We start from the raw sequence: 52,336 nt of genomic DNA, 5'->3' as shown, positions 1-52,336 counted from the left end.
AACCCAGATCTCAAAGGTCTCGGCCCAGAAGCCCGCGCCGTACCGCCTAAGCGGTCGGCGTCGGGAGTACGTCACCTTGGTTCGTAGCACGTGCCTAATTCTTACGCTAATTCTTGCAGGTTTCTATTTAAACCCCTCAACTGCTGTGGCGCGATCGCCCCTCTCTAAAGCGCCAGAAGCGATCGCCTGCACCCCCGCGAGTTCAAAGGCGCAGGAGTGGCGCTCATCGCCCCTTTCCCGCGCTCTCGTCCTGCTTTCGTGGCGTTATCTTATTTGCCGGATTTTACCTCTTTGACTAATATTTTTGTCAGTTGGGTAAGCTGTTTTTTATCGAACATCTCGATCAGCTTTTTGGCCGCCGCTTTCGGGTCGGATTCTAGGATAAATTCATTGGCTCCTAAGTTCACCCCCGCTTCGGTGGCTGGCATTCCCGCCAATTCTAGCAATACCGGACTCGGCGGGGTCGTGTCGGGTTTGCCCACCGCTACGAAGTCACTGGCGTATTTCAGTTCTTTGATCACCACCGGCGCTAAGGTTTCATAGGAGTTCTTCGGATTGGCGATCGCTTTGGATGCGGTGTTGACCAGGTTTTGCCAATTCTCCATCTCTGACCCCATTTCCGCTAGATGGTTGCACAACACTCCCAGCCGTTTGCGGTTTTCTGCATCTGCTTGTTGTTTGAATAACTTTAACATTTGTTGGAGGGTGGCAATGGTTTCCCTAGGCAGATCTTTGCTCGGTTGCGCTTCCCCTTTCGCCCCGGTTTCTCCACCTCCTCCCCCTCCAGTTAGGCTGTCGAGATAGTCTTGCAATTCCTTAAATACTGGCTCGGACTCGGACACTAGGCGATCGGCGTCTTCATCTCTGATTCCATAAGGGCCTTGCAGCTTTTCCAGTAGGTCTTTTAAGGTATCGAACCCTTTGAGAAATAAAGTTTCTAATTTTTCGTCAACTGTAACCGGTTGCTCTTTGAGCACTTTAAATGAATCCTCTAAGCGGTGAGCCGTTTTTTGAATGCTCCCAAAACCTAACATCGCCGCACCCCCTTTCACCGAGTGCGCCGCACGAAAAAGCTCGTTGACTCGTTCTTGGTCGCTGACAATGGACTGTAAATCTAGCAGTCCGGTTTCTAGCGTATCGAGGTGTTCTTTCGCTTCCTCGATAAAATAGCCCATTATTTGTTGTTGTCTTTCCGGATCCACGGCTAGCTTCCTTTCCTTTAAACGCTCTTCTCTATCTCCATTTTATTCTAATCCCTCAACGGAACTGTTACACCAGCTTTCTCCTGTCATTGGTCATTGGCTATTGGTCATTGGTCATTGGTCATTGGTCATTGGTCATGTGGTAACAGGTTGTTGGTCATTGGTACTTCCACAAATACCAAAGAACAAACGCCAAAGAACAAAGGACAAATGACCAATGACTATCTTCCACAGTTGAACTGAGGTAATTAGTGAGTATTCTGGGTTAGGGGAATTTCGATAGTAAACGCGGCCCCTCGTCCGGGTTCGGAATCGCATTTGAGTCGTCCGCCATGTTTCTCTACTACGATTTGGTAGCTAATGGCTAATCCCAAACCTGTGCCTTTTCCCACGGGTTTTGTGGTAAAAAATGGATCGAACAAGCGTTGCAAATCTGCCGGAGAAATTCCCGGCCCGTTGTCTGCAATTTCAATCGCCACGAAAGGTTGTGAGTTTGTCCCTGCGGATGACGTGGGGGAGTTGGGTAATTCCAGATTTTGCGGGGGGTCGATCGCCACTTCAGTTTTAATTGATATCCGTCGCGGTTCCGGTTGGTTTTCCAAAGCATCGATCGCATTACTGAGCAGATTCATAAACACTTGATTGAGCTGCCCTGCATAACATTCTATTTCTGGTATATTTCCATAGTTTTTGATAATTTCAATTGGACGTCCGGGAATTGCTTTCAGGCGATTTTGCAAAACGAGTAGAGTGCTTTCTATCCCTTCGTGCAGATTGACCGACTTCATTTGTGCCTCATCGAGTCGCGAGAAGTTGCGAAGCGATCGCACGATGTTGCGAATTCTTTCTGCCCCAAGTTTCATCGAATCCAGCAGACTCGGTACATCTTGCATCAAAAACTCAATTTCGATTTCTTCCGCTGCTTCTTGAATCGCGGGAACGGGAGTGGGATAATGCTCTCGGTAAAGTTGCAGCAAATGCAGCAGTTCTTCCATGTACAACGTCGCGTGGGAAAGATTGCCATAGATGAAGCTGACGGGATTGTTAATTTCATGGGCAACCCCAGCCACCAATTGACCGAGACTGGACATTTTTTCGCTGTGAACCAGTTGCGCTTGGGTGCGTTTTAAGTCGCCTAATGTTTTTTTGAGTTGTTCGGTTTGCGCTTGTAATTGCTTCTGCGATCGCCGCAAGGCGGATTCGGTTTCTTTGCGCTGGGTAATATCAAACCGAATCGCCAAATATTGAAAGGGTTTCCCGTTTTCATCCAAAAACGGAACGATGGTGGTATCTACCCAATAATCACTACCATCTTTGGCTTTATTTTTGATTTCCCCTTTCCAGACTTTTCCCTGAGCAATGGTACCCCAGAGATTTTTGAAAAACTCTCGAGAGTGATAGCCGGAATTAATCACGCGATGGTCTTTGCCAATCAATTCTTCTCGCTCATATTGCGACAGTTCGCAAAACTTGTCGTTGATATAGGTAATAATCCCTCGGGCATCGGTAATAGCAACAATCGCCGAGCGATCTAAAGCACATTTAAAATCCGTGAGTTCTTTCAGGGAAGAGCAGAGTTGCTCTTCGGAGTGCTTGCGCTCGGTGATATCGCTAAAATTCCACACGCGACCCACAATTTCTTGCCCCACCTTTGAGGGGAGAGAATGATATTCAAAGACTCGACCATCGCGGAATTCTAACACCGTATGATAGTCGATATTAGTATTTTCAGATAAAGCTTTAATTTGCCGACAAAATTTTTCTGGATTCTGTAATTGTTCCAGAATAAATGCTAAAATAGGGGGAAAGTCGCGACTTTCCATTAATCCCTCCGGAATCTCCCACATTTCGACAAATTTTCGATTATAGTGGGTAATGCGACCCTCGCGATCGACCGCAACAATGCCATCCGCAGTGGATTCAAAAGTGGCTCGCAAAAGGGCGAGCGATCGTTGCAGTTCATCTGCGGTGGAAAGGGCAGAAGTGGCGATGGGATTGGCAGAGGTAAGGCTTTCTGATACCATTTTTATCGGCTAGACTAAATTCTTCGAGTCTGCTTAGACGGCGATCGCCCATTGGTGAGGGCACTGGATTCGTCAGCACGGACTCCAGGAGAGAATCTGGTTCCTTAGGGGTTTCGCAGTTGGGACGCGATCGCCCTTTTTGTACCGCCCAGTGCAGGGCACTCTGGCGTCACACTCAGTTGGGCGCATCTCCATCCCCAAAGAGATCCAGATATCCCTCTCGATGATATCTTAAAGGTTAAAAAAATATAAAGCTATCCGTAGATTTAGGGATTTATCCTGGAAATCCCAAGCCATCCCTTCAGGGGAAACAACAATGGGAACATTGCTTTTCCAGTTATCTCCTTCGCGATCGATAGTTTTTGCGTCGGAAATGGCTCTGTGCCCCGGAGAAATTCGATATTATTAATTGGTAATTTTTAATTCGGAGCGATCGCGCGATCGCGGTGCGGAAAACCCTCGCCTCTGTGTCGCTTGGTGGAGAGAATATGGCAGGAAAAAATGTAGCGATCGCTGCAGTTTACAGAAAAATTCTTTTCAGTTCTGGAACGGTGGCGATCGCTGAAATTTGCAGGGCAAATAGCTTCTAATCAGCCAAATTTCACCGCTTATTAAGCCGCAAGCTTTTGCGGTGAATGACGATCGGCATTCACTTGCAAGCGATCGCACCTCATGGTTTCCACCAAATCCAACCCGGAAGAGCCAGACTGATAGACCTCTAAACTATCCCGAGAACTTGCCTCAAAAAAAAGCCGTTCTCCAGGAAACACAATTCGCTCAAAATTTTGAGATTTTTGATGACCGCTTCTAAGAATTACAATATTACTCGTGGGGTTGGCAAAGTAGCACAGAACGCGCTTGCCAGTTTTAGATGCAACAGATTCCATATTTTTGCTTAGGCTCGAACTAATCATTAAAAGACTTTATATTATTGTTCCCCCACAGAGCCTTATCAAGCCTCTACCCAAAGGAATACTTAACTTTTTTATAAGTAAAACTGATGAGTTAGGCGAAATTTTTCCACAAAATCCTCCAATGGAACTTCACCCCTAGAACACTTCCAACAGAACCCTGTAAAGACCTTACAGTGTGAAACCTTCCTCTGTGGCAACAACTAGGAGAGAGAAGTTTTCTCCAGCTATGCACGAGTTTTGCAATGGTTTCACCCCCGAAAGGTAGAAATTCTAACATCATAAGAAAAATTTATAGAAAACGGGGCGATCGCCCGAGTCAGGGAAGACCCCGATCGCGGATCCAGCCGGAGACCATCCAGCATCGCGATCGCTCATACCCCAGCCAGTTGTCAAATGTCTGCATAAAAATTTAAGCTGGTCGAAATCGGCATAGCCTCGGGTCTCGCTCCCTGTGCCAGACGGATTCCGTATCAGAGACGACCCCAGCAGCGCCTGTACGCTAAAAAATTGCACCCTCCAGCCGAACCCAGAGAAATTGTCAACTCCGCCCTCCATTGCTCCCATTGATGCCCTCACCCTGCTGTTTCGCTTATCATTGTCCTTATTGGTCGGAGCCGCGATCGGCTTAGAACGGCAAAGTCAAAACAAACCTGCCGGCTTAAGAACCTATATGCTCGTCAGCTTTGGTGCGGCGCTATTTGCCATCCTGCCCATCCAGCTTGGTTTAGCCGTGCAAAGCGCCGATGCATTTACCCGAATTATCCAAGGAATCATCTCCGGAGTCAGTTTTATCGGTGCGGGAACCATTTTGCGCGACCAAACCATTCAAGGACTCACCACCGCTGCAGCCATTTGGGTCACCGCCGCCTTGGGAGTCATCATTAGCTGTGGATTCTGGGAACTCGGATTAATCAGTGCTTTAGTTTGTTGGTTTATCCTCAAAGTCCTGAAAAAAATAGAGCTGAAATAGCTCTATTTTTTACCCTTCCCTCGAAAGGTTAAGACTCAAACAACGCCGGTTCGCAATACTCCTGATGCCGGGGTAATTGAATGAGCAATTGCGTGTCTTGTCCCGGTTCGGAAAAGCATGTCAAACGACCTTTATGTTTTTCCACTACAATTTGATAGCTAATTGACAATCCCACCCCAGTTCCCGTTCCCACAGGTTTCGTGGTAAAGAAGGGGTCAAACATTTTTTGTCGAACTTCCTCCGGGATACCGGGGCCATTATCCACAATGCGAATTTCCACCCATTCTCTGTGGCGATCGCCAGTAGATTCCTCCTCGCCAGTCTGTTGGGAATCCGCCGGGAGTTTCACTTCCGAAGCCTCGATGACCCGGGTGTGAATCCGAATGATTCGCGGCGGATTTTTGCGTTGCAAAGCGTCGATCGCATTATTGATAATATTGAGAAACACTTGATTGAGCTGACCCGGATAACAATCCACTGGCGGCAAATCGCCATACTCCTTAATCACCTCAATGCTGGGAGTTTTACCACCATTGTCCCCCTCATTGCCCCGCAAGCGATTTTGCAAAATCAGCAGAGTGCTGTCAATGCCTTCGTGGATGTTCACCGGCTTAATTTCGGCTTCATCGAGACGGGAGAAATTCCGCAGCGATCGCACGATTTCCCGGATTCGTTCCGCCCCAGACTTCATCGATTTTAGCAGTTTGGGTAAATCTTCAAACAAAAATTCCAAATCAATCGCGTCAATTTCCTCAGCGATTTCCGGAACGGGTTGCGGGTAGTATTCTTGGTAGAGATTCACCAAATGAACCAAATCTTCGATATAAGAATTAGCATGAACGATATTGCCATAAATAAAGCTCACGGGATTATTGACTTCATGGGCAATTCCAGCCACCATTTGCCCCAATCCGGACATCCGTTCGGTTTGAATTAATTGAGACTGGGTGTGCTGAAGTTTGTGGACCATTGCTTCTAATTCTTTTGCCCGGAGTTCCAGTTGAGTTTCCGACTGACGCAATGCTTCCTGTGCCAAGTGGCGATCGGTGATATCCAACATACTGCCTAAAAGCTTAATCACCTGACCTTGTTCATTAAAAATCGGTTCTCCATTTGCCGATAAATAGCGAATTGACCCAGAAGGTTGTACGATTCTTTGCTCCAACTCATAAGGCTGTCCTTTGCGAAGCGATCGCGCGATCGCTTCTTCCGAAACCGCCCGGTCTTCCGGATGAATTCTGGCCAAATATTCACCATAACTTGGCGGTTCTTGCGTGGTATCCAAACCAAAAATCCGGAATACTTCATCAGACCAAGTAATCGCTTCCGTGGTGACATCAAATTCCCAGCATCCCACATGAGCGAGTTTTTGTGCTTCTGCCAACAGAGAAGCCATCGATCGCGTTTTTGCTTCGCTTTCTTGTAACGATGCAATTAAGCGGCGATTTTCCGCTTCCGCGATTTTGCACTCGGTGATATTTTGCGTCATCACCATTCCCGCAAACACCGCCCCCGTTTCGTTTTTCACCGGCAGAATATGCACTAAATAAATGCGATCGCCATAGGCAAGTTCAGTCACCTTCGCTTCTCCAACCAGTGCCCCGCGATAAAGTGGCTCTAAAATCTGACAATGCTCCTCAGAAAATACCTCCCAAAGCGTCTTGCCTTCGATCGCCGATTTGGAAAACCCTAACGTTTCTAATTCCTTTCCTGCTGCCACGGTATAGCGCAACGCTTTGTCAAATAACAAAACCGACCCGTTCGGATAATTTTTAATTAGCGTGCGGTATAATCCATCCCGATGACGGCGATTTGCCAATGCTTCTTTGCGTTCGGTAATATCGCGCAAAAACACCCAAATTCCCTCAGAATGAGGAAAACCGCGCACCTCCAACCACCTTTGCTCATAGGAGTAGCACGCTTCAAACGTAACGGGCTTTTGTCGAGTCAAAGCGCCCGCCAGTTCCCCGAAAAAATTCTCTACTGTCGGCGAATCCAACTCATGTATCAAATTTTTACCCAACAGCTCGTTGCGGCTTTGTCCGAGCAACTGTTCTCCCCGATGATTGAGATAAGTTAACTGGCAGTTTTTGTCTAAAGACAAAAAACCATCGGTGATATTTTCTAAGATATCTAACTGGATAGAAGCAGGTAGGGGAGAGAAAATCGATGAAGAATTGGTGGGGCGATCGGGAACCATATCCCCGAGGTCCAAGACGATTCCATCCAGGGAGGAAATATGCCCGAAAGAATCAAAAATGGCTTTTCCTTTTTCCCGCACCCAGGAAATCTGACCGTCAGCGCGGCGAATTCGGTAATCAATACAATAGGGAGTTTGTTGGGCAATTGCTTGTTGAACTGCCTGTTGTGTACTGGCGCGATCGTCGGGATGAACGAGAGTTTTAAAATGGCTCACCGGCGCATTGACAAACTCGGTGGCGGGATAGCCGGAAATGTCCTCAATGCCCTGGCTGATGTATTCAAGAAACCAGCTAGAATCGCAGCAGACACAGCGGTAAACCGCCCCCGGAATGTGACCGAGCAAACTGGCATAGAATTGGTCGCGATCGCCCTTTCCTTCAGCAGCGGAAAATCCCGGCGATCGGGCTTTTTTTGTAGAGGAATGTTGTAAAAAAGAGTGATTGGATGGCAAGTGCATTGTCTACTTTTCCAGAGTTAAGTGCAGTGTCGAACCTGTGGGCAAAGAAAATTTATGGCAGTATCGCGCAAGCAGTGGGGATAAAAATGACGGGAGGCAGATAATGAGAACAGATTTCGATAACCTCTGGGGGACAACAGAATCCCTCGGGAAAAGTAAGCGCTTCGGACGACATGAATACCTGCCGTTTCAGTTCTTGTTAAAGGAACTAAAATAAGCGGAGGGAGACTGTACTGACCCTGAGCAATCAAGGGAGACATTGCCCACTCTAGTTTAGTGTACGTCACTCCGTCTTGCTTCTAAAGTCATCCTAACTAAGCCACCCGGGCGCGATCGCCCCTTCAGAGCAGCCGCTTTTCTCCTCGCAACCCCTGCCTTTCCCCCTCAGTAGAGGCGCGAAGACCCAGCGGATTGACCTGAATATTTTACTCGACCCTCGTATAGTCAGTAATGAACAATTAGCCACCTGTAGCTTTTGATACAGCCAGCCAGGTTCGGTGGCATAATCCATACACCCAAAGCCAAAATATCCAACAACTCCTATGCAGCGTCAAGTGCAGCGATTCCTACAGCGCTCAGTTCAAGGTCTCTGTGGCGGCAAATCTGCCTTCAGCCTTTGCCTGAGCCTGATTTCCATTGGACTGGCAACCTCGATATCCGAAGCAACACCGCCGCGACCCCCAGAGAAAGAAGAATCCTGCGAAATTCTCGTTGTCGGCGGTGGACTCGCCGGGGCCGCCACCGCCTACGAAGCCTTGCTTGCCGGTCGCACAGTCTGCATGAGCGAAATTACCGATTGGGTGGGAGGTCAGATCTCCTCCCAAGGCACCTCCGCACTGGACGAACGACCTACCCAAAGACGCCTGCTATTTTACCCGCGCGGCTATTTGGAATTTCGATCGCTCATCAAAGAGGAATACAATCGCCTCAATCCCGGTCAATGTTGGGTCAGTGAATCGTGCTTTTTGCCCGAAGACGGTCACCAACTACTGTTCGAGGAACTGCAAAAAGCCGCCAAAAAAGGCAAAGGAACCTTGAAATGGTATCCCAACACCGTCATTAAGGAGTTGGAAATTGCTCGCGGTTCCAATGGCGGCGAGCAAATTCAAAGCGCGATCGCCATCCAACACCAACCCGCACCCGGAACGCCCCCCCTCAACACCGAACCTCTCTCCCAAACCATCGAAGACGCCTATCGTTACCAAGATTCCCCTCGGTTTGAGAAAACCATCATTCGCTTTGTCCCCCTGCGCCAACCCGAAGCTACAGACACTTCCTCACCGGGCGATCGCCCCGCCGATTGGTATGTGGTGGATGCCACGGAAACCGGGGAAATCATCGCCCTCGCCGACGTTCCCTATCGCCTCGGTATCGATCCGCGATCGCCATTCGAACCCTCCTCCTCCAGCACCACTAATGACCCTTACTGCACCCAAGGGTTTACCTACACCTTCGCTATGCAAGCCACGGAGGACCCCCAACCGCACGTCAAACCTCCCTTCTACGATCGCTACGCCCCCTACTACAGCTACGAACTCGAGCGCCTCGCTAACTTTACCTTGGTGTACACCTACCGTCGCATCTGGAGTGCTAAATACGAGAAAAATCTCCCCTCTAACCCCAGAGAGTATCCCATCCATCCCGGGGATATCTCCATGCAAAACTGGACTTGGGGCAACGACTATCGCCCCGGAAACCCGGAAGATAACTTGATTTATACCCGCCAGCAATTAATCGAAACCGGGCAGCTAGAACCCGGAGGCTGGATGGGAGGACTGCGAACCGCTACCCTGCAAGCCGGTGAAGAACATGCTAAAGGCTTTTTCTATTGGTTAGTTCGCGGAACCACCGATTCCCAATTGGGAGAAGGCGTCAAACAACCCCATCCCAATCATCGCTATCTCTCTGGTTTGGATTCCCCAATGGGAACCGCGCATGGCTTGTCCAAATATCCCTATATGCGCGAAGGACGCCGGATTATCGGGCGTCCCGGTTGGGGCCATCCCGATGGATTTACCGTATGGGAAATTGATATTTCTCGCGCTGACTACAGCGAAGACTTTTATCGCCTCAATTTACTCCCAGAAGAATATCGCCGCTTGTGGGAATCCTTGGGCGGTTTGGAAACCGTGGAGATTATTCGCGAAAAGCCGGATCTGGACAATATGCCTCGGCGATCGCGTTCCACAATTTACCCCGATTCTGTGGGAATTGCCCACTACGCCATTGATTTCCACCCCTGCATGACCCTCTCTCCCCCAGAAACCCCGGGCAATACCGAACGAGAAGGCGAACGACGCGGTGCCGGTACCGCCTATCCCTTCCAAATTCCCCTGCGCGCCCTGATTCCACAGCGCATTGATAATCTCTTAGTCGCCGGCAAAAGTATTGCCACCAGCCATATCGCCGCCGCTGCTTATCGGGTCCATTCTTTCGAATGGTCTGCCGGTGCTGCAGCCGGCACCACCGCCGCATTTGCCTTAGAAAAGGGCCTCCTTCCTTATCAGTTGGTAGACGACCTTCCCCAGCGCGAACCCGCGTTAGAATTGCTCCAAAAACGCCTGGTGCAAAATGGCAATCCCATTTCTTTCCCCAATACTTCCATTTTTAATAATTCTTGGGAAGATTGGAAATAAATCAACCTAACTTTCTGCATCAAAACCGGGTTGGTTCGCGCCAACCCGGTTTTTTCTCAGTCTTCTCCCGGTTTTTAACCCTAAAAATACCCCTCTAACCTCGGCACAAAGCATTCCCATCTGCTTACAGGCGGTGGTTCTCTCGGGAGATTTTAGAACCATCCCATTACCGTCCCCACTCGTTCCCAGCCTCGCGCCAGGGCGCTCAGCAGGCTCCACCTCCAGATTAACTCCCTGTTTTAATGACCAACAGCCTATTGACTCGTTGGTGATGCGTGAGTTATCTTGGGCAAATAGTTCTTTCATTCCTCACCACCCTCGAATCTATCCGACAACACGCTCAACATTTTTTTAGCTTGGAGTTACATTCGATGAAGTTTAGAATCATTGCCACGGCTGCGCTACTCACCGCCCTTAGCGTCTTGACCCCCAGTTTCGTTTCTTCTCAACCCAGTGAAGATGGCGGTTACCAACCCGGGTTCTGGCAACCGGCAGAGGATGTGAATGTTAATCGTCCCATCGATATTACCCTGCTTAATAATACGGGGATTCCTCTGGAATATGATACTGCCGAAGGTCCTATACGAGTCTTAGGTGTGGGAGAGCGCATTACTTTGGGTAGCTTTTTCATCGATCCAAATGCCGAAAACGATATATCTCGCACTCTTAATGTTTTGATTAATGCACCGGTGGAGTTGAGCGAGGTTGAGTTGCACTTCGAGATTGACTCTTTCCGTAATAATGTAACTGTTGCCATCCGTTCTGCACGAACCGGCGATCGCATCGATCGCGGGTTTTATTTGGATGAAAAAGGCCGAATTTACCTTTTTTAAGAGAACAAATTGAGCAATGCGATCGCTCGGTGGGAGAACAGGCAAAGTGGCTGACGAGGCGCAGATACCCTTATCCTAGCAACTCACCCCCCACCAGCGATCGCACGCTGCGGGATGCGGCAGTGCAGGGTTTGGCTCCAATAATTAATTGTCTGATTGTTTTTTGAAAAACTCAGAAAAATACTCGGTTTAAAAATCCAGGCTGTTTGAGGATAATACTATATTTACTTAAGTAAAAACGAGAGTTTTTTATATTAAAAAACAGGATAAAAAATGCAGGTATCACCAATAATAATTAAGCACTTATGCAAAATAATTTGCAGGTTTTAACTCGTTAACTGGTTGAACTCGTTGAAGTCGTTACCCCTGGGGGGAACGTTCCTCCAGAGCTACCGCCTCCCCCCCCCAATAAATGCGATTGCAAAGGTTTGCACCCTTGCTTAAAAACCCGGTATTTTATGACAGATTGGCTAAAGAAAAATTAAGCAGAAAAATAAATTTTTCACCATCCAGTGCTGATTTCGAGGAGAAATCCAGTGGATGTTGCCATGAGGGGGAAGCCTCTGGGGACTCAAAAAGTTAATTTTGTAACCAATTGAGGGCATTCTGAGTAGAGCGCGAAGGAGTCGGGGGTGAGCTTGACGAATAAAGCGCTGTTGAGAGGAGTGACGATCGCCAAATGCGCCCACACTTCAATCAATTCGGTTTAAAATATGAAGTCACGATCGCGCCCTCGGAGTGGGTTAAGTGGATCCGCAATCAAGCTGAGGGTGCAGATATTTTACCGACTCGCCAATCGAATGAGTTTACCGCCTGAGCGATCGCCAAGGTCAACCCCCCAATTTCGGGAGAGACTGTTGACGGGACAAAGGAGGAGTTTTCCGGTAAATGTTAGGGTGTTCCCCCGAGGCGATCGCCTCGATCGGAAAGCGGGCTTACCTTTTTCATCATTTTCAACAGCACCGTTCAGCCGACTCCACGCCAGTGCAATTAAACCGGGGCATTAAAAAATTTATCTTTGCCTACAATAGACACGAGAGACTTTGCGAGGCGCTCCCAATACCCTCGCGGGAAAAATCCCCTAGCGAGCGGGGCATGGGAGCCAATACTGTTATTTTTACTCAAACCCGAACAAAGATGCAGCCCACTGAAGCAAAAGCCAGCAACATAAAAAAACCCGTAAATAAATCCCGATCCATTCCCCTGTGTCGTCGAGAACCCTATTTTTCTGAAGAAATGGAGGAAAAACAAAAAGCGAAAGATCGCATCCTATACCTGTTAAAAATGCAAGGAGGGCAGAGTGCCACCGAGCTAGCAGAGCAGCTACAGGTTTCCCCAATGGCGGTGCGTCAGCATTTACAAGCACTACTCGCAGATGGCTTAGTCAGCTATCAAGAACAAAGACGTCCCATTGGGCGACCGGTGAAACTATGGCAGTTAACGCCAGCATCGACGCCCTTATTTCCCGACACGCATCAGGACTTGATGGTAGACTTCCTGAAAAACTTCGAGACGCTGTTTGGAAAAGACGCACTGGAACGAGTTTTAGCAGAGCGCACTCACCACCAGATCCAAAGCTACCAACAGCAAGTCAGCGCCGCACCGGGAGAGGAGGAGAGCGAAGTATCCCAAGAAACTCGCCTGGGGCAAATCGTGACCAAACTGGCTCAGATCCGAAGTGAAGAAGGGTATATGGCAGAGGCGATCTTCCAGAGCGATGGGAGTTGGCTACTGGTAGAAAACCACTGCCCGATTCGGGGGGCGGCGATCGCCTGCGGGCAATTTTGTCGCTCGGAACTCGAGGTGTTTAAAACCCTGTTCGGACCACAGGTTTATGTGGAACGAAGCGAGCATATTATTCAAGGCGATCGCCGTTGTGCCTACAAAATTAGCTTGAACTCTCAAGGGTGAAAAATCGAGTCTTGGTATGCAAATACGATGCAATCCTCCCTTTTTCACCCGAGAGCGATCGCGCGAGCAACCTTACCGAATGCGGAATGTAAACGGAATGCGAGCATAGGCTCCAACCGGGTCATTTAAGTTTCGCAAAATGGCCAAGTCTTGATAAAGGTTTTGCAATTGTGCCGTCAGCGGATCGAGGCGGGTGGTGGGAGTCGCTTCCCCCACGAAGCGAGAGCCGCTCAATTTTTCGAGCAGCAGTTGCTCGAAGCTGCGCCGTTCGGTATAATCTTTCACCTTCCAGTTGTCGCCGAGTTCTGCCAGTTCTGCGGCGGTATTCAGGGCATCTTCGAGACCGCCAAGCTCATCGACTAAGGCGATGCGTTTGGCTTCTTCACCGGACCAGACTCGTCCTTGGGCAATTTGGTTTACCCGTTCTCTGGAGAGATTGCGAGACTCGGAGACAATGGTTAAGAAGCGCTGGTAAATGCGATCGACAACTTGCTGGGCGATCGCCAGTTCTTCCGGGGTTTTCGGGCGAGTAATCGTACCCAAATCCGCATAGCGACCGGTTTTCACCACATCCCAGGTAATGCCATTATTATTGCCCAGTTCTTGCACGTTCAGCAGCAAGCCAAACACGCCAATCGAGCCAGTAATGGTATTCGGTTGGGCAAAAATCTTAGACGCCGAGGTAGAAATCCAATACCCCCCAGAAGCGGCAATATTTCCCATCGAAACCACGATCGGTTTGACCTCGCGCATCAGGCGTACCTCGCGCTGAATCACCTCCGAGGCGGTAGCAGACCCTCCCGGACTATTCACGCGCAGGACCACCGCTTTTACATCCTCATCTTGGCGCAACTGACGCAGTTGTTTGGCGAGGCGATCGCCCCCCACCTGAGTCACGCTTCCCGGCCCATCGACAATTTCACCTTCCGCGTAGACAATGGCAACTTGGTTGTTTGCGGCATTGTTCGTCTCCCTGTCTGTCTGAGCCACTGCAGCGTAGCGTTGCAGACTAATTTGCCGAAATGTGCGGTCATCTTCCTCGCTGTCGGTCAACTCTTTCAGATGCGCCACCACTTCATCAAAATAAGCGAGGCGATCGACCAATTCCTTGTCTCGAGCCTCAGCCGCAATCAAAATTCCTTCCGTGTCTACCACTTGTTGCAACTGCTGGGGATTCAAAGACCCCGCCTCACTCACCGTGGTGAGAAAATCCCCCCAAATATCGCCCAAGAGTTTTGCGGTTTGTTCGCGACTTTCGGGAGAACTTTCGGTCAGCAAGAATGGCTCGACGGCGGATTTATACTTGCCCGCCCGCGTCACCTGAACGCCAATGCCGTATTTTTCCAATCCACCGGCCAAAAAGGTGGTTTCCGAACTCAAACCATTAAGTTCCATCACCCCCAACGGATTGAGAAACAGGGTTTCGGCAACTGAGCCGAGGTAATATTCGCGCTCGGACCAATCTTGGTCATAGGCGACAATCGTTTTGCCCGATTCGCGGAAGCTTTCCATCGCTTTGCGAACTTCTTTGAGGGTAGCAAAGCCGTTACTGGTGCCCCTAGAGCTGCCATGCAGGTAGATGCCCACAATCCGCTCGTCCTTCCTCGCCGCCTCGATACTTTCTAGGACGCTTCGCAGATCGATGCTATCGGGGCGATCGCGATCCGAGAGGGCGTCGGATAAGGCTTGTGCAGTAGTCGAAGTGGGTTTGGCATCGGTAATGTTCAGGGACATATCCAGCACCAGCATGGATTGGTCTTCCACCTTCGGATCCGCATCTCGGGCGGAAGATGCTGCCATGCCAATTAACATCAGCAAGCCGCCGATTCCCATCCCGGCGAGAACGCCCAACCCCACCACTGTACCTACCACGCTGGCAAAAGTGTATTTGAAAAAATCACGCATGTTTCAATCACGTAAAGCTATCTGTGCCTAGACCGAAAGCGTTGATTCGTTTAACGTTGTTTTGTCTTGACGGATCTACCGTCGCGATCGGGTCTATCTACTATGGTAATGGTTTTGCCGCTTGGAGGGGGACTAAAGCATCCGAGGCTTTCAGATCTGCCAGGGTGGCTTGTCCGGTGCAAAATAAGACGGTGGCGATTTCGGCGATTAATGCTTCTGCTAAAGCATGCAGGGCTTCGAGGGATTCCGATGCGGCTTGGAGGAAAGGCCAAGCTAAGCCGGCGATATCGGCGCCGAGGGCGATCGCTTTGGCCACATCCAGCCCGTTTCGCAATCCCCCCGAGGCAATTAAGGGAATCTCCGGTGCCACGGCGCGCACTGAGGTGATGCACTCGGCGGTGGGCAAACCCCAATCGGCAAAGGTCGCCCCTAAGCGGCGCTGTCGCGGGTCTTTACCGCGTTGTCCCTCGACTTTTGCCCAAGAGGTGCCCCCCGCCCCCGCCACGTCGATCGCGCTGACACCTGCATCGATGAGTTTTTGCGCCATTTTCCCGGAGATGCCGTTGCCGACTTCTTTGGCAATCACCGGCACGGGCAATGCATAGCACAGTTTGCTGATTTTGTCAAGCAATCCTTTGAAATTGGTATCGCCGCCGGTTTGCACGGACTCTTGCAGGGGGTTGAGATGCAAAATCAGGGCGTTGGCTTCCAGGATGTCGATGATTCGCTGACATTCCTCGACTCCGTAGCTGTAGTTAAGCTGTACGGCCCCTAAGTTGGCAAATAAGGGGATATCGGGAGCGAGCGATCGCACCGCAAAGGTATTCGCCACTTCCGGTTTTTCCACCGCTACCCGTTGGGACCCTACCCCCATTGCAATTTTGTAATGCCCCGCAACTTCAGCCAATCGACGATTGATAGTCCAGGCGCGATCGGTTCCCCCCGTCATGGAAGAAATCAGCAGGGGTGCGCCGAGGGTTTTGCCCAAAAATGTTGCGCTTACGTCAATGTCGCGGCGATCGAGTTCGGGTAAACAACAATGCTCGAACCGATAGCGTTCCAACCCGGTGGTTTGGGCGCGAAATTGCACGTCTTCTTCCAGACAAACCCGAATGTGATCCGCTTTGCGAGACTGGGTTTGGGCAGCATCAGTAGAGGAGTTCTCGATTGGCATTTGAGACACAAGCTAAGTTACACAATTTTTCGAATAGGGATACTGTCCCACGATCGCAGTACAATTGGCTAGGGCATCAGTTCAGTGGCGGGTAGAAACCTTCCTCGCAAATTATTGACTCATTCGCAACCCATTCGCGTCAGAAGGTCTCCCGTCCGCTTTCTTCCACCCCACACCCACCCCCTAGGGGGTCTCTTCTAACACTTTAATCAATTCCACCGCATCCCGGTTGTCCACATCTTGCAGGTAAACTTTCACTTGTTCCTCGCTCGAGGTGGGCAGGGTTTTGCCGGTAAAATCCGGATGGATCGGCACGTCTCGGTGCCCGCGATCCACCAAAACCGCTAATCGGATGGCGGCGGGTCTTCCATAATCGTTAATCGCATTGAGCGCGGCACGGATAGTTCGCCCTTTGAAGATTACATCGTCCACCAAGACGACGATTTTGCCGGTGAAATCAAAGGGGATTTCGGTTTTCGCGGGGGTCCGCATGCCTATTTTATCTAGGTCATCTCGATAAAAGGTAATGTCTAAGGCACCCACGGGGACTCGAACTTGTTCGAGCATTTCAATCTGCGCCGCCAGTAGGTGGGCGAGGGGGACGCCGCGAGTATAAATTCCGATTAGCACCAGTTGTGACAAATCGCCAGAGCGTTCGACAATTTGCGAGGCTAATCGGGTTAAGGTGCGACGGAACTCTTCGGCACAGAGAATTTCGACTACTTTGGAAGTCATAAGCGCATCGGCATGGGTAAGGTGTCAGATGGGATAGGTTTTGTCCCGATTGGGAGAATTTATCGGCGATCGCCCCGTTGGGATTGCCTGTTGGTGGGTAGGGGCAGTGCTTTCCTGGGGGTGCCCGAGCATTGTGCGTGCCCTAGGCGCGTCGGTGGGTCTCCATTTCCGATTGCACGGTTGGATGCCCTTTTCTCGCTTCCCCATGCCTCACGCCACACTATACTACCGCTTGTGCAATCTCTGGATTGTCTGGGGTATCCAATCCCCAGGATCGCGATCGCAGGCCAACTCTGACTCGCCGGATTCTCCGATGGCCATGCCCCCGGATTCACCGGGCGGGAATATCTGGAGAGGGGCGGGAGATGGATTGGTTCGCGATCGCAGCAGTTTCTCAGGGGTTAACCTCCTATGAGGAGATCGCCGATTAAACCACATGTTAGAGCAATCCCCAACCAGATGAGAAAACAAGTCCGCGTGAGTTGAGTGGCGCGATGGATGCTCTCTGGCGCGATCGGATTATCGGGAGTATTTAACAGGGGTTTGGGTTTGGGCACGCCGCGATAATAGTTGGTGCCGCCGAGTTGGACGCCGAGAATCACTGCATACGCGCACTCGCTCCAACCCGCATTCGGACTGGGATCGCGGGTGGCATCTCGTTGACAAATTGTCCACACTTGTGGTAAACATCCGCCGATTAGTCCTAATGTAATGACGGTGAGTCGGCATGGGAACCAAGTTAACCGGTCTTCAACTTTGGCGCTAAACCATCCTAAATCTGCATAGGGTTCTTCGCGATAACCTACCATTGAGTCTAATGTACTGGCAGCTTTGTAGGCTAGTGCGAATGGAACCGGCCCGACATGGGGCAATGCCGCACCGGCGATCGCATAAAATAGCGGGCCGGTAACGCCATCTACCGCATTTTCGGTCACGGTTTCTAGTACGGCGCGCAGGATTTCTGCTTTGGATAAATTTTCTGTATCTCTGCCTACATAAAGACTTAATTTTTCTCGAGCGGTTTTTAAATCGCCTTCATTGAGGGGGGCTAATACTTCTGACGCCGCTGTTTTTAAACTTCGACCGGCAAAACAACTGGCAAGCAGAACGCTTTCCACTACTATGCCGATTCCCCAATGAAATTGGTAGGCTCCCGCGATGATTAAACTGCTGACTAACCCGGTGCCGGCGATCGTTCCGATGCCGAGTATGATGCCAGCAATTCGACGCGGTAGGGGGGTTTTACACCACTTTAAGACCCATTGCGTGTAGCTAGAAATTGCCCACCCGATCCACTGCACCGGATGGGGCCAATTCCACGGGTCTCCAATCAGATAATCAATCGTCGCGGCGATCGCTAAAATAACCACAGGTCGATTCCAGTTGAAATTTCAGTGTTGATTCGGTTAAATTGACGGCAAGCCAAGCTGGATTTCCACCAGTCATCTCTCCCCCAATTTTCTGCCACACCCAGCGGATCGCAACCGAAATTATCCCGATCGCCTCTCCTTCCCGGGCTGCCTTTGACTTGATGCGATCTCCCCCCTGGGAAATAACAATGCCTCGAAACTGTGCGCCATCAACTGGGGGCCGTTCTATATTATTAGCGCTGATTCGTTGGTTGGCTTTATTTTAAATTGTTCGGTTCTGCCGTGGGAACCTAGGAGAGGTTTACTATACCACAAAATAAGTAAGTTTTCTCTGGAGTGGCTTGACACGGATCGACATCTAATGTAATGCACTCGCGAGTAAAATACTGTGACGGGATTGTTTGCGCTTGTCCGGCAATCGATTCTATAGATTCTATCGGCTAAACTTTACCCACCCGGAAGCGGGCGATCGTTGTCCCCTCCATCTCTATCTTGTGCTGCAATCGGCAAGATCGCTGCTTCTAAAATCGACTCGCAAGAGTTTTGAGGTGTCTGGCAACTGGATAATCCTGTGCCGTACCACTCCCGGATTTAACTCCATCGATGCGGCATATCTAGAGGAGTAACTGTTCTGTCAAGGGTTACGAATATCTCTACCCAAGCGGCAATCTCCCTCCACCAAAAGTGGCGGGAAACCTTATGGGTCAACCCCCGCCCCACTAGCGCTTTGCGCCCATACTGCGATCGGGGAGTTCCCTTTATCTATGGGGGGAATCTTTCCCGCCCTCTGGCATTTTTTCTCTCGGTTTTTTTTCGACTCGAATAGAAAGCCTGTCCGAACCGATGATATCATCTATTTACCGCTGTGTGTTACCCATGCCCGGTGTGGGGAGACTAGGGGTTCTATTTTAATCCCCCCTCCCGGGGAGAATAATCTCTATTTAAACGAAGGCATCCTTTCCCCTCTACGGGAAATCTCTCTAAAAATGCACTCGCATTGCCCCGGAGGTACGCTTTCTTTACCTCGATAAGCAGCCCTGTGGCTTATGTGGCTATTTGACCCACTAGATGGGTGAGGGTTGCTATTTTCACTGTGCCTACACCAAAAGGCAGTGTTATCGAGAAAGACCCGATCGATGCAGCGCTTCCGATCGCCGTGTTGCATGTGGTTACAGATAAATAGAAGAACACTCAGCAATGCTACAGTACCAATGGAAACTAATGGGGCTGGCTGACTCAGACGTGGCCAATCTGGCAGGATTATTAAGGACTCGGTCTGAATGAAAAGCAGTGGCTTAACTGTGCATAAGCTTTCTGGCTCAAGTGATTCCACAAGGCAGAAGCGATCGCCAACATCTGCCTACTGGCAATTCCCGTTGCCCGTCACTTCCTGCGCGCAGAAGTTCGCTTACCCCCCTCGATTAACTCACCCCCCACTCGCATCCACCACCATCTTCGAGCACTAACTCTTGCTGTTAAGTCAGCAGGGGTCAAAATTTTTTCTCCGCATCGCCTTCCTCCTCGCCGGATGCGATCGGGCAATCCTCATCTTTCTGTCAAGATTCACCCTTCACCCATGCCTATCCCCATAGAGGTTTAAGTCAGTTCCACCCCTCAGTGCAGTGTCTGAAATCCCTGCAACCCTTGAATGCCTTGCCATTCACCATTTTGGCTCGATTGTCAAGCTAACAATTCCAACAAGTTTTGCTAAAAATCTGTGGTCGTTTCACTCGATTCGTGTAATATAGTTTAATAAGGTGACTGCCAGCAAAACGTTCTTATTTCTAGCAAAAGTCCGCTAAAATAGAACCTGATAGACCTACTGTTCGTGGCAGATGTTGTAAGTCGATGAGTAAAAAGAAAAAGATGGAACCCTTAGTTGGTGAAGACCTCCTCAAAAAAGTCAAAGAGCTAGAACACCTTAGCAAAGAAGAAAAAGCCAGAGAGTGCGGCTACTACACCGTTACCAAAAATGGTGTAGAGCGCGTCAATATGATGAAATTCCTCAACGCCCTGATTGATGCCGAGGGTATCGAACTCGACGGCAAGCAAAATGGCCAAGGGCGCGGGGGACGCAGCGCTAGCTATCGGATCAGCGTTCAGTCCAATGGGAACTTGCTGATTGGCGCGGCTTATACCAAGCAGATGGATCTCGAACCGGGAGATGAATTTGAAATTTCCCTGGGTCGCAAACACATTCATCTGCGACAAGTCGATAAAGAATCAGAAGTTTCTTAAATTTCCACGGCTTATCCCTTGACGGCTACCATAGGCGTCACTCAGCCTAATTTCAGCTAGCGCCAGAAAGGATATGAATTCGGTAGATGATGGCAATGATTGAGATTCAATCATTGCCAAATCTCCTCAGCCTTCATTCGCGATCGCGGATGCAACGGTACCGAAATCTTTCTCCTGGGCGGCGGTTTAATTAAAGTGGAGTCCACTCAATCGGTCCTGGCGTTAAATCTTCAGGACACAACCCGCCTTTACTGGGTAAAGCACCGCACTCGGGCGGCTTAAAAGACCTCTATTCTCTGATATGTAGCCGCTGTCAAATCAGCCAAATCCGACAAAGCACCTCCAGGTGGTTTGTCATTACTTGTGCCTGGGGCTGACAGCCAATGCATCTGATGATAAATCTTGCTGTCAGTTCTCCTCGATCGCCTCGGTTTGTTGTCCGTAGCGTTTCACTGCTGCGGTAAAAACCACCGTTTTCATGCGCCTCTGGCATCCATAAAAGCACGAGTTAACTCAATGCAATCTACATGAGCCACCCTAGCTCGATCGGTGGGAAAGTTTTCCCCGAATCAGAGAAGTTCCTCGGCGATCGATAGGTAAATGACCCTCCGTTCAGCGCTGTGAGGATTGCAGGTTGCTTCCATAACCGCCTTCCTTATCCAGATAGAATTAAATAAGGCGTTTCGCATCAATGATTCGCTAGATGCGATCGCCTTGTTTCCGGCTTTTCCCCTTCCCCCCTGCTTGCCAAGGCGTAAAATATTATGTAGTTAATAATTTTTCTCTCGAACAACAAGGCAATGTCTAAATCTCGCTGAAGGCTTCTGTTGTCGATCGCTCGGTCAAAACCGCCACGGGAGTGCGATCGCCATTTCAACTTCGGCATAGATTACCCATAACATTTATCCGGGTTTTGGCAAAAGCTTCAGAACATCGATGGCCACAATCGCGCGATCGCTAGGGAATATTGTTAGCGCTCCATCGATCGCAAATATCGCGCCTCCCGATTCTCGCGATCGGGGGCTATTTTCATGCCTTTTAGCTTTTGTATGTCACCAAAACTTAATCTTGCGTGCCTCGCCCTCCAATTCCCCTTCCATCCCTCGAAGGATCCTCACCAGCGGATTTTTCTGTCTCAACTTTAGAATCTCAAATTTCAAATCAGTATAACCTCCACTCGCCCCCCTGTGAGAACACCACCCCTCGCACTCGCAAAAATTGGAGCGAAAATCCTGGCGTCTGTTCCCATCCACCCCTATGCCCTCAACCCCCGATCGCCTACCATTTTTGGCCGATTACTCAACCCTCGCAACCCGTGGGATGCATCCATGTTCCATTCTCCAGGGTCGCCGATTCTTGCCGGATCCATCTCTCTCTTGTCTCTCCACAGGTTTCTCGCAGTCCCAAAACGAATCCCTGAGTCGCGGCGATCGCCCACCTCGCACAAGCTTACCCTCGGGCATCTGTGCCCCCAGGCACGCCTCTGTGTCAAGCATTGATTTGTCAAGAATTGATGACCATTGGCGATCGCTGGGACAATTGTTTCCCTTTGATGATGACTCCTTCCATTTCCCCTTCCGCCTCATGCTGCTCCTTCGGGATCCGGCTTTCCCCCAGATCCGATTCTCCAATGCTTGCCGAATTCAATTAATCTTGCTATCGTTAAAAGATTAAAGATGCATCTGCCAGCAGCAAATTCGCTCGCCAGATCCACTCGTTTGATTGAGCTTCAAGGGCTGAATGAGCAAATCGCAACCCCGCCCTAGGGACTCACTGGCATCTCAATTGCACTGATTGGGCAATTCCTCCACTCCGGGCAGAGCAAGTCGCAAGACTATCGCAAAAGTCCCTTTAACACCCACCATCATCCATGTGGTGGTTTCCAGGGCGCAAACCGCGATCGCTCTAGAACATGCCTCGAACCGCGAATGGCTCTCCTCTAACCTTTCCCAAGGGATGAAATGGTTAAGCTTCCCCTTACCCCACCCATCCCTACCTGAATCTGGCGGCTGTCCGAAAAACTTTCTTGACATTTCAGCAAATTATTCCGGAATCCCCCGATGCAAGGACACCGCCCTCTCGATTCAGATTGTTTTTGGCAAGGATTCTGTTTCGGTGATTTCTCAACCCGATGGCGCGATCGCATCCTCCAACCCATCGAATACTCCACTTTCCCAACCCTCAGCCTTTTTACCCTGACATCAACACCCTACCGGCGACTCAATTCACCCTGGTCAATGAAAAATTTGCGAAAATTTAATAAAAGTTATTAACCCGAGAAGTACAATTAAGCTATACTAAAAAATACTCGCCCAAATGTCAATAAAATTGCAAGGCAAACCTAAAAAATATTGGCCTTAAATTGGCTAAAAAATTACTCGCCCGTGAACGAATATTTAAACGAAATAATTCTGTCCATTCATTAGAGCAGCAACCCGCTGGAAATTATATCGATGATTAGACCAGATGGAGGTGGCGATAACTTAAGCATTAGTTAAGCTTGAATTGACGCTATTTTAGGAAATTTTAACCCTCCCAGCTAAACAGGATTCTGCAATACAAAACAAACCCAAAATCTCCCAAAGCAGTACAAATACCAGATAAAATAGATGTAAAACTAAATGATTGAGGCAATTTTAAAGGAGTAGCTAAACAAAAAAAGATGGCAAAAATGTTAATTTTTTATTTGGAGTTATTTTTTGTTTTTACAAAATATAAATAGTTCAAACGCATTCTAAAAATTCAAGGAATAGAGAACGAGGAATAAAGGAAATGAGATAGGATAAAGTGCGGATGATTTAAAGAGAAAATTAGCCAAAAAAACGAAATAGATATGAGAGAATAGCTAACCGAGGAATAGACGTCGAATCACTAGAAAATCTCGGATATCCGAATGAAGCTAAAGCTCAGAAGTGGAATCCAATATGAAACTGCGCCCAAACTTGGCTGCACAGGGTGGAGAAATTTTTGAGTAAGATTTAGAGTCACGGCGGGAAAAACCCTTGGCGCATGAAGATTGTTAGAGTATAAAGAGGATAGATGAACCGAAGCCCACCCATCACAGAGCAGCGATCGCGCGTGTACGCCACCCGGTCGGGATCCAATGACAATATTGGCCAGTACGGACGGGGGATGGTGCCTACTCAGCAACCCGAGTTGCTTCACAGCGCATCCATGATACACGAGGGATCGGTGGCTGAATCGGGAGTTAAGTCAGGGGCGCAGGAAGTGTCTCCCTCTAGGGGCAAACTGCCCGCATCCGGCGATCGCTGTAGATGCCGCAGAAACAGAGTCACTCCGATGGCCAACCCCAACTAGGGTGGGAAGCGGCAAGAACAGAGTTTTTGGGGGCAACAATCGATTATTTCCCATCGGTTCCCCACAGACTCGCCACCAGGGCAAACTCGATCGCATAGGAAGAATAGAATTGCCTATATTTTAGGAAATTACAGACTTCACAGAAGCGTAAAACCTAACTGAGAGACCCCATTCAAGCGAAAGCGAAACACACCCATGCAAGATATGCAAAACCAATTCACAGTTCATTTTTGGGGCGTGCGAGGGAGCATAGCATGTCCCGGTTCGGAAACCGTCCGCTACGGTGGTAACACGCCCTGCATTGAGATGAGAGTGGGTGGGAAGCGCCTAATTTTTGATGGTGGGACGGGCTTGAGAGTGTTGGGACAGTCCCTCCTGTCTCAAATGCCAGTAGAAGCCTATATGTTTTTTACCCACTCCCACTGGGATCACATCCAGGGGTTTCCGTTTTTTGTGCCGGCGTTTATTAAAGGCAATCAGTTCCACATTCATGGCGCGATCGCTCCCAATGGCTCCACCATCGAACAGCGGCTCAACGACCAAATGCTCCACCCTAATTTTCCGGTGCCTTTACAGATTATGGGTGCCCAACTCGAATTTAACGATATCGAAATTGGGGAGCCAGTAGAAATCGACGACATTAAAGTGGAAAACGCGCTTCTGAATCATCCAGGCGAAGCGGTAGGCTACCGGGTGAACTGGAGAGGTTACGCCGCCGCTTACATCACGGATACCGAACATTTCCCCGAAAGACTCGATGAAAACGTCTTGTGGCTGGCGCGCAACGCAGATCTAATGATCTACGATGCCACCTACACCGACGAAGAGTACAACTCCAAAACCTCCAGCAAAGTGGGATGGGGACATTCCACCTGGCAAGAAGCCGTCAAGGTTGCCAAAGCCGCAAACGTGAAAAAACTGGTCATTTTCCATCACGATCCGTTACATAACGACAATTTCTTGGATCGCATCGGAGAGCAAGCCGCTCAACAGTTTCCGAATTCTTTGATGGCGCGAGAAGGGCTGTCCATTCAGCTCGTGGCTCCTTCAGAAGATGCGAAAGCACCGGACAAAGAGCAGCAGGCCAAAGCGTCAGTTTAGCACGAATCCCTCAGCGGTGCTGGATTCTCCGGCGACAATGGCTTGGCGGGCAGGGGCGATCGCGCTTCGATCCGGGCAGAGGGAAGTATTTGCTTTGTATCTGGATTGATTTGTTTGCCCAAGTTATTGGGTTCAAAAAACAGCTCTGTGCTGAATTTCGTGCAGCATAAAATAATTGACCCCGTTGGGAATCCCCCAAGAGTCGGAGAACGAACCCAGGCAGAGAAACGAACTCAATTAGCCTCGGCGTGGGCTGGCAAAAGCTTGAGGGGAGAGAACCGCCCCACCCGGCTGCTTTTCCCCTGGCAATCGGGAAACCCAAGCCAGAAAAATTGAAAATTCTGGCGACGAGTGTGGGGAATTTCCCTTTGTGTGTCAAAATGTAAACTGTGTGGATTACCTCAACTCTTTCAACGGCGCTGACTCCCACCTCTGTAGCCCTCGGAAACTTTGATGGCGTGCATCGGGGGCACAGACAAGTCATGCAGCCGATTTTCAACCCATTGATAGCGCGTCAACCGATCGCTGTGCCTCCAGTCAGGGGTGACAGCTCCATTCCCTTGCGTGCTTCCCACTCAAAACCGCCATCTCCAGATCGGCGCGATCGCAGCATGGCACATCCCTACGCCACTGTGGTCACCTTTTCTCCCCATCCCAAAGAATTCTTTTCCGGTCAACGCAGAAGTCTGCTGACTCCCCTTGACGAAAAGGTAAAAGTCCTCGAAGCGATGGGCGTCGAGCAGCTCGTGTTATTACCCTTCGATCGCCAATTGGCGCGCATGAGTCCGCAAGAGTTTGTCGAACAAATTTTAGTGCGGCAGCTCAAAGCCACGCAAATCAGCGTGGGTGAGGATTTTTGCTTTGGTCGCCAGCGATCCGGTAGCGTCGCTGACCTACAAGCGATCGCCGCCCAATATAACGTACAGGTCCAGATCGTGCCCCTGCAAACCACCAATGGCCAGCGGATCAGCAGTTCCGCCATCCGGGAAGCCCTGCAAGCCGGCAAAGTGCAGCGCGCCAACCAAATTCTCGGACGACCCTACTCCCTCGTCGGAAAAGTCGTGCGCGGACAGCAAGTTGGCAGAACCATCGGCTTTCCCACCGCCAATCTCCAACTTCCCCCCCATAAATTCTTGCCGCGACATGGGGTCTATGCCGTGCGGGTGCATTGTCCCGGCGAGATTTCGCCAGACGCTTGCGCGATCGGCGCATTGAATATTGGCTGTCGGCCCACCGTGGATGAGAACCAGACCCCAACCGTGGAAGTCCACCTGCTCGACTGGTCCGGGGAACTGTACGATCGCACCCTTACCGTAGAACTCGAACACTTTCTGCGATCGCAACAAAAATTCCCCTCCCTCGAAGCCCTCAAAGCCCAAATTCAAACCGACTGTCACCAAGTCAGAGCCTTACTCGCGCCACCCCAAAAATCTTCCGCTTAACCTACCCAGCGACGGTCAAATGTGGTTTGACCGTCGCTGTATTTTACACATCAAATTACCAATAACTTACAGAGGATAGTTTATCTCCCATAGACTATCCCCCATCCCGGCTAGTGTGGTAGCATGAAGCATTTATGCTCTGGGAGGGAAAAATTTGGATAATCCCTACCAAGACCTGTCACCTTAAAAATCTCAGGTTAACCCTACCCCTATGATCAGAGAACGTGTAGATCGGCTAACCCAAAACCTGAGCCGTACCATTGTCGGAAAAGCAGAATCAATTCAGTTAGTCCTAGTCGCCCTTTTTTCCGGCGGTCATGCCTTATTAGAAGACGTTCCCGGTGTCGGCAAAACCCTGCTAGCCAAATCCCTAGCCCGCTCGATCGCCGGCGAATTCAAACGCATTCAATGCACCCCCGATTTATTACCCAGCGATATCACCGGCACCAATATCTGGAATCCCAGTAGCGGCGAATTTCAATTTCTCCCCGGCCCAGTCTTTGCCAACGTCCTGCTAGCGGACGAAATCAACCGCGCCACCCCCCGCACCCAATCCGCCTTGCTCGAGGTAATGGAAGAGCGACAAATCACCGTAGATGGCGTAACCCGGACCGTGCCCACCCCCTTTTTCGTCATTGCCACCCAAAACCCCATCGAATACCAAGGCACCTTTCCCTTACCCGAAGCCCAGATGGATCGCTTCACCTTATCCCTCTCCGTGGGATATCCCACCCAAGACGAAGAACTGCAAATGCTCCAAGGGCTAGCCCACAAGATTGCGGTAGAAGAATTGCAGCCTTGTATTGAATTATCAGAAGTCCTCGAACTGTCGCGTCTGTGTTCTCAAATCAAAGTCGAACACTCCCTGCAACAGTACATCATCAACCTGGTGCGCGCCACCCGGGATTCCGAAGAGATTACCCTCGGCGTCAGTCCCCGGGGTGCAGTGGCCTTATATCGCGCCACACAAGCCTTCGCATTTCTCGAAGGTCGGGACTATGCGATTCCCGATGATGTGAAATATTTAGCCCCCCACGTCCTGTCCCACCGCCTCATCCCAGCAGGCGGACGCCGCCCCAAGAACCTGATAGAGCAACTGTTGCGCCAAGTTCCCATCCCCTAATCTTCTTCGAGGCATCCGCGATAGACGGTGGAGGTGGCAGTGCAGGGGCAACGGACCGACACCGGACAGGCACCAGCGTCGTTCTTCATCTTGACCACCAGATAGTTATGTCACCCTTTGCAACACAAAAACGCATCAAGCAGCAGTGGCGGAGATTGCCCCTCATCGGGTTGCTATTGCTGCTGGTGTGGAGTTTCGCGATCGCCGGGGAGATCGCCCATGCCCTAGAGGTTCCCCACATCAACACCGTAGACCCCGTACCTGCCGAATTACAACTCGGGGAAGAACTGTATCTAAATAATTGTTCCACCTGTCATATTGCCGTGCCCCCCGCCGTGCTGCCCACCCAAACCTGGCTGCAACTGCTACAAGATCCCAATCACTACGGCAAACGAATCGAACCGCTCATCGATCCTGGTCGCCTACTGGTGTGGAACTACCTGCAAAACTTCTCCCGTCCGCAAACCGCCGATGAAGCTATCCCCTATCGCGTGGGCGCATCCCGCCACTTCAAAGCCCTGCACCCCAGAGTCGAGCTATCCCAACCCATCTCCCTGATGACCTGCGTCACCTGCCACCCTGGGGCGAGCAATTATGATTTTCGCAGTCTCACCCCAAAGTGGGAAAACGCCGAGTGAACCATCTGGAAAATGCAGCCGGGAATTGAGCATCCCGGGGCAAGGGCGTGAAATCCCATGCATGAGGAGGATGGGGGAAAACCAGCAACCCAAGTAGAAGAAACCCTCACCAGGGCGATCGCCAATCCTCAGCCCCCAGAGGTTTCCCGATCGCCCGCTCAAATGTAAAATGATAAAATTAATATAAGTTCAAATTTGGAGCGCTCAATCTGAAAAACCGACGAGATTCGCTTAATTTCAATTCCCAGCGCTCTGACTTCTCTTGCCAGCAGCCTGCGGGTTGTCTCCGTGGAGGGTTAATCTAGCCTGCACGCGAGTCAACAGTGCCGACCTCAAACCCAACAGACCGGGAAAATATAGAGGGACGCCCAATCGTGCGGTTGCTTCTTTCCTTCCCCGCGTTAAATCAGGTTCTCAAATCTCAGCAACGCGATCGGTAATTGTCTTTGCGTTGGTGGAGAACCAGGGAAAAAAGCCCGGTTAACCGTAGCACACCCAACCCGACTAATTGTCCGTGAAACGATTGTTTTTCGCGCTACTTGTTTAGCCGATAAATTGACAAATGCCAACCCTTGCTACCCGGCGATCGGGTCAATCGAGCAAGGCATCAGGCGTTTGCACTGGCGATTAAATTTATCTTTAAAGTACCCCGAATGTCCTGCCATGCTTAAAAATCTGCTAGGCGATCCCAACGCACGCAAACTAAAAAAGTATCAACCCACCGTGGTTGAGATCAACCTACTCGAAGAAGAGATCCAAGCGCTCACCGACGAGCAACTCACCGCCAAAACCGCCGAATTTCGAGAGCAGCTCGCGAAAGCGAAATCTCTCAACGAAGAAAAAGAAATCCTGGAAGATATCCTGCCCGAAGCCTTTGCCGTCGTGCGCGAAGCGGCAAAGCGAGTGTTGGGCATGAGACACTTCGACGTGCAGTTACTCGGCGGGACAGTCCTGCACGTGGGACAGATTGCCGAAATGAAAACCGGGGAAGGAAAAACCCTGGTAGCGACCTTGCCCGCCTATTTAAACGCTCTGAGTGGAAAAGGGGTGCATATCGTCACCGTGAACGATTACCTGGCTCGCCGGGACGCCGAATGGATGGGGCAAGTGCATCGCTTCCTCGGTTTGAGCGTGGGCCTGATTCAACAAGGCATGAGTCCCACCGAACGCCGAAAAAACTACAACTGCGACATTACCTACTGCACGAACTCCGAACTGGGGTTTGACTACTTGCGCGATAACATGGCAACCTCGATCGCCGATGTGGTGCAACGTCCCTTCAACTACTGCATCATTGACGAGGTAGATTCGGTGTTGATTGACGAAGCGCGCACCCCGTTAATCATTTCCGGTCAGGTAGAAAGACCCACACAGAAGTACAAGCGAGCTACCAAAATCGCCAGCGCACTCACGAAGGAAGAGCATTACGAGGTAGACGAAAAAGCCCGTAATATTATTCTCTCCGATGAAGGTTTTGCCAAAGCTGAGGAGCTCTTGGAAGTCACCGACCTTTACGACCCGGCAGATCCTTGGGCGCACTACGTGTTCAATGCGATTAAAGCCAAGGAATTGTTTATTAAGGACGTGAACTATATCGTCCGCCAGGGTGAAGTGGTGATCGTGGATGAATTCACCGGACGGGTGATGCCGGGACGCCGGTGGAGTGATGGGTTGCACCAAGCGATCGAAGCCAAAGAAGATGTGGACATTCAACCCGAAACCCAAACCTTGGCCACGATTACCTATCAAAACTTTTTCCTGCTTTATCCCAAATTGGCAGGGATGACCGGCACTGCGAAAACCGAAGAAGCTGAGTTCGAGCGGATTTACAATTTGCAAGTGACCGTGGTTCCCACCAACCGTCCCCTGGGGCGCAAAGATCTCTCCGATGTGGTGTACAAAACCGAACAAGGCAAGTGGCACGCGATCGCGCAAGACTGTGCCGAAATGCACCATGCCGGTCGTCCGGTGTTGGTCGGTACCACCAGTGTGGAAAAATCAGAGGTCCTCAGCAATCTGCTGCAAAGCTTGCAAATTCCCCACAACCTGCTCAACGCCAAACCCGAAAATGTGGAGCGAGAATCCGAAATCGTCGCCCAAGCCGGTCGCAAAGGTGCCGTGACGATCGCCACCAACATGGCCGGTCGCGGTACCGACATCATCCTCGGCGGGAACGCCGAATACATGGCCCGGTTGAAAACCCGCGAGTACCTGTTGCCCCGCATCGTCCGTCCCGAAGAAGAAGAAGAGTTGGCAACCGTCAAAGTTGCCGGCACGAACCAGCGCAACAAAGCAGAAGGTTTTGCTGCCGGGAAAAAGGTGAAATCCTGGAAAGCATCCCCGCAAATTTACCCCACCGAACTGTCTCGCGAAACCGAAAAACAGCTCAAAGCGGCGGTGGATTTTGCCGTACAGCACTATGGGGAACGCAGCTTGCCAGAACTGGAGGCAGAAGATAAAATCGCCGTTGCCTCGGAAAAAGCCCCCACCGATGACCCGGTGATTCAAAAACTGCGCGAAGTTTACAACCAGATCCGCGAAGAATACGAAGGGTTTACCCAGCGCGAACATGAAGAAGTGATCTCACGCGGCGGACTGCACGTGATCGGGACCGAACGTCACGAGTCCCGCCGGATTGATAACCAGTTGCGCGGACGGGCCGGACGTCAGGGAGACCCCGGTTCCACGCGGTTTTTCCTCAGCTTACAGGATAATCTGTTGCGAATTTTCGGCGGCGATCGCGTGGCAGGATTGATGAATGCCTTCCACGTGGATGAAGATATGCCCATCGAGTCCGGAATGCTGACTCGCTCCTTGGAAAACGCCCAGAAAAAAGTCGAAACCTACTACTACGACATCCGCAAACAGGTCTTCGAGTACGACGAAGTGATGAACAACCAGCGTCGTGCTATCTATGCCGAACGCCGTCGGGTTCTTGAAGGACTGGACTTGAAAGAACAGGTGATTAAATACGCCGAAAAAACGATGGATGACATCGTGGAAGCCTATGTCAACCCCGACTTGCCCTCGGAAGAATGGCAGCTTGACAGTTTGGTGGAAAAAGTCCAAGAATTTGTCTATCTCCTGTCTGACCTCGAACCCAATCAACTCGAAGATTTATCGATGGAGGAAATTAAAACGTTCCTTCACGAACAAGTGCGGATTGCTTACGATTTGAAAGAATCGCAAGTGGATCGGATTCAACCGGGCCTGATGCGCCAAGCTGAACGATTCTTTATTCTGCAACAAATCGATACCCTGTGGCGCGAACACCTTCAACAAATGGACGCCTTGCGCGAATCCGTGGGGTTACGCAGTTACGGTCAAAAAGATCCGTTGCTCGAATACAAGAGCGAAGGGTACGAACTGTTCCTCGACATGATGACGAATATTCGTCGCAATGTGGTGTACTCTCTGTTCCAATTCCAGCCACAAATGCAATCGGCTTCTCCTGCTGTGGTGGAACAGCGATAGCCTGAATGGGAGAATTGAAAATTAAGAAGTGAGACCAATTTTTCGGCTCGTTCTTGATGTTTAATTCTCTCTCCCATCTCCCCCCATCTCGTTCCCAGCATGAGCTGGGAACGCCCCCACAGAGGCTCTGCCTCCTAATTCTGTGCCAAAATTAATGTGAAAAGCCCCGCAGCCAAAAACGGTGGGGCGTTTGCATTTAAAGCCTCTCTTATGCGGGCTAATTCAATCGTTTCTCAGGGCTGATTATCGAACCTTGGATATCTATAAAACTGCACTTCGGCCAATTATTTTTTCGGGATTGCAACCGGATCCGGAATGGTGGCATCATCAGACGATGCAAACCCTGGGATGGTTAAATCGCTACGGCGATCGCCCCCCAGTGAGTGGGATTTTGTCTCAACTGAGAAACAGCGCTTGTCTCCGGGATTCTCGGTTAGAACAAACCCTTTGGGGGATAAAATTTCCCAATCCTATTGGATTAGCGGCAGGATTTGATAAAAATGGCACCGCCGCCGGGGTTTGGTCCAGTTTGGGATTTGGTTTTGCCGAACTCGGTACTGTCACCTTTCACGCGCAAAGCGGCAACCCTCGCCCGCGAATGTTTCGGTTGCGAGAAGATTTGGCGGCAATTAATCGCATGGGATTTAATAATGACGGGGCGGAAACATTAGCCAAACGCCTAATTTATGCACATGATAAGGGGCAAATGAGCAATGACAAACCTATCATTGGGATTAATTTAGGCAAATCTAAGATAACCCCACTGGAAGAAGCGCCGGCAGATTATTTAGGCAGTTTTCGCCTGTTGAAAGGGTTGGGCGATTATTTTGTGGTGAATGTGTCTTCGCCGAATACACCGGGATTGCGATCGCTGCAAGAAGGGAAACAATTAGGGGCGATTTTAGAGGTTTTGCAAGGGGAGAATCAAGGGAAAAAACCGATTTTGGTGAAGATTGCCCCGGATTTGGAGTGGGAGGCAATTTCAGAGGCGATCGCTGTTGCCAAAACCTATCAACTGGCGGGAATTATTGCCACCAATACCACCATCCGCCGAGATGGATTAAAAACCGAAACAATTGACTTAACCGGCAAACCGATAACGGAAGAAGCGGGGGGATTGAGTGGAATGCCTTTAAAAGAGCGATCGACCGAAATCATCCGGTTTATTCATCAGCAAACCCAAGGACAAATGCCGATAATTGGCACCGGAGGAATTTTCACCGCAGAAGACGCTTGGGAGAAAATTACCGCCGGTGCGAGTTTGCTGGAAATTTACACCGGTTTGATTTACGAAGGTCCCTGGATGGTGCGCCGGATATTAGAAGGGTTGCTGCAGAAGTTAGAAGAAAATGGATTGGGAAGTATTGGCGAAGCAGTTGGAAGAGGGAGTTAAAGATTGGAGGAGAGATAGGCGGATCGCAAGTATGTAGACCAAATAAATTGCACCCTCGCTCTGACTGCAAGCGTTGTTATGCGGTAGATTAGGGTGCAATTTATTAGTAACATACACTGAATGTATTTCAATTCTGCATGACTGAAAAAGCTGAGGTAGGTATGAATTTTTATTTTGGATAAAAACTGCTCATAATATATTTCATCATATCAACTTATCGTACTACCCATGAAATTATAGCTTCGTTCGGCACCGATAAGTTTCCTGCAGAATTGGTCAAAGGTATATAAAATTGAGGCAAAGGTTCTTGCAGTAGGGCGCGAATCGAGAATTTATAGCAGATACAAACTCAGTTTACATCCTACACTGTTTTCCCTGTAAAAGGGGCTTTTGAGAGATTGTACTGTCAATTTTCTCCCTGACTGATTCGGTTTCTGGTCAGTGAAAAAATTAATCTAGATGGAGTTTGTTATGCGGATCGAATAACCCTCAATACCTCCTCATGTTTTTACTCCACATACAACCACCGAAATAAATCGCGCGCCGATAGTTGCCACTCTGTCAATATACTCAACCCGAATAAACTATCATCATTCATCCTTGCCTGTGGGGTTTGATTCGGTTAAAAAATCATCATATTCACCCGCTTTGCAATAAATTCTCCGGGGGAATCGTTCAAGTCGTATTTAGACAACTTGTCTGCTTTAACAGTAAGCGTTTTAGTCAGTTTTTAACCGACTTTAGCTATGAGGCGGGGATTAAAATCCCCGCCCGGTTATCTTTATTGACAATTGTAGAAACTCTGAATGTTTCAAAAATAATGATGATGAGTTCTTCCCGAGTGTTAGATTAATTTTTGCTGAGAACCGAGGCAACCCTGCGTATCGAGACTGATTCAGCCATTTTTATAGGTTTTATTAAGCATTCAGGTGTTTCTCATCTAGCACTCATCTGTTCAGAATTTAATGAGGTTAACCTCAAAGAAAGAGCGGAATAAAGGCGCTCTTTTTGACAAGCGGGGAATAGAAAATCCCCCTATTGATAGTTGCTCTGTTGCAGATAAACACTAGATTTTGGAGATTGACAATGCGGAAACCTGCTTTATGGATCGGCTTATTTCTGAGTAGTGTGGTTGTCACGGTAACGCTAGTGACGGGAACTACAGGCAAAACTTCTGCTACGCCCGATCGCGCGATCGCGCAAACCACTTCCTCCGCCTCGGTACAGGGTAATGTGGGCGGTCCTCTGGCGCAACAACTGCAAGGAAAACCCGTGGTTGTTGATATTTATGCCACCTGGTGTCCCGCCTGTGGCAACATTGCTCCAACCCTGTCTCAATTGCGTCAGGAATATGGCGATCGCATTCACTTTATTAAACTCGATGTCAGCGATCGTTCCCAAACCAGTGAATCAGAAACCCGCGCCAACGAACTAGGACTCGCCAGCTTTTTTGCCGAAAATAAATCCAACACGGGCAGCGTCACCATCATCGATCCCGACACTGGAAATATCTTGGCTCAGTATCGTAACAATCCAGATAAATCTGCTTACACTCGGGTCATCGACTCAGCGCTTAACCCCCAATAATCAATCGCTAAAGGTTGGTTAACTTCCACCCTCTCCTTAACCAACCTTCCCATATTCCCTCTCTTCCATCCGACTTTTTTAATCCCAATAAACCCCTTACTCCTTGACCCTTTGTAAAATTAACCTCCCGATTCCAGGTTATCAAAAAACCATGACTAATTTTGACAAGTCCCATCGTTCGACTAAACTACCTCTGCTTGTAAAATCCCGAAAAAAATGGCTACTTTGGGGAGGATTGCTGCTATTGGGCTTAGTCCTGGCACTGGTCATCAGCGAACCGATTGCTGCACAAATCGAACATATGATAGCGCTTGTAGAAAATCGCTACCAGCAGTGGTTTGTTCGGCAAAACGTTACCAATCCACTGGTATTATTTTCCCTGGCATTTATTGGCGGATTGATTGCGAGTATTTCTCCCTGCATCCTGGCCATGTTACCCATTAACTTAAGCTACATCGGAACTCGCAATATCACCTCTCGGCGCGATGCCTTTATCAAAGCAAGTTTGTTTGTTCTGGGAGCGGTCACTATCTTAAGTTTTTTTGGGTTAACCTCTTCGTTTGCCGGTGCGGTCATGGTTGATTATCGGGGATACATTAATTTGACCGTGGGAGCCATCATTTTTGTCATGGGTTTGGGTCTAATTGGACTGATAAAAATTCCTTTACCCACAGTCAATGTCAATGCTTCTAATTTAGGGCCTTATGGCGTTGGCTTGACCTTTGCTTTGGTCAGTTCTCCCTGCGCTAGTCCGGTTTTATTTGCGGTGCTTGCAGCAGCGGCAGCCACGGGGTCTAAACTGATTGGAACTGTGACGATGATTAGCTATGCATTGGGATATACGATGGTTATTTTCCTTGCCAGTCTGTTGACTGGATTTGCGACCCAAGCCAAAACATTGATGCAGTATTCGGACTGGATTATTCGGATTGGGAGTGTGGCTCTGATTTTAGGAGGCGTTTATTATGTTGTTGAGGGAATTCGCTGGTTTTTATAGGGTTTAGTGTAACTTTTGAATAAATTGGAAAATAGCCTATGTCTGAATTGTTGAATGACATGCTTTATATAAGAGTTGGAGATGAACGTTATTTTTTGCCCGAGATTAGCCTGTAAGACAAAATCCCGCGCAAAACTATGCCTGAAAAGTAGCCTGTGTGGGAGAGCGATCGCTTTCCCCTGCGACTTCTCGATCGCCAGTTTTTTTCTGAAGATTCAAAATCAGGTAAACTGGGAGAAGCGATCGCATCATAATCAAAGCGCGATCGCCCTGGCGATTGTCCTTCTCCAGGTCATCTATAATAGGTATGACTGCATTTTGACCCCCGAATGTTTTGGCGATCGCAACTCCAATGAAACTATTGATACTTCATCCCTGGTTTTTCAACTGGCGTTTTATTCTTCTCCTCCTCGCCGTGAGTGTCCCCCTCATCCCCGTGGCACTCAATTACTACGTTTATTCCGCCACCCAACCCTATCGCTACAGCGATCGCGATCGGGTGACTCCCCAACCGATTGCTATTGTTTTGGGTGCGGGAGTGTGGGAAGATGGCACCCCCACTCCCATGCTTGCCGATCGCATTCAAGCTGCAGTAGATCTCTACAAAAGGGGTCGTGTCCAAAAAATTTTGATGACTGGCGATAACAGCACTCCCCACTACAACGAAGTGGCGGCGATGCAGAACTATGCCGAAAAACGCGGCGTTCCTGTAACAGATATCACCCTTGACTACGCCGGATTCAGCACCTACGAAAGTTGCTATCGCGCCAAAGAAATTTTTGGCATTCAACAGGCAATATTAATCACCCAACGCTATCATTTACCCCGCGCCGTCTACACTTGTCGTCAGATGGGAGTAGATGCTATTGGGCTAGGAACCCCCGATTGGGGAGTCTTTCGCAACGATTCCATGCGATATTATATCCTGCGAGAGATATTAGCGGTAGTCAAAGCATTATGGGAAATTCATATAACCCGCCCCCGCCCGACATTTCTCGGCCCGTTTGAAGGCATTTCGTGAAGCTTTTCGCCTTCAGGAGAGAGATTTTGCGCCAATTATATGGGCTATTTTTTTATCTGGCAAGCAGAAAATCATCTTTTTGAAAAGTTCTCAAACCGCGACAAAGAAATTCTTTAATGGCTGAGACTGTTAGGGCACCCTGATTCAAAAGTTGCACCCCTAGCATTCTCGGTTTGCCGATGTTCTCGAATCAGTCATTGAGGCAATTGGCAACAATTTTGTGGCAAGAGATTTAGGCGATCGCACCCCTTGCACCCCGATTGCGATAGCTTGCCACATCCGCATTGCATTCGATTACCGACAATCGATTCGGCTTTTTTCGGTGGAGAGACCCATTTTACTCTTGCTTTTCGTCAAACAGGCCCATTTTATTCCACAGCAGATTAACCATCATCGCTTTTGCGATGGCATTTAACTCTTCTGTGGTTTCGCTGTCCCCGGAGTTAGGCTGAACCTCCGGTTGGCGTTTTTCGGACGTTTCTTGTTCCCTTTCATCCGGGGTTGGAGTTTCTTCAGGATTCATGTTGCTGTCACCTTCCGTAATGGATTTAGACCTATTCTTACTATATTGCATCCTTTGAAAAGGATTGTCCGCGATCGCTATCTCGGCGATCGTGTGACAATCCTGCGGGGGGATTGCGATCGCGATCGCCTCGGCCATTTTTCTCTCTGATTGCAAAATTATGACATCACGATTGCTGCGGATCTAACTCCACATTTAACTCCCCATTTTCACGAGGAGATTGTATCAGGGTTAACTCTAACTTCCAGTTTTTACCTTGAAGCTGCTTTTTGGAATAGATAAATTCTTTTCCGGTTTCGAGTTGAACGATATAAGAACTTAATTCGGGCAGGTTTTTGACTTCTAGGGGAAAATTGCAGGTCATTATTGAAAAATCCCGTTGCAGCGGTTCGGGCTCTCCTTTTCCTAAATTTCCCCGGGCGATAACTTGGCGATCGCGATTTTTGACCAACACTTCCATCCCCTCCTTAATCTCGCGATCGGCACTTTTTTGACAAGGATTCTCATCTTCCGTAGAAAGCAACTCCACAGTTCCCGTCAACCTGTAATACCGGGGTTCTGGTAATTCTCTCGAATTCAAAACTTTTGGAGGACCGGGTGTAGAAATCGGAATGAAACCTCCTAACAAGCCCCCCACGGCAAAAACAATTACCGTGCGAAATAACGTTAATTTTTTAACCCCTTTCATCAACTGTTTCAAAACCATTTGATTGTTGTCATACCTCTCACGCTTTATTTATATAATGCCCTAAATCTATTTTTTTGTCTTCTTTCTGGAGAGGTATTTTATTTGTCCCTCTTTGGTAAGGTATGATTGCAGGCTGAGGTTGCTAATTTGACTAAAACACTTGCCAATTATTGTGTATTGTAGTTTCAAATAATAGGTACCAAGCCGCCGATGAAGAGGAGTAACTCTGCTAAACACTATTCGTCAGTAATTGTTGTTCTATTATTTTTCTATCTGGTTACCTACAATTTAAATCGGAAAAATCGGAATATTTCAAATAACTATTGGCCGTATTTTGTTGTTGAATTAATAGCTTTTGTCAAAGTGGCAATAACGCAAGCTGGGATAGAAGTCTGTTATTGGGCCAAAAACAGATAGTCGGAGGAGCAAGGGAACAAAATCAAGGGGTGGCGATCGCAACTGCACAGTCAGATAACCAAAGTTTGGGCTTTCCGTCACTCGAAAGCCTTGCAAAATGGGGCACTACAGGAGAAGGAATCGCCGAAACAATCAGCTCATCACAACCCAACAGGTAAATGAAAAGCAACCTAAGCTACAAAACGCGAATTCTGCACTTTCCGGTTCAGGCAAATTCACAGTTGTAGAGTTGTAAAAAGCGCTTTTCAGACATCCAAAACAGCGGAAAAGAAAGATGAATGTATTAGAGCTTACCTTAAAAAACTTGCTTCAAACGCCTACAGCGGAACGTTCTGCAAAACAAAGCAACAGCACCCGCAATACTGTTAGGCTGCATAGTTCTCAGAACCGCAAATTTGACCTATTGCGTCCCCTAAAGCAGCGGCTCGATCGCATCCAAGTCGGAAATCCAAAATCGGCAAGGTTACTGTGTAAACTGATTCCAGCACAGTGTCCGTTTGCGCGAGAAATTAAACTATTCGGAAAAGTTTGGTTTCGCATTCCGCCCCTGTGCAAGATAAACCCGTTATACGAACAGTTGATGAGTCTTCGCTTCCGGGCATTATGTTATTTGGTAGAAGAATGCGGTGAGGAATCATCAGCCTATGGTTGAATTGGATATCTCAACTGGCGGTATTTGTTATCCTCACCGCGCTTTTTTAACGCTGGCGGAGCGATCGCTTTTTCAACCCTTGCAACCGTTGGCGCAGGTGCTCGATATTGGGTTCTTGACGACCATAACGCCAACGAATATAAGCCTGGGAAATTTCTTCGATCGCCCCCACATCCAGATTCGTTTGGTGTCGGCGCAACTCCCGCGCGTACTCAAACGGCGTTTGTGCTGGATGCTTGCGATATCCCTGACGCTTTAAAGTATCCAGAGTTTGACGATAAAGCCGTTCCATCGGCGGCATTTTTCCCAGGAAACGACCATAGCGCCACTGCACGAATCCATTCCAAGCCAACCAACCGAGAAATCCGATACTGGTCACTAAAATCAAGCCGGCAAACAGACCCACCCAACCCCGGGTAAACAGGCGAAAAAGCCAAGCAATACTGCCAAGCACCCAGGTGCCCAGAGCGGAAAAAATTCCTTCGAGCAGACCGGTTACTGGAGAGGGCAACCAACCCGCCACCCAGTTCCAAAACTGCCGCAAAACGCCAAACCGTCGAGATTCTTCAATTGACGGAGGAATGAGGTCGTGACCGGGAATGGGGTCAAAGGCAAACCAACCGAACTCAGGAAAATAGACCTCAGTCATCGCATAAGCATCGGTATTTTGAACCACATAAAGACCGGTAAAGGGATTAAAGTCTCCCGGAGCAAAACCGACCACCAGACGCGCTGGAATACCAATAGAACGCAGCATGATGGTATAAACCGTGGAGAAGTGATCCGGGTAGCCTCCTTGCACCTCGAAGAGAAACTGGAGGACCAAATCTTCATCAGGATCCAAAAAAGGCAAACCGAAGGGGTCTGAGGGGATGGTGTAGTTTTGTTTGAGGTATTGGGCGAGATAAAGGGATTTTTCGTAAACCGAAGTGAGGGGTTTGGGGGAGGTTTGTAAGATTTCTTCAGTGCGTTGGCGGACGCGATCGGAGATTGCCGGTGGAACTTGGAGATAGTATTTGCGAGTTTGGTCAGAATAGTCCGTGGGCGCTTGACCTAAAGCGGTGCGATCGCGGTAGGGGACTTCAGAAATCACCGTATAAGTCAGACCTTCAATTAACCCCAGGGGCGATCGCAGACTGCCCTCCGGATCCACCGCGATTTGTTCCGTGGGAAAATAAAGAATCTTCGGATCGGCAAGTGCGGGAATAATATTCGGCAAATCGGAAACCGCCGTGTAACTTTGAACCACATCTCGATGCGGGACTCGGGGTTTCTCGTTAGGAATCACGAATTGGTAAGTCCAGCTTGGGCGATCGAGAGTTTCGGCATCTTCATTGCGAGAGATTTCCCAACCTTTACCCGTGTAGCGGTCAAATGCCAGCACTCGCCAAAAACCGGGAGCCTGCGATCGCACCCGCATCACCACCTGGGGCGTCATTTCGCCGCGCAGGTTTTGATTGATGCGGGTGTTAAAACCGTAGTAAAATGTGTCGTCGAGTTCGCCGGCAGCGTCATCGGAAGAACCCTCCCCCGTGCCGGTGCCTTCGCCGTCCCCGTTACTATAACCCGGGTTGACAATACTGCGACCGTCAAATTCCCCCTCGAATTCGATGCCAGAACTCACCGGAAACGTTTGGAGTTGGTAGCTCGGAAAGCGAGGCAGGAGGGCAAAAATCCCCAGTCCCAAAGAGACGATCGCCGCGAAAAGGATAGCGTAAAATTTGAGCGCCGAGACGTTGAGTTGACGGCGTTTGCGTTTGGTTTTTCCACGGGGCGAGGGAGTCAGGCCCAAGCGAGAGCGATAATCTAAGACAAGAGTTGGCAGGGCGATCGCTAAAAATACCAGCAAAAAAGGGGCGAAGGCTAACGTTTGGCTAACCGTTCCGGCGACCCCTAACAGAATCAAGGCGATCGCCATCGAATATCCCAAGTCTTGTCGGCGCGGTAGGTCAAAGCTATGGAGAACTTGAAGTTGAATTAATAATTCCGCCAAAACCACCCGGGTGTCGTTGAGTTCTTCCACCAAGCGCCCGAAGAACGCCGCCAACGCCACCAGCATTCCGATGGCGAGCAGGAACTTGACCGCAATATTGCGATTGCGCCGTCGATACCAGCTCCAAGTTGCACCGAGAATGCTCGCCGGAACCGCCCACAGACTCATAGAAGTTCCTGCTGCCACATCAGTCGCCACAATTCCCACCAGAACCAGTGATTGCACCAGAACGCGGAGGGAAAGAGAGTCCTCCACCACGGGAGTTGGCAAGGTTTTAAGCTGCTGCCATAGACGACCGACTAAGGGGAGGTTTTGCAGATGCTGAGTCCCTGAAAAGTTAAACATAAATCGTGGAAGGAAATGTAGGGGTAGGAAGAAGGGGAATTTTCTTCCTACTTTAAGGGAAGGTTCGGCGTTTTTGCATTTATCTTTGGGTGTCAGTGGTGGGAAAAACGACAAAGGTAAGGGAGTTATTGTCGTGATTGTGGAAGCGAACTTCTAACAGATAAGTTTGGTTAGGTTGCGCGTCGTTGAGTTCCACACTCAAGACCCCAGAATGCGGGCGTTGGGCAGTGGTTTGAGTTTCTCCATGATGCAGGTGCAAACTGCCGGCACAAGGCAATTGAGCCTGAACCTTGAGAGAGGCTCCAGACTCGGTGGAGGAAGAAGCCTCCGGATCCCGGTGGAGATATTGAACTTGAATGCTCAGCATCCCCGCACTGGTCAGCCATTGTCGTTCCACCGGATGCCCACAAGCCCGAACCGTCATGCTCAGGGTGCCCATAATTTCTCGCGCCGCCAGCAAACACAGGACCATTTGTTGATCGGATGTAGCCGCTTCGTAGGTGGCGGGAAATTCACCAGCGGTTTTGGAGACTGGATTGGTGGTGGAAGAGTTCGAGCCTCGGGTGGGAGACATTTGCATGACCAATCCCGCCAGGTGGTTTAGGGTGGTAAAGCGATCGGGGAATAATTCTTCCACCGCTCGGACTAATTTGGCACCTTCGCGCACGGAGGATTGAACGAGGGTCTGAGAGCGAGCGAGGATTTGAGCCAAAACTTTTTCCGGCAGGGAAATTGGCAGGCTCAAGGCGGGTAATTGAGCGCTCCACACCATAGCGGGAACTTCTTGCGCGAGAGAAAAGTCAATGTTCTCAGGTTCGTAATCCAGTATCTCGGTTTCCCAGGGGAATAGGGGCGGAGATGAAAGGATTTCAGCTTGGAGTCGGCGCTTCACGAGTGCATAAAAACGGTCTTGCACGGCAGGTATCTCTCCTGGTTTAGTTGGTGGATCTCCTCCGAAACTCGATTCATTGAGGTTTGCAAATCCGGCCTCCGAGTCACCCGCTGTCCCGGGTGGGGGGTCGATCGCTTGCGAATCGAGGGGATGTAAGTCGTCGGTTTCGTCCTGGGCGACGAAATTTTCATTTTCCCCCGGAGGTGTTTCGGGACTTGCCAGCTCCCCAGTGGGTGGCCGATCGCTGGCGATCGGCTTTTGCAAGAGCCAAGCGAGTAGATGTTGCTCGATCGCTTCTGAGGAAGCAAGGTATTTGAAAACTTGCTCGTCCCTAGTCATGTGTTAACCCCCTATTCATCTGTAGATGCACTTTTTCCGGAATCCCGAGCGTTGCGAAGACCCCAGGCTGCTTCTAGCAGTTTAAACCACCGTTTTTGCAGTTGATTGACGGTACAACCGAGTTTTTGGGCGATTTCTGGATCGGGTACTTTTTTTTGCTTGAGCTCGAGTAGTTGCAACTGCTCCGGACCGATTTTGGTTTGAAAGTCTTTCCATTGGCTTGGGCTAAGACCCAAGTTGCGCTCTAAATCCGCTTCTAACCATTGATGCACCAGTTCCCAGCGATGGGAGAGGGCAAAGCGAATCAAATGGTATTTAAAGCGCTGTTGTAAGTAATCTCGCTGACGAGGCGTCAGACCGAGAATTTCTTCGATTTCGCTGGTGGGTAAATCTTGCAAGCGCAAGGTAAAGTAGTCGGCACAGTCTTGTTGACCCCGCTCTTGCAGGTAACTCATTAATTCTTTGACTACAGTTTCGCGCAGGGAATCCTCCGCCGGTTCCGAGTCGAGATCCACCATTGCCTCTCGCACCTGCTGCACCGAGGAGTCATTCCAGGTTTTGTCCGACTCCACCCCCGCTCCTTCTGCCGCTTGTTCCATATCTACAGTGGTTTCCGGCGGTTGCTGTTGGGCGCAGGTCTGCGATCGCAAGATGATGAGCTGCTGAGAGCGCCCCCCAGGCAAGGGAATGCGTCGCTTTCCATATCTTTCGGTAAAGGCCATGTATTCGGCCAGTTCTAACAGGGTTGACGGTGAAAATGTTGGATCGAGTTGTGCTTCTCGTCGAAAAGCATTCAAGGATTCGAGGTAAAATCCCTGCAAAAAATCTTCAATCAGGCTTAATCTTGCTTGATAGCTCGATTGGATTTGGGGAGGAGTTATGTAACGATAAACAATCGCACTCAGGGTACTGTGCAATTCCACTCTTCCGGCTCTTGCTCCTAGCTTGTAGTAGTTGAGACATTGCTGTAGGCGATGTCTCGCCAGGATCTCCATCCAAGTTTGCTCCTCTCCAGAGGCTTGAATGCGCTTGCTTTCTTGGCAAATCCGGGTTACTTCTGCGGCTATGCGGGCGGCTACCTCCCGGCAGTTTTGTTCAGAAGCACGAGTGGACTGCTGGAGTTGTGTCAATAAAAATTCTAATATTTCTTCCACGCGCCCGTCGATTTTTGCCATCATGGTTTGTAACTATCAACAACCCTAGCTTTGACTAGAGATTCCAACAGCTAAACTTGAAGAGACGATCTAAAGTTGCAACAGTGTCAACATGGATTTAGACCAACAAGTTCGGCTGTTAATTGACAATGCACCCCAAGATGGACAAACTCCGGGAATTATAAAGGCGATCGCGCCAGCGCTCGAGCAGATCGCTGTTCAGTTGCGCCATTCCCAGTATTACATCCTGCAAACCCTCAACCAGCGTTGGGTAGTGACTACGTTAAGCAATCGCGCCCAACCTGATATTGAAAAAAAGGTGATTTATGCGTTTCCTTCGTTAGAGGACGCTAAAAACAGTGCTTATGCTCCCAAAGCGTCTCAAGCGATCGCTCTGCCCGTGCCAGTGATTCACATTTTGTTTCAGATGGTCACGATTGATACTGTGGATAGTGTGGTTTTCTTTGAGACCCCCGGGGAACTGACTAGCGGCACGGAAGTCCCTCGTCAAGACATTCAACATCCGATCCGGCTTCAGCTACAGAAGTACCTACAGCATTCACCGAAGCGTCCCAAATCGAGCCAGCTTCCGCCAGACATTGCCTGAGATAGAAGCCGCAACGCATCCGGGGATCTACAGCATCGCCAGTGATTTTCTGGCGATGTCTGGCGATCGCCCGGGGCGTGCGCGTTCCAGCAGAGCTTTCCTCTTGCTGAACCCTCATTGCTAATACAGACGGCTCAGGACGTAATCAGCCAACTTCACCAACGCTTCAGAACATTCCGATGGCTCTAGGCAATTTAGATGTTTCACCGCCACTTCGGCATGATGAGCCGCCAGTTCTCGCGATCGTGAAATCCCGTTTGACTCTTTAATCAGGGTCATCGCCTTTTCCAAGTCGTCTGCTTCAGCAAACTCGCGCTCGATCAAGACTTCCAAATAAGGTTTTTCTTCCAGGGCAAATAACACCGGGGCTGTCAGATTCCCACTTTGGAGATCCGAACCCGCGTTTTTGCCTAAGCTTTCCGTCGAACCGGTGAAGTCCAAGATATCGTCCACAATTTGGAAGGCCAGACCAATATGACGGCCATATTGATAAAAGTCCTCGGCCATTTCCGCTGTTACCTCACTTAATATACCAGCGGCTTTCGCACTGTTGGCAATTAAGGAGGCAGTTTTATAATAGCTTTTTTCTAGGTATGCTTCAATTGACAAATGGCTGTCAAATCGATTCAGTCCTTGTTGAATTTCCCCTTCCGCGAGATCCATAATTACTTCTGAAAGAAGTTTGACAACTTCCAAGTTATCTAAATTCGCTAGGTACCAGGAAGACTGGGCAAACAGAAAATCTCCTGCCAACACCGCCACGCGGTTGCCAAATCGGCTGTGAACCGTAGGCACCCCTCGGCGAACTTCAGATTCGTCCACCACATCGTCATGCACCAAGCTGGCGGTGTGGATCATTTCGGTGATGGCCGCTAACCGCCGATGCCGGGGGGTCAGTTGTCGATCGGGTATCGTCGCTCTCGAGAGCAACAGGACAATTGCTGGCCTCACCCGTTTTCCCCTAGCGCCGAAGAGGTACTCCGCCGCAGCGAATAATATGGGGTGACGGGCCCCAACAAGCTTTTTCAGATTCTCGGTCAACAAACGCAGGTCTGCTTCAACCGGGGAAAATAGGGAGGTGGTTGAGGTCATGGATAGGCCGACTCAGGCGTCAAGTTACGAAATTTTACATACATTCTAAGCGAAGCCTCTGGCAATCCGAAAGTTTTATGACAAAAAACTCCTCAAATCTCATCCAGCAGCTTGCTGCGTCAATTGTAGAGAATTGTTAAGCAATTTGGCAAAACCCGTTCCAATTCAGCCATCTTGTGTTATCCTAAATCGTAATAATTGAAACATTTCCATACATAAAGCGCCACAACGGCTGTAGGTCTTGCTGACTTCCGTTGTGAATGTCTGTTGTAGCGGAGTACGCACTGGGGGCAATATCCCAGCTACAGGTAGCCTTCCTAATTTGGGTCTCCTTTTAGGAGAGGCTATAGCTCGAACCACGGAAATCCCAGATTCGGTTACGATTTGTAACTGAGGGGTGCTGTGGATTTGGCAAAAACTTTAGGGGAATTCCCTAATTGTATTGGTTCCCGACCTGCTCTTAGCTGGAGGAACCCAATCTGTTCGCAGACCTCAAGAAAACCCAGAGCGGGTTACGCCGAGCGGGTTCCGCCCAGGAGTACCCGATACTGGAGCAGGAAAAGGTCTCGCCTCCACGGCATGATTCTAATTGTTTTGTTCGCTCCTGAGCTGTTTTGGAAGGAGGACGCAGGCATCAAGCTGCAGTCATCTCGCGAAGGTAGGTTGCGGCGATCGAGACTGCGAGTCTGGCTCCAAAGCGCGGGGGCAAGGGCGAGATATCGCCCCGAGGGAGGCGCGGCTCGCGATGTTCCGAGCTTGGCCTGTGGTGGGTCAGCATTCTTGCGGTCAGTTTCCTGCCTGAGAATGCTGAGCCAAAGATTTCTCATAAACATTTAAGTTCAAGACCTCCTCGCTTACCTCATCTGGCCGTACTATGACTTACCACGATATGCCTTTGATTATTCCGATTCTGGCAACCGGTTATTTGTTAGCAATTTATCTGCTATTGAGCTTAGTAGGACGACACGCGAGAGGATCGAGTTCGCGTCCCTAGCCCAATTTAGGCACATTCCCGATCTCAGCGATCGGGTCAACAGCCGCAGCAGAACCCTCTGTGGTCAACAAACTACTCGATCGCAGAATCGAAAAAGTCAACCCGCAGCAAAATCGCGCTGCGGGTTGACTTCCATTCGATCCGCCAAACCCACTGCTACTCCAAAGGTTTAAGCGGTAAAGGCTCGCTTTCTGGCTGAGGTAAGCAAACTTTTTCCACCGTGGGAGTACAACCGAGCCACTGCACCGCACGTTGGCCAAACTCTTCCGGACAACCGCTCACCCCAAATCGAGTTGGCAGGGCAGCACCAGTATCGCGCAATCCCAAAGCTTCGAGTTCTCGAGCCGCAGCTTGCACCACCCATACAGCCGGATCCACCAATTGCACCGACCTCGGCAAAATGGACTTGAGTACGCGGGCCAAAAGCGGATAGTGAGTACAGCCGTAAATCAAGGTATCAATTTGCTGCTCCTGTAGGGGCGCAAGATATTCCCGCGCCACTTCCATCGTGTAAGAATCGTGAATTCGATTGCGCTCGATTAACGGCACAAATTCCGGACACCCCACTTGCCAAACCCGACACTGAGGATTCATTTCCTGAATCGCTCGCCGATACGCATTACTTGCGGCGGTAGCTGGAGTTGCAATCACGCCAATTCTGCGACCTTGCCGGACAGCCGCCCGCGCTCCCGGTAAAATCAGCCCCAAAATTGGCACATCAAATTCCGATTGTACGGTTTCGAGTGCCAAAGCCGAACTGGTATTGCACGCCATAATCACCATTTTCACCCCCTGTGACTCCATCCAGCAGAGAATCTCGCGCACGAATTGCACGATTTCTGCCGGCTGGCGGTTGCCATAAGGGAGGCGAGCCGTATCGGCAAAATAAAGAATCGACTCGGAAGGTAATTGTCGGTAAAGTTCTCGTAAAACCGTCAGTCCCCCCACCCCACTGTCAAAAATTCCAATTCTAGCTTTTTGGATATTTCCCCCAAAGGGTTTGCGAGGGCGGGGTTGTGAAGACGCACCTACTGGCGTCTCTGGGAAAAGTGGGTCGGGAGAGCGAGACGAGGATGGCGAAAAGCTGGTTGCGTCGGCATCTCGAGAGGCACTGGAGACAGGATCGATAAAGTTAGACACGAGGCTAGAGATAGAGTTGAGTTTGATGCAGAGTTCAGGTCTAAAGGCGAGTTTGGTGCAACGGACGAAAACTGTTCGTTCGATGAAGTCAACCCGCTGCTGTCTAAGCACTCGGTCGGTCCGAGGGACTAACCGGTTGCAGACCCACGCAGAAATTAACGATTCTGAAGGTACTGTAGGATACCGCGAGCGATCGCCTCAGCCAATTGGTTTTGATGGGCCACAGTTGCCAATCGCGGTGCATCCTCCGCACCAGTGACAAAACCGACTTCTACCAAAACCGCCGGCATGGAGGTGTGCCGCAACACATAAAATCTAGCTCGGCGCACGCCGCGATCGCGCGATCCGCTCATCTGTAGCACACTGTTGTGAATCGTCCGCGCCAGACCATTCCCCGTAGCATAATAATAGGTCTCGATGCCATTCACATCAGGACGACTCATATCGATCGCATTGGCGTGAACGCTAACAAACAGATCCGCATTCACCCGATTAGCAAGCTGGACCCGAGGAGCCAAATCGATTTCGCGATCGTCGCTACGAGTTAAAATCGCTTGCACCCCATTTTGCTCTAAAATTGCCGCCACCCGTTCCGAGATCGGCAGCACGATATCCTTTTCTTGAATTCCGCCAATCCCAATTGCACCCGGATCGCGACCGCCATGTCCGGCGTCGATCGCCACCACCACGCGGGCATTGCGAGGCAGACGCATCGAATTCGGCCTTGGATTGCGCTGGGGTGGAGCCACCGAACCCGTTCCCCTAGAACTCGAAGCAGAAGTTTGACGCGGCCCGTCCAACGCCACGGAGAGCACTTCCGGACTCGGCTGAGTGAGTTGACCAATTCGCACCCCAGCCGATGGCTGCACTAAAATTGCCACAGTTTCCCGGTCTTCTTGTTCCAGGCGAACCCACAAAAAAGATCGGTTTCCGGTAGGTTTTGGCGGTCTAACCCCGTTGGAGAGACGTGCCGATGGAATCGAGATTTTATAAGCTCCTGAAGCGCGATCCCATCCGCTGGTGTAGGTAAACGGGCTATCGGATCTCACCAAAATTTGCGAACCATCTCTTTGAAGTTCGACCCCCTCAATTTCCACCAGGCGATCGCTCCTCGACCTGGACCTAGATGCTACATTTCCGGGAGTTCCCGACCCGCTAGCATTCGGCAAGAGCACCACGCCCCCAAAACTGCTCCCTGTCGCCAACCACTCCGAGTCGCGATCGCTGAGCAGAAACGTCAGGCGCACCACTGGCGGCGAGGACTCTACCTGCCTAACATTCAGACGCGCCACCCCATGCTGATTGTAAAGCTGGTCTCTCCATCGCATATCCGACGAAATGGTAGCTCCTTGTAAATCTACATACAAAGCCCCTTCGTCATTATTGCGCTGGACTTCAATTTGTGGCTCTCCCCCCTGCGTCCGGATAAAAAAGCCATCCGGCGTCACCTGAACATTCTCCAGTTGAATGCCTCCCGCCGCGATCGCCATCTCGTCCCGGGATGCTTCTCCATACAGCCGTTCTGGTTCGGAGGCCCGACTCGATACTGCACCTCGCCGTTGCGGAGTGGGGACTTCCACGGTCCACTGATTGGCCGTTATGCCTCTAAATTTCACCTCTCCCGGGTCTAACGTGTAACCCGGGCTGAGTTCAATCACCAACCGAGCCGTGTCAGATTCAAACTGACCCACCCGAATGGATTGAAATCCCTCCTTCACAATCGGCTGAGTCACCGTAGGACGTCCGAGGGTGGTTCCGGGTAAATCAATCACCAACCGAGTGGGATTGGCAATTAATTGCGCCTTCGGTTGCACCCCCCCTTCTGTCGTAAAGTGAAGTCGGTTTTGACTGGTATCAAAACGCCAAAACTCCAGTTGTGCTGCTTGAGACGGACTTGCTAGCAGCAAGACACTGATTGCGGAAGGTAGTAGCCAAGAAAATACTTGCGGTTTCACCCAATTTCTCCTGTGGAGCCGTTGTTTAGACAAATAACACAGCCGTAGAGGTTTGCCTGGTTGCTCGTGACGCTCGCGCAAGCGTCTGAGTTGGGCCTCTAACGATATCTGAACTTCAATGGATTAACATAATATTTAAAGCTGGTTTGAAAGATAGCATGTTGCGAGCCTGGATGGGACGAAGGACGTGGGACAGTTTCCCAAATTAACGTATCGTTCATCGGGTTTGTCTTATCGCGATCGTGCAATCGACCCAGAGGGGATAAAACGCTCTTGCCCTACCAAGCCCGTTTAGACGAAGACCAAGGCTTGATGACAAGCTGTGTTAGTTTAATCGATTCATCCTTGATTTGCCAATCATTTTTCACTGCCTTCACCTTCTTTTCCGGATGGGACACTCCTACCTTGCTCGGGAGGGGTGCCCGATAAGCGCCACCAAAATTCCGTGGCTTCGATGCCCCAACAACTATTCTTCCCATCTGAATGGTTTTCTTAGGGTGTGGACTGAGAAAACCCAACCACTCGGGGGAGGAAAATCACAGGGATTGCTCAGGCGCTGCATCGATTCAGGTTCAGCCTCGGTGAATGAAGGGGATAATTTTCCGAGTGGCGATCGCCCCTTCCCATCCCGAGCCCCACCCTGGAAAGCCCGCAAGTTTCACCCCGCCGTTTCCCCATCGGTCTGTGGAATAAAATACAAAACTATAACATCTGCTGTTGATATTGCCATCGTTGTGTCAAACTCACAGGAATGGAAGTTTCCCAAGTTTTTCAACCCTATCAGATAGTTTGCCTCGAACATCTTGGTCGCTACCTGTATGCAGAAGTGATTCAAATCGTAGAAAATCGCGGAATGCTTTGGATCCGCCCTCTTATGTTGGCAGTTTGGCCGAGTGACACCCGAGACCCCTTTCAGGAATCGCCGCGATCGCTTTACGATCTGCGCGAGGGTGCCGATCTGGTGTGGCCGATTCATTTATTTCGACTGGCGGTGGATACGGAGGTGATTTCCCTGTTCGCGCAGCTTGAGAATTCTGCCTCCCCTGCGCCGGAAACCGCAAAAATGAACCATCAGCAACTTAGAGGCTTCGTACAGCAGGTTTGGCACGCCTATCCCCATGTGTTTCAGAAAATTGGCAATGGAGTGCCTACAGAGCAAGGAGACCCACAAGCCGATTGAGAGGGAATTCCTACAGGAGTTAAGCGTAATGAATCCCCGCATGTTTCATGCGCTCGATCGCTTCGGTGATGCGCGCTTCGGGGAGGGTGAGGGCGATGCGAACGAAGCCTTCCCCGAAGACTCCGTACCCATTCCCAGGAGGGACGATAATCCCACAGTTTTCTAGAAGTAAGGTGGTAAATTCTGTAGAAGAATACCCTTGCGGAACGGGTGTCCACACGTAAAGGGTGGCTTTGGGCGGTTGCACGGGCCACCCGAGCGATTGTAGTCCGGCAATCAGGAGGTCTCGACGTTGGTGATAAACCGAGCGGATGGCGTGGAGTTCTGCTTTTGGGGTCAAAAAACCAGCGATCGCCGCTTGTTGAATGGCCTTAAACACCCCGGAGTCTACATTAGATTTCACCTGCGCCAGGGCTTGAATTGCACTTGCATTCCCCACCACAAAACCCACCCGCCAGCCTGCCATGTTAAAAGATTTAGACAAACTGTGAAATTCGATGGCCACATCTATCGCCCCCTTGACTTGCAGCACGCTTGGAGGCTGATATCCATCAAACGCGATTTCCGAGTAGGCACAATCGTGGCATAGCAAAATATCGTATTCTCGGCAAAATGCCACCAATCTTCCAAAAAACTGCAAATTGGCTACAGCGCTGGTGGGATTGTTGGGGTAATTAATCCATAGCAGTTTTGCTTTTCTGGCAACGGCTTCGGGAATGGCGTTTAAATCCGGCAAGAAGTCATTGTCCGGTTTCAGTGGCATGATGTAGGGTTCGCCACCGGCAAATAAGGTTCCCGTTCGGTAGACCGGATATCCCGGATCGGGAATCAGGGTGTAGTCGTCAGGATCCACAAATGCTAAAAACGTATTGTGGATGGCTTCTTTCGAGCCAATCGAAGCAACGACCTGGGTTTGCGGGTTGAGTCCCGTTACGCCAAATCGGTGTTCCATCCACTGCACCACTGCTTCTCGGAAGTCGTTCGTGCCTCGGTAAGGGGGGTAGTTATGGGTGGCTGGATTGTCAATGGCTTCATGCATTGCCTGGAGAATGCGATCGGGAGTCGGTTTGTCCGGGTCTCCCACACCCAAATTGATAATATCAATCCCCTGAGATAATAATTCCTTTCGTTTGCGGTCAATCTCGGCAAATAAATAAGGGGGGATTTTCTTTAAACGGTTGGCAAACTCCATGACGACTAGACAATCAGCTCCTGCTAAGGGTAGAAAACCATTAGACAGTTTACCTTACCCTTGGGGCGGCTCAACAGTGTTTTTCTAGACTGTGGGGGGTTGAGGCTCGAGTCGCTGCTGACGGGTTGTCGGGTGGATGAGGTGGAACCCGAGCAAGGTTGAAGCAATGCACCCTAAAATTTTGCCCCAGAGGATGTAACCACTGGTGCCGATTTGCTGGTGCTGAGCTGCGATCGCAGCTTTGTAGGGGTTATCGGCTGGCTACGAGCTGAATGCGTCCTGCATCCATCTCTGCCATCAATAACTCTAGGGCTTCATAATCCACATCATCGATATATCCTAGCCTGGTTAACTCGGAGTTAATCCCATTTTCAATATCGGGAGTTAATTGCTTGATATAGAGGGCTTTTTCTACCAGTTGACGAATCATAATAACCTCCGATACGTTTGGAAACCCCCGTGCTTTAGCCGGGGGAGGAAAAACGAACGTGCGGCTTTAGCCGCCGTC

The 52,336-nt window shown here is 49.9% G+C and carries 43 protein-coding genes; 23 read left to right on the top strand and 20 right to left on the bottom strand.

Translation table 11 applies throughout. The annotated features are described in order from the left end of the window. Positions 1–269: 269 nt before the first annotated feature. Complete coding sequence (locus AC0QH1_RS27825) at positions 270–1,202, bottom strand: Hpt domain-containing protein (protein WP_324634693.1); 933 nt, start codon at positions 1,200–1,202, stop codon at positions 270–272. A gap of 248 nt (positions 1,203–1,450) precedes the next feature. Next, complete coding sequence (locus tag AC0QH1_RS27820) at positions 1,451–3,226, bottom strand: PAS domain-containing sensor histidine kinase (RefSeq protein ID WP_324634692.1); 1,776 nt, start codon at positions 3,224–3,226, stop codon at positions 1,451–1,453. A 409-nt stretch (positions 3,227–3,635) separates the two neighbouring features. Here AC0QH1_RS27820 and AC0QH1_RS27815 point away from each other — a divergent pair, with 409 nt between their 5' ends. After that, positions 3,636–3,791 carry a hypothetical protein gene (locus AC0QH1_RS27815; RefSeq protein WP_324634691.1) on the top strand — a complete coding sequence of 52 codons (156 nt, stop codon included), beginning with the start codon at positions 3,636–3,638 and terminating at the stop codon, positions 3,789–3,791. A 46-nt stretch (positions 3,792–3,837) separates the two neighbouring features. Here the strand turns inward: AC0QH1_RS27815 and AC0QH1_RS27810 are convergent, their stop codons facing one another. Beyond that, on the bottom strand, positions 3,838–4,113 hold the full coding sequence (locus tag AC0QH1_RS27810; RefSeq protein WP_324634690.1) for a DUF1830 domain-containing protein: 276 nt from the start codon (positions 4,111–4,113) through the stop codon (positions 3,838–3,840). A gap of 562 nt (positions 4,114–4,675) precedes the next feature. On the opposite strand from AC0QH1_RS27810, the gene AC0QH1_RS27805 reads away from it, so the two are divergent. Beyond that, on the top strand, positions 4,676–5,110 hold the full coding sequence (locus AC0QH1_RS27805) for an MgtC/SapB family protein (RefSeq protein WP_324634689.1): 435 nt from the start codon (positions 4,676–4,678) through the stop codon (positions 5,108–5,110). A 28-nt stretch (positions 5,111–5,138) separates the two neighbouring features. Here the strand turns inward: AC0QH1_RS27805 and AC0QH1_RS27800 are convergent, their stop codons facing one another. Next, on the bottom strand, positions 5,139–7,769 hold the full coding sequence (locus AC0QH1_RS27800) for a PAS domain-containing sensor histidine kinase (RefSeq protein ID WP_324634688.1): 2,631 nt from the start codon (positions 7,767–7,769) through the stop codon (positions 5,139–5,141). A gap of 542 nt (positions 7,770–8,311) precedes the next feature. Between AC0QH1_RS27800 and AC0QH1_RS27795 the strand changes: the two genes are divergently transcribed. The 4 genes from AC0QH1_RS27795 to AC0QH1_RS27780 all read left to right on the top strand — a co-directional run bounded on the left by AC0QH1_RS27795 (position 8,312) and on the right by AC0QH1_RS27780 (position 13,149). Continuing rightward, entirely contained in the window at positions 8,312–10,405 is a 2,094-nt protein-coding gene (locus AC0QH1_RS27795; RefSeq protein WP_324634687.1) for an FAD-dependent oxidoreductase, read from the top strand. Between the two features lie 371 nt (positions 10,406–10,776). Then, positions 10,777–11,238, top strand: a complete 462-nt coding sequence (locus AC0QH1_RS27790; protein WP_324634686.1) for a hypothetical protein — start codon at positions 10,777–10,779, stop codon at positions 11,236–11,238. 679 nt (positions 11,239–11,917) lie between these two features. Further along, the gene (locus tag AC0QH1_RS27785; protein ID WP_324634685.1) at positions 11,918–12,055 is read left to right on the top strand and encodes a hypothetical protein; all 138 of its coding nucleotides are present in this window, start codon (positions 11,918–11,920) and stop codon (positions 12,053–12,055) included. 320 nt (positions 12,056–12,375) lie between these two features. Then, positions 12,376–13,149, top strand: coding sequence for a helix-turn-helix transcriptional regulator (locus AC0QH1_RS27780; RefSeq protein ID WP_324634684.1), 774 nt, complete (start codon positions 12,376–12,378; stop codon positions 13,147–13,149). 72 nt (positions 13,150–13,221) lie between these two features. Here the strand turns inward: AC0QH1_RS27780 and sppA are convergent, their stop codons facing one another. The 3 genes from sppA to pyrR all read right to left on the bottom strand — a co-directional run bounded on the left by sppA (position 13,222) and on the right by pyrR (position 16,963). Further along, complete coding sequence (gene sppA, locus AC0QH1_RS27775; protein ID WP_324634683.1) at positions 13,222–15,054, bottom strand: signal peptide peptidase SppA; 1,833 nt, start codon at positions 15,052–15,054, stop codon at positions 13,222–13,224. Positions 15,055–15,154: 100 nt separating this feature from the next. Beyond that, complete coding sequence (gene fni, locus AC0QH1_RS27770; RefSeq protein WP_324634697.1) at positions 15,155–16,228, bottom strand: type 2 isopentenyl-diphosphate Delta-isomerase; 1,074 nt, start codon at positions 16,226–16,228, stop codon at positions 15,155–15,157. A 183-nt stretch (positions 16,229–16,411) separates the two neighbouring features. Beyond that, positions 16,412–16,963 (bottom strand): bifunctional pyr operon transcriptional regulator/uracil phosphoribosyltransferase PyrR, encoded by a 552-nt coding sequence (pyrR, locus tag AC0QH1_RS27765; protein ID WP_324634682.1) that lies wholly within the window; start codon positions 16,961–16,963, stop codon positions 16,412–16,414. A 40-nt stretch (positions 16,964–17,003) separates the two neighbouring features. Here pyrR and AC0QH1_RS27760 point away from each other — a divergent pair, with 40 nt between their 5' ends. Then, on the top strand, positions 17,004–17,378 hold the full coding sequence (locus AC0QH1_RS27760; RefSeq protein ID WP_324634681.1) for a hypothetical protein: 375 nt from the start codon (positions 17,004–17,006) through the stop codon (positions 17,376–17,378). On the opposite strand, the gene cbiB is transcribed toward AC0QH1_RS27760, so the two are convergent. Further along, entirely contained in the window at positions 17,365–18,333 is a 969-nt protein-coding gene (cbiB, locus tag AC0QH1_RS27755; RefSeq protein ID WP_324634680.1) for an adenosylcobinamide-phosphate synthase CbiB, read from the bottom strand. The genes AC0QH1_RS27760 and cbiB overlap by 14 nt on opposite strands. A gap of 1,848 nt (positions 18,334–20,181) precedes the next feature. Here cbiB and AC0QH1_RS27750 point away from each other — a divergent pair. Both AC0QH1_RS27750 and AC0QH1_RS27745 read left to right on the top strand, forming a co-directional pair. Then, complete coding sequence (locus AC0QH1_RS27750; RefSeq protein ID WP_324634679.1) at positions 20,182–20,571, top strand: AbrB family transcriptional regulator; 390 nt, start codon at positions 20,182–20,184, stop codon at positions 20,569–20,571. A 99-nt stretch (positions 20,572–20,670) separates the two neighbouring features. Then, positions 20,671–20,853: a hypothetical protein gene (locus tag AC0QH1_RS27745; protein ID WP_324634678.1), complete on the top strand. Its 183-nt coding sequence runs from the start codon at positions 20,671–20,673 to the stop codon at positions 20,851–20,853. Positions 20,854–21,259: 406 nt separating this feature from the next. Here the strand turns inward: AC0QH1_RS27745 and AC0QH1_RS27740 are convergent, their stop codons facing one another. Further along, on the bottom strand, positions 21,260–21,457 hold the full coding sequence (locus AC0QH1_RS27740; RefSeq protein WP_324634677.1) for a hypothetical protein: 198 nt from the start codon (positions 21,455–21,457) through the stop codon (positions 21,260–21,262). 617 nt (positions 21,458–22,074) lie between these two features. Then, positions 22,075–22,218, bottom strand: coding sequence for a hypothetical protein (locus AC0QH1_RS27735; RefSeq protein ID WP_324634676.1), 144 nt, complete (start codon positions 22,216–22,218; stop codon positions 22,075–22,077). A gap of 225 nt (positions 22,219–22,443) precedes the next feature. On the opposite strand from AC0QH1_RS27735, the gene AC0QH1_RS27730 reads away from it, so the two are divergent. From AC0QH1_RS27730 to AC0QH1_RS27680, 11 genes are all read left to right on the top strand, one after another. Then, positions 22,444–22,770, top strand: a complete 327-nt coding sequence (locus AC0QH1_RS27730) for a hypothetical protein (protein ID WP_324634675.1) — start codon at positions 22,444–22,446, stop codon at positions 22,768–22,770. An 840-nt stretch (positions 22,771–23,610) separates the two neighbouring features. After that, positions 23,611–23,889, top strand: coding sequence for a hypothetical protein (locus AC0QH1_RS27725; protein ID WP_324634674.1), 279 nt, complete (start codon positions 23,611–23,613; stop codon positions 23,887–23,889). A gap of 195 nt (positions 23,890–24,084) precedes the next feature. Beyond that, positions 24,085–24,990 carry an MBL fold metallo-hydrolase gene (locus tag AC0QH1_RS27720; protein WP_324634673.1) on the top strand — a complete coding sequence of 302 codons (906 nt, stop codon included), beginning with the start codon at positions 24,085–24,087 and terminating at the stop codon, positions 24,988–24,990. 389 nt (positions 24,991–25,379) lie between these two features. Continuing rightward, a complete protein-coding gene (locus tag AC0QH1_RS27715) occupies positions 25,380–26,432 on the top strand; it encodes a bifunctional riboflavin kinase/FAD synthetase (RefSeq protein ID WP_324634672.1) in 1,053 nt (350 codons plus the stop codon). A 214-nt stretch (positions 26,433–26,646) separates the two neighbouring features. Beyond that, complete coding sequence (locus AC0QH1_RS27710; RefSeq protein WP_324634696.1) at positions 26,647–27,555, top strand: AAA family ATPase; 909 nt, start codon at positions 26,647–26,649, stop codon at positions 27,553–27,555. 107 nt (positions 27,556–27,662) lie between these two features. Beyond that, complete coding sequence (locus AC0QH1_RS27705; RefSeq protein WP_324634671.1) at positions 27,663–28,193, top strand: diheme cytochrome C; 531 nt, start codon at positions 27,663–27,665, stop codon at positions 28,191–28,193. Positions 28,194–28,856: 663 nt separating this feature from the next. Then, the gene (gene secA / locus AC0QH1_RS27700) at positions 28,857–31,667 is read left to right on the top strand and encodes a preprotein translocase subunit SecA (protein WP_324634670.1); all 2,811 of its coding nucleotides are present in this window, start codon (positions 28,857–28,859) and stop codon (positions 31,665–31,667) included. A 253-nt stretch (positions 31,668–31,920) separates the two neighbouring features. Beyond that, on the top strand, positions 31,921–33,060 hold the full coding sequence (locus AC0QH1_RS27695) for a quinone-dependent dihydroorotate dehydrogenase (protein ID WP_324634669.1): 1,140 nt from the start codon (positions 31,921–31,923) through the stop codon (positions 33,058–33,060). Positions 33,061–34,146: 1,086 nt separating this feature from the next. Continuing rightward, positions 34,147–34,647: a TlpA family protein disulfide reductase gene (locus tag AC0QH1_RS27690; RefSeq protein WP_324634668.1), complete on the top strand. Its 501-nt coding sequence runs from the start codon at positions 34,147–34,149 to the stop codon at positions 34,645–34,647. A 235-nt stretch (positions 34,648–34,882) separates the two neighbouring features. Continuing rightward, positions 34,883–35,644 carry a cytochrome c biogenesis protein CcdA gene (locus tag AC0QH1_RS27685; RefSeq protein WP_324634667.1) on the top strand — a complete coding sequence of 254 codons (762 nt, stop codon included), beginning with the start codon at positions 34,883–34,885 and terminating at the stop codon, positions 35,642–35,644. 352 nt (positions 35,645–35,996) lie between these two features. After that, on the top strand, positions 35,997–36,665 hold the full coding sequence (locus tag AC0QH1_RS27680; RefSeq protein WP_324634666.1) for a SanA/YdcF family protein: 669 nt from the start codon (positions 35,997–35,999) through the stop codon (positions 36,663–36,665). A gap of 337 nt (positions 36,666–37,002) precedes the next feature. Here AC0QH1_RS27680 and AC0QH1_RS27675 read toward each other — a convergent pair whose 3' ends face one another. Next, positions 37,003–37,188: a hypothetical protein gene (locus tag AC0QH1_RS27675; protein WP_324634665.1), complete on the bottom strand. Its 186-nt coding sequence runs from the start codon at positions 37,186–37,188 to the stop codon at positions 37,003–37,005. Between the two features lie 166 nt (positions 37,189–37,354). Then, positions 37,355–37,894 carry a hypothetical protein gene (locus AC0QH1_RS27670; protein WP_324634664.1) on the bottom strand — a complete coding sequence of 180 codons (540 nt, stop codon included), beginning with the start codon at positions 37,892–37,894 and terminating at the stop codon, positions 37,355–37,357. Positions 37,895–38,567: 673 nt separating this feature from the next. Here AC0QH1_RS27670 and AC0QH1_RS27665 point away from each other — a divergent pair. Beyond that, positions 38,568–38,945, top strand: a complete 378-nt coding sequence (locus AC0QH1_RS27665; RefSeq protein WP_324634663.1) for a Mo-dependent nitrogenase C-terminal domain-containing protein — start codon at positions 38,568–38,570, stop codon at positions 38,943–38,945. A gap of 46 nt (positions 38,946–38,991) precedes the next feature. Here AC0QH1_RS27665 and AC0QH1_RS27660 read toward each other — a convergent pair whose 3' ends face one another. The 3 genes from AC0QH1_RS27660 to hetZ form a co-directional block, all read right to left on the bottom strand. Next, positions 38,992–41,283, bottom strand: coding sequence for a transglutaminase TgpA family protein (locus AC0QH1_RS27660; RefSeq protein ID WP_324634662.1), 2,292 nt, complete (start codon positions 41,281–41,283; stop codon positions 38,992–38,994). Positions 41,284–41,362: 79 nt separating this feature from the next. Then, a complete protein-coding gene (locus AC0QH1_RS27655; RefSeq protein WP_324634661.1) occupies positions 41,363–42,514 on the bottom strand; it encodes a hypothetical protein in 1,152 nt (383 codons plus the stop codon). Positions 42,515–42,525: 11 nt separating this feature from the next. Further along, positions 42,526–43,692, bottom strand: coding sequence for a heterocyst differentiation protein HetZ (hetZ, locus tag AC0QH1_RS27650; RefSeq protein WP_442957370.1), 1,167 nt, complete (start codon positions 43,690–43,692; stop codon positions 42,526–42,528). An 88-nt stretch (positions 43,693–43,780) separates the two neighbouring features. On the opposite strand from hetZ, the gene AC0QH1_RS27645 reads away from it, so the two are divergent. Beyond that, on the top strand, positions 43,781–44,275 hold the full coding sequence (locus AC0QH1_RS27645) for a hypothetical protein (protein ID WP_324634660.1): 495 nt from the start codon (positions 43,781–43,783) through the stop codon (positions 44,273–44,275). A gap of 120 nt (positions 44,276–44,395) precedes the next feature. Here the strand turns inward: AC0QH1_RS27645 and sds are convergent, their stop codons facing one another. The 3 genes from sds to AC0QH1_RS27630 all read right to left on the bottom strand — a co-directional run bounded on the left by sds (position 44,396) and on the right by AC0QH1_RS27630 (position 49,456). Beyond that, a complete protein-coding gene (sds, locus tag AC0QH1_RS27640; RefSeq protein ID WP_324634659.1) occupies positions 44,396–45,367 on the bottom strand; it encodes a solanesyl diphosphate synthase in 972 nt (323 codons plus the stop codon). Between the two features lie 1,150 nt (positions 45,368–46,517). After that, on the bottom strand, positions 46,518–47,345 hold the full coding sequence (murI, locus tag AC0QH1_RS27635) for a glutamate racemase (RefSeq protein ID WP_324634694.1): 828 nt from the start codon (positions 47,343–47,345) through the stop codon (positions 46,518–46,520). A gap of 311 nt (positions 47,346–47,656) precedes the next feature. After that, a complete protein-coding gene (locus tag AC0QH1_RS27630; RefSeq protein WP_324634658.1) occupies positions 47,657–49,456 on the bottom strand; it encodes an N-acetylmuramoyl-L-alanine amidase in 1,800 nt (599 codons plus the stop codon). Positions 49,457–50,207: 751 nt separating this feature from the next. On the opposite strand from AC0QH1_RS27630, the gene AC0QH1_RS27625 reads away from it, so the two are divergent. Continuing rightward, on the top strand, positions 50,208–50,636 hold the full coding sequence (locus AC0QH1_RS27625) for a hypothetical protein (RefSeq protein ID WP_324634657.1): 429 nt from the start codon (positions 50,208–50,210) through the stop codon (positions 50,634–50,636). A 19-nt stretch (positions 50,637–50,655) separates the two neighbouring features. Here AC0QH1_RS27625 and AC0QH1_RS27620 read toward each other — a convergent pair whose 3' ends face one another. Both AC0QH1_RS27620 and AC0QH1_RS27615 read right to left on the bottom strand, forming a co-directional pair. Continuing rightward, complete coding sequence (locus AC0QH1_RS27620) at positions 50,656–51,828, bottom strand: pyridoxal phosphate-dependent aminotransferase (protein ID WP_324634656.1); 1,173 nt, start codon at positions 51,826–51,828, stop codon at positions 50,656–50,658. Positions 51,829–52,078: 250 nt separating this feature from the next. After that, the gene (locus tag AC0QH1_RS27615) at positions 52,079–52,258 is read right to left on the bottom strand and encodes a hypothetical protein (protein ID WP_324634655.1); all 180 of its coding nucleotides are present in this window, start codon (positions 52,256–52,258) and stop codon (positions 52,079–52,081) included. Positions 52,259–52,336: the final 78 nt, after the last annotated feature.

The organism is Phormidium sp. CCY1219 (assembly GCF_055795085.1).
This window is presented reverse-complemented; position numbering and strand designations above follow the sequence as displayed.

Coding starts and splice junctions, on each gene's coding strand:
- AC0QH1_RS27820 (WP_324634692.1), bottom strand. CDS start 3,226: ATGGTATCAGAAAGCCTTACCTCTGCCAATCCCATCGCCACTTCTGCC.
- AC0QH1_RS27810 (WP_324634690.1), bottom strand. CDS start 4,113: ATGGAATCTGTTGCATCTAAAACTGGCAAGCGCGTTCTGTGCTACTTT.
- AC0QH1_RS27800 (WP_324634688.1), bottom strand. CDS start 7,769: ATGCACTTGCCATCCAATCACTCTTTTTTACAACATTCCTCTACAAAA.
- AC0QH1_RS27795 (WP_324634687.1), top strand. CDS start 8,312: ATGCAGCGTCAAGTGCAGCGATTCCTACAGCGCTCAGTTCAAGGTCTC.
- AC0QH1_RS27790 (WP_324634686.1), top strand. CDS start 10,777: ATGAAGTTTAGAATCATTGCCACGGCTGCGCTACTCACCGCCCTTAGC.
- AC0QH1_RS27785 (WP_324634685.1), top strand. CDS start 11,918: ATGCGCCCACACTTCAATCAATTCGGTTTAAAATATGAAGTCACGATC.
- AC0QH1_RS27780 (WP_324634684.1), top strand. CDS start 12,376: ATGCAGCCCACTGAAGCAAAAGCCAGCAACATAAAAAAACCCGTAAAT.
- sppA (WP_324634683.1), bottom strand. CDS start 15,054: ATGCGTGATTTTTTCAAATACACTTTTGCCAGCGTGGTAGGTACAGTG.
- fni (WP_324634697.1), bottom strand. CDS start 16,228: ATGCCAATCGAGAACTCCTCTACTGATGCTGCCCAAACCCAGTCTCGC.
- pyrR (WP_324634682.1), bottom strand. CDS start 16,963: ATGACTTCCAAAGTAGTCGAAATTCTCTGTGCCGAAGAGTTCCGTCGC.
- AC0QH1_RS27750 (WP_324634679.1), top strand. CDS start 20,182: ATGAGTAAAAAGAAAAAGATGGAACCCTTAGTTGGTGAAGACCTCCTC.
- AC0QH1_RS27740 (WP_324634677.1), bottom strand. CDS start 21,457: ATGCCGAAGTTGAAATGGCGATCGCACTCCCGTGGCGGTTTTGACCGA.
- AC0QH1_RS27725 (WP_324634674.1), top strand. CDS start 23,611: ATGAACCGAAGCCCACCCATCACAGAGCAGCGATCGCGCGTGTACGCC.
- AC0QH1_RS27720 (WP_324634673.1), top strand. CDS start 24,085: ATGCAAGATATGCAAAACCAATTCACAGTTCATTTTTGGGGCGTGCGA.
- AC0QH1_RS27705 (WP_324634671.1), top strand. CDS start 27,663: ATGTCACCCTTTGCAACACAAAAACGCATCAAGCAGCAGTGGCGGAGA.
- secA (WP_324634670.1), top strand. CDS start 28,857: ATGCTTAAAAATCTGCTAGGCGATCCCAACGCACGCAAACTAAAAAAG.
- AC0QH1_RS27690 (WP_324634668.1), top strand. CDS start 34,147: ATGCGGAAACCTGCTTTATGGATCGGCTTATTTCTGAGTAGTGTGGTT.
- AC0QH1_RS27680 (WP_324634666.1), top strand. CDS start 35,997: ATGAAACTATTGATACTTCATCCCTGGTTTTTCAACTGGCGTTTTATT.
- AC0QH1_RS27675 (WP_324634665.1), bottom strand. CDS start 37,188: ATGAATCCTGAAGAAACTCCAACCCCGGATGAAAGGGAACAAGAAACG.
- AC0QH1_RS27670 (WP_324634664.1), bottom strand. CDS start 37,894: ATGGTTTTGAAACAGTTGATGAAAGGGGTTAAAAAATTAACGTTATTT.
- AC0QH1_RS27665 (WP_324634663.1), top strand. CDS start 38,568: ATGAATGTATTAGAGCTTACCTTAAAAAACTTGCTTCAAACGCCTACA.
- AC0QH1_RS27660 (WP_324634662.1), bottom strand. CDS start 41,283: ATGTTTAACTTTTCAGGGACTCAGCATCTGCAAAACCTCCCCTTAGTC.
- AC0QH1_RS27655 (WP_324634661.1), bottom strand. CDS start 42,514: ATGACTAGGGACGAGCAAGTTTTCAAATACCTTGCTTCCTCAGAAGCG.
- hetZ (WP_442957370.1), bottom strand. CDS start 43,692: ATGATGGCAAAAATCGACGGGCGCGTGGAAGAAATATTAGAATTTTTA.
- AC0QH1_RS27645 (WP_324634660.1), top strand. CDS start 43,781: ATGGATTTAGACCAACAAGTTCGGCTGTTAATTGACAATGCACCCCAA.
- sds (WP_324634659.1), bottom strand. CDS start 45,367: ATGACCTCAACCACCTCCCTATTTTCCCCGGTTGAAGCAGACCTGCGT.
- AC0QH1_RS27625 (WP_324634657.1), top strand. CDS start 50,208: ATGGAAGTTTCCCAAGTTTTTCAACCCTATCAGATAGTTTGCCTCGAA.
- AC0QH1_RS27620 (WP_324634656.1), bottom strand. CDS start 51,828: ATGGAGTTTGCCAACCGTTTAAAGAAAATCCCCCCTTATTTATTTGCC.
- AC0QH1_RS27615 (WP_324634655.1), bottom strand. CDS start 52,258: ATGATTCGTCAACTGGTAGAAAAAGCCCTCTATATCAAGCAATTAACT.